This window comes from Glaciecola sp. MF2-115 (genome assembly GCF_047250385.1).
GTDB lineage: Bacteria > Pseudomonadota > Gammaproteobacteria > Enterobacterales > Alteromonadaceae > Glaciecola.
In genome coordinates this window covers 1-57,671 of sequence record NZ_JBLBVM010000035.1, presented here as the reverse complement: position 1 = coordinate 57,671, position 57,671 = coordinate 1, and the positions used below count along the sequence as shown (strand labels likewise).

General features: G+C 40.8%; 55 protein-coding genes and 3 pseudogenes (1 of these 58 running past the window's edge). 24 read left to right on the top strand and 34 right to left on the bottom strand.

All coding sequences use genetic code 11. From position 1 onward, the window contains the following. From atpA to rpmH, 20 genes and pseudogenes are all read right to left on the bottom strand, one after another. A protein-coding gene (atpA, locus tag ACKLNX_RS02380) for a F0F1 ATP synthase subunit alpha (protein WP_411695549.1) crosses the window boundary here: on the bottom strand, positions 1-1,538 show its 5' portion. The gene continues 4 nt to the left of window position 1, outside the view; 1,538 of the gene's 1,542 nt are visible here — the first part of the coding sequence; its start codon is at positions 1,536-1,538; the stop codon falls past the left edge of the window. Between the two features lie 14 nt (positions 1,539-1,552). After that, positions 1,553-2,086, bottom strand: a complete 534-nt coding sequence (gene atpH, locus ACKLNX_RS02375; RefSeq protein WP_411695550.1) for a F0F1 ATP synthase subunit delta — start codon at positions 2,084-2,086, stop codon at positions 1,553-1,555. Positions 2,087-2,098: 12 nt separating this feature from the next. Further along, positions 2,099-2,569 (bottom strand): F0F1 ATP synthase subunit B, encoded by a 471-nt coding sequence (gene atpF, locus ACKLNX_RS02370; protein ID WP_411695551.1) that lies wholly within the window; start codon positions 2,567-2,569, stop codon positions 2,099-2,101. 46 nt (positions 2,570-2,615) lie between these two features. After that, positions 2,616-2,840, bottom strand: coding sequence for a F0F1 ATP synthase subunit C (gene atpE / locus ACKLNX_RS02365; protein ID WP_014110667.1), 225 nt, complete (start codon positions 2,838-2,840; stop codon positions 2,616-2,618). Between the two features lie 64 nt (positions 2,841-2,904). Further along, on the bottom strand, positions 2,905-3,738 hold the full coding sequence (gene atpB, locus ACKLNX_RS02360) for a F0F1 ATP synthase subunit A (protein ID WP_411695552.1): 834 nt from the start codon (positions 3,736-3,738) through the stop codon (positions 2,905-2,907). A 56-nt stretch (positions 3,739-3,794) separates the two neighbouring features. Further along, positions 3,795-4,178, bottom strand: coding sequence for an ATP synthase subunit I (locus tag ACKLNX_RS02355; protein ID WP_411695553.1), 384 nt, complete (start codon positions 4,176-4,178; stop codon positions 3,795-3,797). 163 nt (positions 4,179-4,341) lie between these two features. Then, positions 4,342-5,253 carry a ParB/RepB/Spo0J family partition protein gene (locus tag ACKLNX_RS02350; RefSeq protein ID WP_411695554.1) on the bottom strand — a complete coding sequence of 304 codons (912 nt, stop codon included), beginning with the start codon at positions 5,251-5,253 and terminating at the stop codon, positions 4,342-4,344. A 121-nt stretch (positions 5,254-5,374) separates the two neighbouring features. Continuing rightward, positions 5,375-6,139 (bottom strand): ParA family protein, encoded by a 765-nt coding sequence (locus ACKLNX_RS02345; RefSeq protein ID WP_411695555.1) that lies wholly within the window; start codon positions 6,137-6,139, stop codon positions 5,375-5,377. A 167-nt stretch (positions 6,140-6,306) separates the two neighbouring features. Beyond that, the gene (rsmG, locus tag ACKLNX_RS02340; RefSeq protein WP_411695556.1) at positions 6,307-6,966 is read right to left on the bottom strand and encodes a 16S rRNA (guanine(527)-N(7))-methyltransferase RsmG; all 660 of its coding nucleotides are present in this window, start codon (positions 6,964-6,966) and stop codon (positions 6,307-6,309) included. Further along, positions 6,966-8,867, bottom strand: coding sequence for a tRNA uridine-5-carboxymethylaminomethyl(34) synthesis enzyme MnmG (mnmG, locus tag ACKLNX_RS02335; RefSeq protein WP_412971093.1), 1,902 nt, complete (start codon positions 8,865-8,867; stop codon positions 6,966-6,968). Before mnmG ends, rsmG begins: the two co-directional genes overlap by 1 nt. A gap of 718 nt (positions 8,868-9,585) precedes the next feature. Continuing rightward, positions 9,586-9,918, bottom strand: a pseudogene (locus tag ACKLNX_RS02330) (TSUP family transporter); the annotation flags it as partial. Positions 9,919-9,979: 61 nt separating this feature from the next. Beyond that, positions 9,980-10,795, bottom strand: coding sequence for a DnaA ATPase domain-containing protein (locus ACKLNX_RS02325; protein ID WP_411695558.1), 816 nt, complete (start codon positions 10,793-10,795; stop codon positions 9,980-9,982). Then, complete coding sequence (locus tag ACKLNX_RS02320) at positions 10,792-11,454, bottom strand: DnaT-like ssDNA-binding domain-containing protein (protein WP_412971092.1); 663 nt, start codon at positions 11,452-11,454, stop codon at positions 10,792-10,794. The genes ACKLNX_RS02325 and ACKLNX_RS02320 overlap by 4 nt, the downstream gene beginning before the upstream one ends. A gap of 2 nt (positions 11,455-11,456) precedes the next feature. After that, positions 11,457-11,903 carry a flavodoxin domain-containing protein gene (locus ACKLNX_RS02315; RefSeq protein WP_412971091.1) on the bottom strand — a complete coding sequence of 149 codons (447 nt, stop codon included), beginning with the start codon at positions 11,901-11,903 and terminating at the stop codon, positions 11,457-11,459. A 54-nt stretch (positions 11,904-11,957) separates the two neighbouring features. Then, positions 11,958-13,325 (bottom strand): tRNA uridine-5-carboxymethylaminomethyl(34) synthesis GTPase MnmE, encoded by a 1,368-nt coding sequence (gene mnmE / locus ACKLNX_RS02310; RefSeq protein WP_411695561.1) that lies wholly within the window; start codon positions 13,323-13,325, stop codon positions 11,958-11,960. A 40-nt stretch (positions 13,326-13,365) separates the two neighbouring features. Further along, on the bottom strand, positions 13,366-13,848 hold the full coding sequence (locus tag ACKLNX_RS02305; RefSeq protein WP_411695562.1) for a YajQ family cyclic di-GMP-binding protein: 483 nt from the start codon (positions 13,846-13,848) through the stop codon (positions 13,366-13,368). Positions 13,849-14,058: 210 nt separating this feature from the next. After that, positions 14,059-15,762 carry a membrane protein insertase YidC gene (gene yidC / locus ACKLNX_RS02300; RefSeq protein WP_412971090.1) on the bottom strand — a complete coding sequence of 568 codons (1,704 nt, stop codon included), beginning with the start codon at positions 15,760-15,762 and terminating at the stop codon, positions 14,059-14,061. 12 nt (positions 15,763-15,774) lie between these two features. Then, positions 15,775-16,128, bottom strand: coding sequence for a membrane protein insertion efficiency factor YidD (gene yidD, locus ACKLNX_RS02295; protein WP_412971095.1), 354 nt, complete (start codon positions 16,126-16,128; stop codon positions 15,775-15,777). Beyond that, a complete protein-coding gene (gene rnpA, locus ACKLNX_RS02290) occupies positions 16,104-16,478 on the bottom strand; it encodes a ribonuclease P protein component (protein WP_412971094.1) in 375 nt (124 codons plus the stop codon). Before rnpA ends, yidD begins: the two co-directional genes overlap by 25 nt. A gap of 16 nt (positions 16,479-16,494) precedes the next feature. Then, positions 16,495-16,629 carry a 50S ribosomal protein L34 gene (rpmH, locus tag ACKLNX_RS02285; RefSeq protein ID WP_008842504.1) on the bottom strand — a complete coding sequence of 45 codons (135 nt, stop codon included), beginning with the start codon at positions 16,627-16,629 and terminating at the stop codon, positions 16,495-16,497. A 666-nt stretch (positions 16,630-17,295) separates the two neighbouring features. Between rpmH and ACKLNX_RS02280 the strand changes: the two are divergent. The 7 genes and pseudogenes from ACKLNX_RS02280 to ACKLNX_RS02250 all read left to right on the top strand — a co-directional run. Further along, positions 17,296-17,472 (top strand): annotated as a pseudogene (locus ACKLNX_RS02280) (DnaA N-terminal domain-containing protein); the annotation flags it as partial. Positions 17,473-17,862: 390 nt separating this feature from the next. After that, a pseudogene (gene dnaA / locus ACKLNX_RS02275) lies at positions 17,863-19,119 on the top strand (chromosomal replication initiator protein DnaA); the annotation flags it as partial. Between the two features lie 22 nt (positions 19,120-19,141). After that, positions 19,142-20,245, top strand: coding sequence for a DNA polymerase III subunit beta (gene dnaN / locus ACKLNX_RS02270; protein WP_411695566.1), 1,104 nt, complete (start codon positions 19,142-19,144; stop codon positions 20,243-20,245). A gap of 25 nt (positions 20,246-20,270) precedes the next feature. Beyond that, entirely contained in the window at positions 20,271-21,371 is a 1,101-nt protein-coding gene (gene recF / locus ACKLNX_RS02265) for a DNA replication/repair protein RecF (protein ID WP_412971089.1), read from the top strand. Positions 21,372-21,374: 3 nt separating this feature from the next. Then, positions 21,375-23,789: a DNA topoisomerase (ATP-hydrolyzing) subunit B gene (gene gyrB, locus ACKLNX_RS02260; RefSeq protein ID WP_412971088.1), complete on the top strand. Its 2,415-nt coding sequence runs from the start codon at positions 21,375-21,377 to the stop codon at positions 23,787-23,789. Positions 23,790-24,045: 256 nt separating this feature from the next. Beyond that, on the top strand, positions 24,046-24,933 hold the full coding sequence (locus tag ACKLNX_RS02255) for a formate dehydrogenase accessory sulfurtransferase FdhD (RefSeq protein WP_412971087.1): 888 nt from the start codon (positions 24,046-24,048) through the stop codon (positions 24,931-24,933). A gap of 41 nt (positions 24,934-24,974) precedes the next feature. After that, entirely contained in the window at positions 24,975-27,254 is a 2,280-nt protein-coding gene (locus ACKLNX_RS02250; RefSeq protein WP_412971086.1) for an FdhF/YdeP family oxidoreductase, read from the top strand. 23 nt (positions 27,255-27,277) lie between these two features. Here ACKLNX_RS02250 and ACKLNX_RS02245 read toward each other — a convergent pair whose 3' ends face one another. Genes ACKLNX_RS02245 through glyQ form a run of 3 tightly spaced genes read right to left on the bottom strand, consistent with a single transcriptional unit; the run spans position 27,278 to position 30,770 of the window. Next, entirely contained in the window at positions 27,278-27,730 is a 453-nt protein-coding gene (locus tag ACKLNX_RS02245; protein WP_412971085.1) for a hypothetical protein, read from the bottom strand. Positions 27,731-27,740: 10 nt separating this feature from the next. Next, positions 27,741-29,822, bottom strand: coding sequence for a glycine--tRNA ligase subunit beta (gene glyS / locus ACKLNX_RS02240; protein ID WP_412971084.1), 2,082 nt, complete (start codon positions 29,820-29,822; stop codon positions 27,741-27,743). A 3-nt stretch (positions 29,823-29,825) separates the two neighbouring features. Continuing rightward, positions 29,826-30,770 (bottom strand): glycine--tRNA ligase subunit alpha, encoded by a 945-nt coding sequence (glyQ, locus tag ACKLNX_RS02235; RefSeq protein ID WP_412971083.1) that lies wholly within the window; start codon positions 30,768-30,770, stop codon positions 29,826-29,828. A 308-nt stretch (positions 30,771-31,078) separates the two neighbouring features. On the opposite strand from glyQ, the gene ACKLNX_RS02230 reads away from it, so the two are divergent. Beyond that, the gene (locus ACKLNX_RS02230) at positions 31,079-31,723 is read left to right on the top strand and encodes a DNA-3-methyladenine glycosylase I (protein WP_412971082.1); all 645 of its coding nucleotides are present in this window, start codon (positions 31,079-31,081) and stop codon (positions 31,721-31,723) included. A 2-nt stretch (positions 31,724-31,725) separates the two neighbouring features. Here the strand turns inward: ACKLNX_RS02230 and ACKLNX_RS02225 are convergent, their stop codons facing one another. The 3 genes from ACKLNX_RS02225 to ACKLNX_RS02215 form a co-directional block, all read right to left on the bottom strand. Continuing rightward, positions 31,726-32,169, bottom strand: coding sequence for a DUF2489 domain-containing protein (locus ACKLNX_RS02225; RefSeq protein ID WP_412971081.1), 444 nt, complete (start codon positions 32,167-32,169; stop codon positions 31,726-31,728). An 8-nt stretch (positions 32,170-32,177) separates the two neighbouring features. Then, positions 32,178-32,669, bottom strand: a complete 492-nt coding sequence (gene yihI / locus ACKLNX_RS02220; protein WP_412971080.1) for a Der GTPase-activating protein YihI — start codon at positions 32,667-32,669, stop codon at positions 32,178-32,180. Positions 32,670-33,367: 698 nt separating this feature from the next. Further along, the gene (locus ACKLNX_RS02215) at positions 33,368-33,991 is read right to left on the bottom strand and encodes a c-type cytochrome (protein WP_411695577.1); all 624 of its coding nucleotides are present in this window, start codon (positions 33,989-33,991) and stop codon (positions 33,368-33,370) included. Between the two features lie 226 nt (positions 33,992-34,217). Between ACKLNX_RS02215 and yihA the strand changes: the two genes are divergently transcribed. From yihA to ACKLNX_RS02180, 7 genes are all read left to right on the top strand, one after another. Next, positions 34,218-34,844 (top strand): ribosome biogenesis GTP-binding protein YihA/YsxC, encoded by a 627-nt coding sequence (gene yihA, locus ACKLNX_RS02210; RefSeq protein ID WP_412971079.1) that lies wholly within the window; start codon positions 34,218-34,220, stop codon positions 34,842-34,844. A gap of 270 nt (positions 34,845-35,114) precedes the next feature. Continuing rightward, complete coding sequence (locus tag ACKLNX_RS02205) at positions 35,115-35,525, top strand: hypothetical protein (RefSeq protein ID WP_412971078.1); 411 nt, start codon at positions 35,115-35,117, stop codon at positions 35,523-35,525. An 85-nt stretch (positions 35,526-35,610) separates the two neighbouring features. Further along, on the top strand, positions 35,611-35,874 hold the full coding sequence (locus ACKLNX_RS02200) for a hypothetical protein (RefSeq protein ID WP_412971077.1): 264 nt from the start codon (positions 35,611-35,613) through the stop codon (positions 35,872-35,874). A 110-nt stretch (positions 35,875-35,984) separates the two neighbouring features. Further along, entirely contained in the window at positions 35,985-36,701 is a 717-nt protein-coding gene (locus tag ACKLNX_RS02195) for a hypothetical protein (protein WP_412971076.1), read from the top strand. Positions 36,702-36,840: 139 nt separating this feature from the next. Further along, the gene (locus ACKLNX_RS02190; RefSeq protein WP_412971075.1) at positions 36,841-37,308 is read left to right on the top strand and encodes a hypothetical protein; all 468 of its coding nucleotides are present in this window, start codon (positions 36,841-36,843) and stop codon (positions 37,306-37,308) included. A 106-nt stretch (positions 37,309-37,414) separates the two neighbouring features. Continuing rightward, positions 37,415-37,768, top strand: coding sequence for a 2OG-Fe(II) oxygenase (locus ACKLNX_RS02185; protein ID WP_412971074.1), 354 nt, complete (start codon positions 37,415-37,417; stop codon positions 37,766-37,768). 111 nt (positions 37,769-37,879) lie between these two features. After that, on the top strand, positions 37,880-38,311 hold the full coding sequence (locus ACKLNX_RS02180) for a nuclear transport factor 2 family protein (RefSeq protein WP_412971073.1): 432 nt from the start codon (positions 37,880-37,882) through the stop codon (positions 38,309-38,311). Positions 38,312-38,441: 130 nt separating this feature from the next. On the opposite strand, the gene polA is transcribed toward ACKLNX_RS02180, so the two are convergent. Further along, positions 38,442-41,240: a DNA polymerase I gene (gene polA, locus ACKLNX_RS02175; protein ID WP_412971072.1), complete on the bottom strand. Its 2,799-nt coding sequence runs from the start codon at positions 41,238-41,240 to the stop codon at positions 38,442-38,444. 739 nt (positions 41,241-41,979) lie between these two features. Here polA and ACKLNX_RS02170 point away from each other — a divergent pair. Beyond that, positions 41,980-43,431, top strand: coding sequence for a TrkH family potassium uptake protein (locus ACKLNX_RS02170; protein WP_412971071.1), 1,452 nt, complete (start codon positions 41,980-41,982; stop codon positions 43,429-43,431). A gap of 150 nt (positions 43,432-43,581) precedes the next feature. On the opposite strand, the gene ACKLNX_RS02165 is transcribed toward ACKLNX_RS02170, so the two are convergent. The 5 genes from ACKLNX_RS02165 to def all read right to left on the bottom strand — a co-directional run bounded on the left by ACKLNX_RS02165 (position 43,582) and on the right by def (position 48,769). Next, a complete protein-coding gene (locus tag ACKLNX_RS02165) occupies positions 43,582-44,121 on the bottom strand; it encodes a hypothetical protein (RefSeq protein ID WP_412971070.1) in 540 nt (179 codons plus the stop codon). Between the two features lie 261 nt (positions 44,122-44,382). Then, positions 44,383-45,762, bottom strand: coding sequence for a Trk system potassium transporter TrkA (gene trkA / locus ACKLNX_RS02160; protein ID WP_412971069.1), 1,380 nt, complete (start codon positions 45,760-45,762; stop codon positions 44,383-44,385). Positions 45,763-45,817: 55 nt separating this feature from the next. Further along, positions 45,818-47,251 (bottom strand): 16S rRNA (cytosine(967)-C(5))-methyltransferase RsmB, encoded by a 1,434-nt coding sequence (gene rsmB / locus ACKLNX_RS02155; RefSeq protein ID WP_412971068.1) that lies wholly within the window; start codon positions 47,249-47,251, stop codon positions 45,818-45,820. Then, on the bottom strand, positions 47,248-48,189 hold the full coding sequence (gene fmt, locus ACKLNX_RS02150; protein ID WP_412971067.1) for a methionyl-tRNA formyltransferase: 942 nt from the start codon (positions 48,187-48,189) through the stop codon (positions 47,248-47,250). The genes rsmB and fmt overlap by 4 nt, the downstream gene beginning before the upstream one ends. 70 nt (positions 48,190-48,259) lie before the next feature. Next, positions 48,260-48,769 (bottom strand): peptide deformylase, encoded by a 510-nt coding sequence (def, locus tag ACKLNX_RS02145; protein WP_411695589.1) that lies wholly within the window; start codon positions 48,767-48,769, stop codon positions 48,260-48,262. Between the two features lie 244 nt (positions 48,770-49,013). On the opposite strand from def, the gene ACKLNX_RS02140 reads away from it, so the two are divergent. The 8 genes from ACKLNX_RS02140 to aroE all read left to right on the top strand — a co-directional run bounded on the left by ACKLNX_RS02140 (position 49,014) and on the right by aroE (position 55,905). Further along, positions 49,014-50,087, top strand: coding sequence for a LysM peptidoglycan-binding domain-containing protein (locus ACKLNX_RS02140; protein WP_411695590.1), 1,074 nt, complete (start codon positions 49,014-49,016; stop codon positions 50,085-50,087). Between the two features lie 91 nt (positions 50,088-50,178). After that, positions 50,179-51,381 (top strand): DNA-processing protein DprA, encoded by a 1,203-nt coding sequence (gene dprA, locus ACKLNX_RS02135; RefSeq protein WP_412971066.1) that lies wholly within the window; start codon positions 50,179-50,181, stop codon positions 51,379-51,381. Between the two features lie 2 nt (positions 51,382-51,383). Beyond that, positions 51,384-51,860: a DUF494 family protein gene (locus ACKLNX_RS02130; RefSeq protein ID WP_411695592.1), complete on the top strand. Its 477-nt coding sequence runs from the start codon at positions 51,384-51,386 to the stop codon at positions 51,858-51,860. Positions 51,861-51,862: 2 nt separating this feature from the next. After that, positions 51,863-52,486, top strand: coding sequence for a topoisomerase DNA-binding C4 zinc finger domain-containing protein (locus ACKLNX_RS02125; protein ID WP_412971065.1), 624 nt, complete (start codon positions 51,863-51,865; stop codon positions 52,484-52,486). 42 nt (positions 52,487-52,528) lie between these two features. After that, positions 52,529-53,071 carry a Sua5/YciO/YrdC/YwlC family protein gene (locus tag ACKLNX_RS02120; RefSeq protein ID WP_412971064.1) on the top strand — a complete coding sequence of 181 codons (543 nt, stop codon included), beginning with the start codon at positions 52,529-52,531 and terminating at the stop codon, positions 53,069-53,071. Between the two features lie 35 nt (positions 53,072-53,106). Further along, the gene (gene hemF / locus ACKLNX_RS02115) at positions 53,107-54,021 is read left to right on the top strand and encodes an oxygen-dependent coproporphyrinogen oxidase (RefSeq protein ID WP_411695595.1); all 915 of its coding nucleotides are present in this window, start codon (positions 53,107-53,109) and stop codon (positions 54,019-54,021) included. A 180-nt stretch (positions 54,022-54,201) separates the two neighbouring features. Further along, the gene (locus ACKLNX_RS02110) at positions 54,202-54,903 is read left to right on the top strand and encodes an OmpW/AlkL family protein (protein ID WP_412971063.1); all 702 of its coding nucleotides are present in this window, start codon (positions 54,202-54,204) and stop codon (positions 54,901-54,903) included. A 153-nt stretch (positions 54,904-55,056) separates the two neighbouring features. After that, positions 55,057-55,905 carry a shikimate dehydrogenase gene (gene aroE, locus ACKLNX_RS02105; RefSeq protein WP_411695597.1) on the top strand — a complete coding sequence of 283 codons (849 nt, stop codon included), beginning with the start codon at positions 55,057-55,059 and terminating at the stop codon, positions 55,903-55,905. Between the two features lie 33 nt (positions 55,906-55,938). On the opposite strand, the gene ACKLNX_RS02100 is transcribed toward aroE, so the two are convergent. Both ACKLNX_RS02100 and ACKLNX_RS02095 read right to left on the bottom strand, forming a co-directional pair. Further along, positions 55,939-56,469 carry a gamma carbonic anhydrase family protein gene (locus ACKLNX_RS02100; RefSeq protein ID WP_412971062.1) on the bottom strand — a complete coding sequence of 177 codons (531 nt, stop codon included), beginning with the start codon at positions 56,467-56,469 and terminating at the stop codon, positions 55,939-55,941. A gap of 84 nt (positions 56,470-56,553) precedes the next feature. After that, on the bottom strand, positions 56,554-57,171 hold the full coding sequence (locus tag ACKLNX_RS02095; protein WP_412971061.1) for a LysE family translocator: 618 nt from the start codon (positions 57,169-57,171) through the stop codon (positions 56,554-56,556). Positions 57,172-57,671: the final 500 nt, after the last annotated feature.

The window sequence follows — 57,671 nt, the reverse complement described above, 5'->3', positions numbered from 1 at the left end:
CACGTTTGTGTTGATTTAAACGTTTCAAACGCTTCTTTCAACTGTGATTCAATATCATCGTTGTAGTTACCAGTTTCATTGATTGTGTTCATGAGCTCGGTTTTTTCGTTGTTCATGTACGAGTGAAGAGCAGATTCGAAATCAAGAACTTTGTTAAGTTCGATATCTTTCAAATAGCCTTTTTCAGCCGAGAACAATGAAACAGCCGTTTCAGCAACCGATAAAGGTGCATACTGGTTCTGCTTCATAAGCTCCATTACACGCTCGCCATGTTCTAGCTGTTCACGAGTTGCATCATCAAGGTCAGATGCGAACTGAGAGAACGCCGCTAATTCACGGTATTGTGCAAGTGCCAAACGAATACCACCGCCTAGCTTTTTAACAATCTTGGTTTGTGCAGCACCACCAACACGAGATACTGAAATACCGGCGTTAACAGCTGGGCGAATACCCGCGTTAAACAAGTCACTTTCTAGGAAAATCTGACCATCGGTAATTGAGATTACGTTTGTTGGTACGAATGCTGATACGTCACCTGCTTGTGTTTCAATGATTGGCAATGCAGTTAATGAACCTGTTTTACCTTTCACTTCGCCATTTGTGTATTTTTCAACATAGTTAGCGTTTACACGAGCAGCACGTTCTAGCAATCTAGAGTGCAAATAGAATACGTCACCAGGGTATGCTTCACGACCTGGAGGACGTTTCAATAGTAGTGATACCTGACGGTATGCAACTGCTTGCTTAGACAAATCATCATATACGATAAGTGCATCTTCACCGCGGTCGCGGAAATATTCACCCATTGTACAACCAGAGTAAGGTGCTAAGTATTGTAGAGCTGCTGATTCAGAAGCAGAAGCTGCAACGATAATGGTGTGATCCATTGCGCCGTGCTCTTCTAACTTACGAACCACGTTAGCAATAGTCGATGCTTTTTGACCGATTGCTACGTATACGCATTTAATACCTGTGCCTTTCTGATTGATGATGGCATCAATAGCAAGTGCTGTTTTACCTGTTTGACGGTCACCGATTACCAACTCACGTTGGCCGCGACCGATTGGGATCATTGAGTCAACTGACTTATAACCCGTTTGTACTGGTTGGTCTACCGATTGACGCTCGATTACGCCCGGTGCAATTTTCTCAACTGGCTCAAAACCAGCTGCATCTACTGCGCCTTTACCATCGATTGGTGCACCTAGTGTGTTTACAACACGACCTAATAGACCTGGGCCTACTGGTACTTCTAAGATACGACCTGAAGATTGCACTTTCATGCCTTCTTGTAAATCGGCATATGGACCCATAACAACCGCACCAACTGAATCTCGTTCGAGGTTCAAAGCGATGGCATAACGGCCGCCTGGAAGTTCAATCATTTCACCTTGCATTACATCAGCAAGGCCGTGTACGCGAATGATACCATCAGAAACACTAACGATAGTACCTTCATTTCGAGCTTCACTTACTACACTAAACTGTTCAATACGACTCTTGATCAGTTCTGCAATTTCAGTGGAATTAAGTTGCATGCTCTTTATCCCCTTTATGCTTGCAACGCGTCTGAAAGACGGTTCAATTTAGAATTTACGGAACCATCTATCACTGTATCGCCGGCCTTAATTATGACACCAGCGACCAATGCAGGATCCACGTTACATATAAGCTTTACTTTACGTGCTAATCGTTTCTCTAGCGCCGCACTCATTTTTTCTAACTGTTCACTAGACAACTCAACGGCAGATGTAACATCTACGTCAATTTCTTTGTCATAGTCCGCTTTAAAAACGTCGAACTGTTTCGATATATCAGGTAGGGCAGATAAACGATTATTTTCAGCCAAAACTTTAATGAAGTTCTGACCATGAGTGTTGAGTTGTTCACCACAAACACCAACAAATACTTCTGCAAGTTTTTCAGCAGCTAATGCGCTACTTAACACTTCACGGATGGTGTCGTTTACTGCGACTTCACCTGCAAAGGCCAACATCTCTTGCCAATTTGCGATATCAGTGTTCTCAACCGCGAAATCAAAGGCGGCTTTGGCATAAGGGCGAGCTACGGTTGTCAATTCAGACATTGCTCATCTCCCTTATAGCTCAGCGACAAGTTTTTCAACAATGTCGTTCTGTGCCTGTGCATCGATTTCACGTCCTAGAATTTTTTCCGCACCAGAAACTGCTAAAGCAGCTACTTGTTTACGTAAATCTTCTTTTACGCGATTGCGTTCGGCTTCAATTTCAGCATAACCTTGAGCGATGATTTTCTCACGCTCGGCATGTCCACGCTGTGTTTCTTCATCAACAAGTTGATTTGCGCGTTTCTTTGCCTGGTCTACTATTTCAGCAGCCTGTGCTTTCGCCTCTTTCAACTGGTCAGTTGCTTTCGCTTGAGCCAGTTCTAAGTCTTTTGTAGCGCGTTCAGAAGCGGCTAAACCATCAGCGATGATTTTTTGGCGTTCCTCAATTGCTGCCATTAGTGGCGGCCATACATATTTCATGCAGAACCACACAAACACAGCAAATGCGACTAATTGACCTATAAGAGTGAAATTCATGTTCATTTCGGCCTCTCCTCTATTAAATTCGCTAACCTAAAATTAGTATGTATTAGCCTAAGCCAACAGCGAATAATAGATATAGAGCGATACCAACACCGATCATTGCGATTGCATCGATTAGACCTGCTACGATGAACATTTTGACCTGTAGTTGAGGTGCTAGTTCTGGCTGACGTGCAGCAGATTCTAGAAATTTACCACCAAGAATACCGAAACCAATAGCAGTACCTAGGGCACCCATACCGATTAATATAGCAACTGCGATAGCGATCATTACTTATCTCCGAGTTTTAGTTAAAGTTTAAAGTTAAAATATAAATTGTTGTTGAACTCTGTTCCTAGTGATCTTCACTAGCTAGGCTTAAATACACGATGGTCAACATCATAAAGATAAACGCTTGCAATGGAAGAACTAGAATATGGAAAACCGCCCACATAAAGTGTAATGGCAACTGCCATAAACCTATTGTAGCGATCAAAATAAATATCAATTCACTGGCGTACAAGTTTCCGAACAAACGAAGTGCAAGTGAAAGAGGACGTGCAAACAAGGTAACTAATTCAAGAATTAAGTTAACAGGAATAAACGCCCAGTGATTGAAAGGAGTGAAGCTAAGCTCTTTAGCAAAACCGCCAATACCTTTCATTCTAATTGAGTAGAAAATAATAAGAGCAAATACACCTAACGCGAGTGCGAAGGTTAAGTTCAAATCTGTAGTTGGTACCGCTTTGTTATAAACATCATGCGGGTCCATACCGAAAGCATATTGACCAATCCAACCTGAAATTGTTGGGATAACGTCAACTGGCACTAAATCCATTAAGTTCATTAACAATACCCATACGAATATGGTGAGAGCTAATGGTGCAATGAGTGCGCTTTTACCGTGGAAAGTACTAGTCACGTTGTCATTAACGAAATCGACAACTAATTCAACAAATGCTTGTGATTTAGTTGGAACGCCAGTACTCACTTTTTTCGCAATTCGACGGAAAAAGTAAAGGAAAAGTATACCAAGACCAATAGACCAAGCCATAGTGTCAACGTGAATAGCCCAAAAGCCCGCGTCAGCACATGCTTTGTTGAATGCAATACCAGATTCGGTATTACACACAGTCGCATTCGTCAAATGGTGTTGGATATATTCCGTAGTAGTATATTCAGAAGCCATTGTTTAACCCAAATTAAGTAATTTAAAAATTGTTACATGGTACCGCGCGCGTGTCACTACGACATATGGCGTAGGCGGTACATGGCAAACCATTGGCTTACCATTGCTAAAACATAGGCACCCATCAATGGAAAAGGGGGTGCATTCAGTTGAGTAAATGCTATAGCAAAAAATATTGCGGTTAAAGCCAGCTTAATCTTCAAGCCTTGGCTAAAACTCTGCACAACGAGTTTACTTTTCGTTGCACCAGCATATCGGAATGACCAATATGCGAAAAAACTGTGCGGTATGATGAAGGATAATGCGCCGAAAATTACTGCTACTGTATATTCTGGTTTTATGAACAAAACAATCACTATTAAAGCGAGTGATGATATACATTGCGCGAATATACCTTTTTTGGCTAAATTTTTTCCGCTTTTGGCCAAATTCGTGGGCATTTTTCTATCCTAAATAACACACCTAATCAAAGGCGCGATGAGTATACTGTTATGACAGAAAAATTCAACTATTTCGCGATCATTTCCCTTTGTTGGTGCACTAGCCGCAAGTAAACTTGAACATATTTAGAGCAGTCTTAAAACCTAAACGCTTCGGTAATGTTTATCTTTGTTCCAGGGCCATTTTTTGAAGAATACCTTCAAGCTGATCTAAATCATTAAAGTTGATAACCAATTTGCCCTTACCTTTTCGGTTATGTGCAATTTGAACTTGTGTACCGAAATTTTCTGATAATGAAGTTTCTAAGCGTTGAACATCAGGGTCGACTTTCCCATTTTTGTCTTCTTTTTCAGGGGCTGGATTATCAATATTTGATTGGGTTTTCTTAACAAGATTCTCAGTTTCACGAACCGTTAAACCCTTGTCAGCCACTAATTTAGCGGTATCTGACTGAACTTCGCCGTCGAGTGCTAATAAAGCTCGCGCGTGTCCCATATCAATATCACCATACTCAAGTAAGCGCTTTACGTCATCTTGCAAACTATTTAGGCGTAGTAGGTTAGTGACCGTGGTACGTGATTTACCCACTGCGTCGGCAGTTTGTTGGTGGGTGAGATTAAACTCTATCATCAAGCGGTCTAGTGCTTGTGCCTCTTCCATGGCATTAAGATCTTCGCGCTGGATATTCTCGATAAGAGCGATAGCCACTGCAGCATCATCTGGCACATCTTTAAGCAAACAAGGAATAGTATCTAATTTGGCTAATTGTGCTGCGCGCCATCTTCGTTCACCCGCAATAATCTCAAACTTGTCGTTGTCTATTTGACGTACAACGATCGGTTGAATTATGCCTTGTGAACGAATCGATGCGGCGAGTTCCTCTAATGCTTCAGGTGACATATCTTTACGAGGTTGATATTTACCCGGCTGCATAAACTCAATAGGGATATTTTTCAGTTCGCTTTGCTCATTGTTGTCATCTTGAGCGTCTTGCTTTTCTTTGTCAGCATGACTGCGGCTAGTTGCTAACAATGCATCTAAACCTCGACCTAAGCCTCTATTTTTTGGTGACATCCTAACCTCTGATATTTCCCAATGAGTATTAAGTTAAACTCATTCTTGATTATTTTCTTAGCTACTATCTTAATTTAGCTTATTCAAACAGATGTAAGTATTTACTTACATTTTTATTTTACTATGATTTTCTACGCAGTATTTCGCCAGCCAATGCTAAATAGGCTTTTGCGCCCGTTGACGATTTATCGTAATACATGGCTGGTGCGCCGAAACTTGGTGCTTCTGCTAAACGAACGTTACGTGGAATGACCGTGCGATATACCTGATCACCAAAATGACGTTTCAATTGTTCTGACACATCATTTGCTAATCTGTTTCGTGGGTCGTACATAGTTCGTAGTACGCCCTCGATTTTTAAATTCGGGTTTACCACCGACGCTAGTTTTTGAATGGTATCCATCAATGCTGTCACACCTTCAAGGGCATAGTATTCGCACTGCATGGGCACTAGCACGGAATCTGACGCTGCCATGGCGTTTACGGTCAGTTGGTTCAATGACGGTGGGCAATCGATAAAAATATAATCGTAATCGTCTTGCACGCTTTCTAAAGCTCTACGCAATCTTAGTTCACGCGCGAATACTTCCATTAGCTTTATTTCTGCAGCTGTCACATCAGAATTACCGGCAATCAGATCGTACTTGCCAGAGGTATTTTTAATGATGACATCTTTGGCTGGCACATCTTCGATAAGGAGTTCATAACAGGTGTTGGCAACATCGTATTTATCGACACCGCTGCCCATAGTGGCATTACCTTGCGGGTCAAGATCGATAAGCAATACACGACGCTTTGTAGCAGCCATAGAAGCAGCAACGTTAACCGCTGTGGTTGTTTTACCCACACCACCTTTTTGATTTGCGATTGAGATGACTTTCGCCACAATACATTCCGTTTGTTATGAGTTGAAAACTACTGTGATACTTCACATTTCATTTTTGATTATTCTTACACGAATACCTTTGACATAACATTTGAGAATGAAGTCGTAGGTATTCAATAAAAGTATTTACTTTGTGTTCTGTTCAAAAAATGCCTGCGTACCGCAAATTACTTGGTTTTTTTCACTTTTATCAAGTGTCTGTCGCCTTGTAAATTTGGCACTGCAAGGTTAACACAATCTACCACTGTAAAGCCTGTAGGAATTTCGTCAAGTTCAAGTTGATTAACTTGCCCTTTTAATGCCAAAAATAGACCGTTTTCATCCGTCAGATCTTGACACCAATGCAGCATATCCTTAAGCGAGGCAAAGGCTCTGCTTAAAACACCATCGAGAGGCTGCTCTAAGTCAACATCCTCAACGCGAGTTTGCAAAGCTTCGACATTGCTTATTTTTAACTCATATAGACTTTGTTTGATAAAACGAATACGTTTTCCCAAACTGTCGATCAACAAAAAGCGTTTATCTGGGTTCATGATGGCCAAAGGAATACCCGGTAAGCCAGGACCCGTGCCGACATCTGCAAAATGTTCACCTTCCAAATAGGGCGAAACAACAATGGAATCAAAAATATGCTTTATCAACATATCTTGAGGATCTCTCACTGAGGTCAAATTATAAGCTTTATTCCACTTATCGATGAGTAATACGTAGTTGATCAGTTGCTGTTTTTGCAGTTCTGAGATCGGAAAATCCAAATGCACAGCTATTTTGTCAAAGGAAACTGACAAAGCCTCAAACGCTGATGATTGATTACTGACTGAACTCATTAGGCGCTTTGTTTCTCGGCTTTAAACAACATATTGTGTTTTTTCAAATAAACCACTAACAGTGAAATTGCAGCTGGTGTAATACCTGAAATCCGCGAAGCTTTGCCTATGGTCTCTGGGCGTGCATCTTTCAGTTTCGCAACCACTTCATTGGATAGACCTGAAATTTGTGCAAAATCAAAATCAACTGGAAGTAAGCTGTTTTCATGTCTTAATGATTTAGCTATCTCTTCTTTCTGACGCGCTATGTAACCCGCATACTTAATCTGAATTTCAACCTGTTCTGCAGCTTTAGGATCGCTAATACTCGGACCAAAACTCTCAATGCTGGTTAACTTTTCATAGGTCATTTCAGGACGACGTATCAATTCTTCTAGCGAATGCTCACGACTAATAGGCGTCTTCAACATTGCATTCAATTCATCTAACGCTTCGTGTTTACTGTGCACCCATTGTGATCGTAAACGCTGCTTTTCAAGCTCTACGCTATTCATTTTTTCTTGGAAGTAAGCCCATTGCTCATCGCCAACTAGGCCAATTTCACGACCTTTCTCAGTTAAGCGAACATCGGCATTATCTTCTCGAAGCAACAAACGATATTCCGCTCTGCTGGTAAACATTCGATAAGGTTCTTTCGTGCCCATAGTTGCCAGATCATCAATCAAAACACCCATGTACGCTTCGTCACGTCTTAATTCAAAAGCATCTTTTCCTTGGCATTGTAATGCAGCATTAGCACCCGCGATCAAACCTTGCGCACCGGCTTCTTCATAGCCAGTTGTACCGTTAATTTGTCCAGCGAAGAAAAGACCGCTTATAAATTTTGTCTCTAAGGTTTGCTTCAGATCTCGTGGATCAAAGAAATCATATTCTATTGCGTAGCCTGGACGAATAATGTGAGCATTTTCAAAACCGTTGATTGAACGCACCAATGCCATTTGAATATCGAAAGGTAAGCTGGTCGAAATCCCGTTTGGATATACTTCAACGCTATTCAAACCCTCTGGCTCAACAAATATTTGATGCGAATTCTTATCCGCAAAACGCATAATCTTATCTTCAATTGAAGGACAATACCTTGGTCCGATACCTTCAATCACACCCGTATACATGGGCGAACGATCTAAACCAGAACGAATAATTTCATGGGTTTTTTCGTTGGTATGAGTGATATAGCACGAAATTTGACGTGGATGATCTTCAACTTTACCCATAAACGAAAATACAGGAAGCGGTGTATCACCTGGCTGTGCCTGCATTTTGGAGTAATCGAGTGAGCGCGTATCTAATCTTGCCGGTGTACCGGTTTTTAATCTGTCTACTCTGAACGGCAGTGCGCGAAGTCTGTCTGCCAAAGCGATAGAAGGCGGATCGCCAGCTCTACCACCTTTGTAATTTTCCATACCAATGTGAATGGTTCCACCTAGGAAAGTCCCTACGGTGATCACGACGGTTTTTGCTCTAAATTTCAAACCCATTTGAGTAACAACACCAACGACGCGATCATTTTCTACGATGAGATCGTCGCAAGATTGTTGGAATAAGGTCAGGTTTTCTTGATTTTCAAGAACGTTTCTAACAGCCATTCGATATAAACTTCTATCAGCTTGTGCTCGAGTAGCACGAACGGCGGGGCCTTTACTTGAATTTAGTGTTCTGAATTGGATACCAGCTTTGTCGGTCGCCTTTGCCATCACACCACCAAGGGCGTCAATTTCTTTTACCAAGTGACCTTTACCAATACCACCAATGGCTGGGTTACATGACATTTGGCCAAGCGTTTCAATACTGTGAGTTAGCAATAATGTATTTGCACCCATGCGCGCAGATGCAGTGGCTGCCTCTGTGCCTGCATGTCCACCACCGACAACGATGACATCAAAATCTTGCTGATAAAACATTTGCTACTGCCTCAATTAACTCTTGGTAAATCAAATAATCACATTTGTGGTATTCACCCCTAATTAAATTTTCATATCTCGTTGTAAAACGTAAATACTGAAAATCACCTATTCAAAACAAGCTTAAAAAAGGGGGCGCATATATTATACGAGTTTGTGTTCATTTGGAATGCTTATTATTTAGACATCGCTTGTAATACGTTTATGAACTTCATGTTTAATTTTAGTTTGTTTAGAGGTTTTTTTGTTTTTTTTTGATAAATGAAAAAAGCACTGATTTTTGGGTTTCTGCTTTGCTTAGTTAAAATAGAGATCTTAGATATATAGATTATTATTATTATTATTAAGCAAGCTGTTTTCTGTTGATAAGCTATTATTTAACATTTAAATCATATAGTTATATCACTTAAAACCCTGTTAATAAGCAGGTGTAATGTCGGTATATGATCGGTATAAGTAGCCCTTTTATCCACAGCCAAATTAATTCTAAAAACTGTCCAGTGAATGAACATAACTTTAGTACAGGTTTGGATCGATCTTATCCACAATACTTAGGAACAGGTGTGAATATTGTGAATAAGTTGTTGGCTGTTCCAAAAATATTTTTTATTTATTTGAGCTAACTTGCTTATATTGCTGATCATTATTGCAAGCCATTCGAGTTCGATCAAAATTAAGAGTACTTATGCACACAAAAATGAGTGTTGAAAAAACAAACTCATAAAAAATAGATAAATGAGATGAAACCAGTGAAGATTACAGTTATCACAATCCACTTATCCTCGATTTTATAGGCAAAACTAGCCCCTAAATAACCGCCTAAAGTGGATGAAATAGCCATAATAAACATCGCTGGCCACTCAATTTTGTCACTAATAATGTAAACAATGACGGCAATACACGTCAGAATTGCTGAAAGGAGGTTCTTCAAAGCGTTCATTTCTTTCAGATCCTGCATACCCAGCAAGCTCAAAGCGGCGAGCAACATGACACCTATTCCGCCATTGAAGTAAGCTCCGTATAAGCAAATACTAAGGATTATGAGAATGGATACAACTGTACTTCTGGCCGTAAATAGGGCGTTTTAAGTCGAATTAGTTGGTTAATCTGGCTTAGCGTACCTGATTTGGTTGGTATTGATTGCCGCTACTCGGCTCTGCATATTCAGGAACAACTTGCTTGCGTCTGCTAGGGCCTTGGAACCTCACTTTATAAGTGTCGTATTCCTTGATTGATTCAAAGCAATAACGACCTAAAGCAGTCTCTAAGTCTTTTAAGTTGTGATTAGTAATCAATATACAATTTTTATTTTCGATAAGGCGCTGTCTCAGTAGGCTACCTAACCAGCTTTGCGTGGTTTTCTTTAGCATAGTCTCGTTCACGCAAACTTCATCAAGGATGAGCAAATCGACTTCTTGTAGCTGTTTGTTTATTTCTCTAAATTTTTCTGGAGCGCTGTCACTAGATTGAAAATCGTATGAGGAAAAACGCATTTCTAATAAGCTTTGCAACTGACGGTACATTACGGTTGTCTCGTATTGCTCAATCAACTCGTGCGCAATGGCACCGGCAATGTGGGATTTTCCGCGTCCGTAGTCGCCGTAAAAAATCATCATGTGAGCACGGCTATTACGCCAGCTTGCATCGGCATGTGCTGCTATAAACGACTTAGCGATGTTGATTGCTTCTACGACATCTTGTGCATCTTCAACTAGATTATGGAAGGTCCACTTCGGATTCAGCTCCGATTTGCCATGTATTTTTTCTACACGTTGAAGACGCGTTTCTTGCTGTAGCTTTTGAACATCTTGGTTAGCCAAACGATCGAATTCTTCGCGACGTTGTTTGTAATCAAACTGTGCTTCTGGCTCAGGATCTTTTCCCAAAGATTTTGCCAAGTCATTTATTCTATCGTTTAGGCTTTTCATGATTTTCCGCTATATTTTTCAACTAGTTGTTTAACATTGTCATCTATTTCTAAACCTGCTTGTGGTGTTATCCACTGATGACCAATCTTAGTTTGTTCTTTATTCACAGGCTGTCTCTGACGGCGCTGCTTTATGTTTAACACAAATTTTTGTGTCCATTGGTAGTCCGTAAATTGTTTCTCAGGATAACCTAACCAATAAGCGATATATTCGCCAAGTTCATCTGCAGAATACCCTTTATCGATTACACCAACAAGCTGACATATTTGCTCGAATAGGTCGGCGTCGGGTCGCCAACTCACATTCATCTTAACAAATGCCTGATGTTTATCGGTGGCAATATCAGTAATTTCTTTACTCACGCTTAAAGGTAAGTGAATAACTTGTTTGTTTAAACTGCGTTTAAACGATTGATCTTCGCCAATACGAATTAAGCCAACGTTATCTAGTTCCTTCAACACTGAATTCACTTGTCTACCTAAAGTAAATGCTTCTTCTTTACTATTTAAGAATTGCATAATGTCTTTATATGACAAAAGTACGCTACCTTTGGCTTGGTTTGTCGCATTGTTTGCTTTAGGTGCTAAGTAAATAGCATAGAGCGCCCTAGCATCATTGCTCATAGATAATTGCAGGGCATCTAATTCCAGGCTATTCATGACTATGACGTTTTTTCCAATATTAAGGGCAGTTGTTCTTCAATCCATTCTACCGCAGTATCTTCAGGAATAGGGTGGTTTAATACATCAATATGCAAAGGTTCAGTAAGTAAAGTAGCGCCTTGCTGAACTATTAAAGTTTCCATTTTCATTGCCGCGCCGCAGTATGTATCGTAGCTGCTATCACCTAGCCCAATTACGATGGCATTTACACCACTTAAATCTAGTTTGGCTAGGTCTTTGGCATAATTTTCGATATTGTCAGGTAAGTCGCCAGCTCCATGAGTAGAGGTACAAATTAATAGAATATTTGCTTTGTTCAATGACGAAACGGAAGGTTCAAAATGACATTCGCCGTCGTGCCCAGCCGCTTTGATGCTCGCCAATAGGGCTTCTGCAACATATTCTGAAGCGCCTAAAACTGAACCTACCATGATGTCGAAATGCATTCTTTTACCTTAATTGCTTTACTTGTATTAGCTGCATTAGCTGAATTATTTATACTATTTACCGATACAAAAGGACGAAAATATTTTACCTAGCAAATCATCAGAGCTGAATTCACCGGTAATTTCATTCAAATATTGTTGAGCAATGCGTAATTCCTCAGCCAATAATTCGCCTGCCATGTTGTCTTCTAGCTGCGATTTGCCTAACTGAATATGTTCGTCCGCTTGCTGAAGTGCAATAATATGACGTTGACGGGCAATCACTTGGTCTTCGCCAGCTTGTTCAAAGCCCATGCATTCTTTCAAATGGTCTCTAAGCGCATCTATACCTAGTTCTTGCTTAGCGGAAATTCGTAGCACAGGGTACGTCGCTTCGCTTGATAAACCAATTTCCTCACCGCTTTCATCACACTTATTGCGAATAACCGTAATATTTGCATCAGCGGGTAAGCGTGCATAAAATTCTGGCCAGATCTCGCTCGGTTGCTCGGCTTTTTCATCATTACTGTCGACCATAAATAATATACGATCGGCTTTTTCTATTTCGTTCCAGGCGCGTTCAATACCAATTCGTTCAACCTCGTCAGCACTTTCACGCAAACCCGCGGTGTCAATAATATGCAGCGGCATGCCATCAATGTGGATATGTTCTTTAAGTACGTCACGGGTTGTTCCTGCAATATCTGTCACGATGGCGGAATCTTTACCTGATAATGCGTTGAGCAAGCTCGACTTACCCGCATTTGGTCTGCCAACAATTACAACTGACATTCCATCACGCAATAAACTACCTTGCTTTGCTTGATGTTTGATTTTGTCGAGTTGGCTACAAATTGTTAGTAAGTCACCTTGTACTTTACCGTCGCTCAAAAAGTCGATTTCTTCTTCAGGGAAATCAATAGCAGCCTCAACATACATGCGTAAGTGAATAACTTGTTCTACTAACAAATTAATTTGCTGTGAAAATTCACCTTGCAGTGATTTTAATGCACTTTTTGCGGCTTGCTTCGAACTGGCGTTAATAAGGTCGGCTATCGCTTCAGCTTGAGTTAAATCGAGTTTGTCGTTTAGAAAAGCTTGTTCACTGAATTCACCTGGGCGAGCTAACCTAACATCACCCGTGGCAACGCAGGCGTCTAACAATAGCTCCATGACAACTTGACCGCCATGCCCTTGTAGTTCTAGTACATCTTCTCCAGTGAAGGAATTAGGTGCTTTGAAGAATAGGGCAATACCTTGATCAATGACTTTGTTGTCTTGGTCATTGAAGGGCAAATAGCTGGCGACTCGGACTTTTGGGCATTCACCCAATAGACGTTCGGCAACAGCTTTTGCTTTAGGACCGGAAACACGCACAATACCAACACCACCGCGACCGGGTGCAGTAGCTTGTGCAACAATAGTTTCTTTATTCAATGACATCTTTATTAATAGCCTATCAAACTCATTGGGTTAAATTTGCTTAGTCGCGGAAGTTGTTAAACTGTAATGGCTGACCCAAATCTTCTTGTTTCAGCATAGCCATAACTGCTTGTAGGTCATCACGCTTTTTACCTGTAACTCGAAGTTGCTCGCCTTGAATGGCAGTTTGTACTTTGAGTTTCTTATCTTTAATAATTTTCACTATTTTTTTAGCGAGCGGCTGATCGATGCCTTGTTTAAAACCCACTGTTTGACGATGTGTTTTGCCGGTATGACTGCTTTCATTGCGATCCATAGCCGAAGTGTTTACGCCGCGTTTTACTAAAGCGTTACGAAGGATATCCATCATTTGTTTTAGTTGAAAATCATCTTCGGCGCTCATGATCACAGAAGCATCTTTGTATTCAAACGATGCTTCAACGTTTCTAAAATCAAATCGAGTAGCTAATTCACGGTTAGCATTTTCAGTCGCATTTCTTACTTCGTCTTCGTTTAATTCAGAAACAATATCAAATGTAGGCATGGTCGTTCTTCCTAAAGTTGTTATAAATTGTGGTGTAAAATAGGGATGCTAAATTCGTATTCTACATACCTTGTTTAACTATATAAGGTCATTGTATCTTGTAAGCAATGCTGTGTTTAGCAATTCTTAAAGTATGTATACAAAAAAGCCCGCTTAACGCAGGCTTCTCACTTATGGCATTTAAGCTCTAGTATTTATCTACTAGCAGCTTTATTTCTTTGCACTGAGGCCTCTTCTTTCCATCGATGCATAAATGATCTTCGCTTGTACTAGTGTAATGATGTTACTCACTAACCAATATAAAACCAATCCAGCAGGGAAGAAGAAGAAGAAAATACTCATCGCAACAGGCATATAAGTCATGATCTTCTGTTGTAAGGGATCAGTGATTGTCATTGGCTGTAAACGTTGCAATAAGAACATACTCGCACCAGTTAGAATAGGTAGCACGTAGTATGGATCAGCAACTGACAAATCGGTAATCCAGAAGATGAAGTCTGCATGACGCAGTTCAACACTTTCTAACAATACCCAGTAAAGCGCTAAGAATATTGGCATTTGTAGAAGAAGAGGGAAGCAACCGCCCATTGGGTTTACCTTTTCTTTCTTATACATTTCCATCATGGCTTGAGACATTTTTTGGCGATCATCACCAAAGCGCTCTTTCAGCTGTGCCATTTTAGGCTGCAGATTACGCATCTTCGCCATCGACTCATATTGTTTCTTGGTAAGCCAATACATGGCACCTTTCACAACAATCGTCACACAGATAATAGCTAAGCCCCAGTTGATCACAATTCCTTGAATCCACATTAGCAGTGAAAACAATGGTTGAGAAATCATCCACAAGAAACCGTAATCAACAGTAAGGTCTAATCCTGGCGCAATAGCTTTTAGTACACTTTGAGTTTTTGGACCCATGTACAGTTGGCTTGAAATAGTGGCTTCACCATCAACCGGAACAGTAGTGAGTTCGCCGGTATAACCAATGATTGCATATTTGTTGTTGAAAATACGGCTAGTAATCGTATTCGTTTGTTCTTGTGGTGGTACCCATGCAGTGACGAAATAATGTTCAATCATGCCTGTCCAACCACCAACAGTAACGACGTTTAGCTTGTCATCTTCAAAGTCGCCAAATGCAAATTTTTCATATTTGTCTTCTTGAGTAGAGTAAGCGCCGCCACGGTAAATTGGCATAAACATGCTGCCGCCTGGCTGGTCAGCAGTGGTCTGTTTTAACTGAGCGAATTGCTGAACAGTTGCTGGAGCAGAGGTGTTGTTTTTTACATCAAAGTTAACGTCAATGACGTGTTGCTTGCGACGGAAAACGAAAGTTTTTGTTACTTTTAAACCTTCAGCTGATTCCCAAGTAAGCGGGACACTAAGAATGTCACCTTCTAATTTATAGCTCTTTTTGTTTGCGCTATATAATGGACGACCTTTAGCATTGGCATCAGGACCTGATTTACCAACCAAGCCACTTTGCGCGATATGAAGACGAGCATCATCAGGTTTCAATAACTGGTATGAATCGTCTGCGCCTTGTGTAACAGGGTACTTAACTAAGTCCGCACGAACGACATCGCCACCAAGTAAATCAATGCTAATATCTAAGGTATCAGTTTTGACGGTAATGAAACGTTCACTTTGAGTATCAACAGCGTTCGCTTGTGGAACAGCTGATTGTCCTACAGGAACATCGGCAGCAGAATTATTGCTTGCATTAGTTACTGAAGTACTAGCTGGTACATCTCCATTTCCAGAGCCAACACTAGGGACACCTTGATTAGCGGTGGTCTGTTGAACAGGAGCGCTTACTGGCTTAGGGCCGTATGCATCCTGATACTCAACCCATAATAGATAACTGACTAACAATAAGCCGATTACTAAGAGACTTCTTTGGGATTCCATATTTTTCTCATTTTAAAGTTTATTTTTAGGTGGTGCTGCTGATGATGAGCTTACCGCGTTGACCTGATCCAAGTCGGTAGTCGCATTATCAGTTGTTCCAGGAACGTAATCAAACCCGCCCGGATGCATAGGGTTACATTTCATTATTCTTTTTACAGAAAGCCAAGTTCCCTTAAGCAATCCATGTGTTTCCAATGCTTGATGTGCATAACAAGAGCAAGTCGGGTGAAAACGACAATTTTGACCTAACATTGGAGATATAAGTACTTGGTAAGCTTTTATCAAGCATCGAAAAGGCAAGGTTAACAGTGAAAGTACCTTAAAGGGCTTACTTTCAGACCTTATTGTTTTGCCGGTTGATTGCATCGATTGCTTATCTTTCGCCATAATTTCTCAAGTTGAATAGTCAATGCTTGGTTATCCATCTGACCAATACCTTGTTTAGCTATCACGATAATATCAACATTTGGTAGCTGATGTCTTTGTAATCGGAAGCTTTCTCGAATAATTCTTTTAATTTTGTTTCGATCGGTCGCGTTTTTGACTTTTTTCTTAGGCACAGTAATACCTAAACGTGCTGTTTCTAGCTCGTTGTGCCTTGCCAATATGGTGATGTGGTTTGAAACTGCGGGAATAGCTTGATCAAAAACAAAGGAGAAGTTTTTGGGAGTCAACAGACGTGACTCCCTCGGAAATGAGTTATTTACCGGTTTAATATGCTTTACTCACACATTAAGCTGATAATCTAGCTCTTCCTTTTGCTCTGCGGTTTGCTAGTACTTTACGACCGTTTTTAGTGGCCATGCGAGCACGAAATCCGTGTGAGCGTTTACGCTTTAAATTACTTGGTTGAAAAGTTCTTTTCATGACCTAATCTCTACTTGTTTCAGTTTAACGTTGAAGCATGAGTTTCAACTAAAATGAAACCTTGCTTGGAAATGGACGCGGAATAATAGAGATCATTATCCGTGTTGTCAACGTTTATCGGTGCTAAAAGGGGTATTTATTTAAATTGTGTATAAAACTTATACTTTCAGTAATTTTATCCACATTTCTTTATATTAATTCTTGATTTTTACTGCAAATATGGCATGGAATATGCCGGTTTTCCTATCATATTCGCCTAAGTTGTTCAATTAATTGAACAACTAGATTATGTTATCCCCAGATAAATTTGTTATATAACAGTTGTTTAGCAAATTTGGGCTTGTTATAGGTAATTGAACTAAAAGAATTGGCAATTATCTGTGGATAAATAGGTGAAAATCCCCTATTCTTATCGCCCTTTTTTCAAAGGCTGATAGAGAAAGTGTCGTTTTCCGTGTATAGATATCTTTGTATAGATTTCTGTGTATCGATTACCCTTATAAATAAAGTTGTCTATCCTTAATGCATTGAAACGCATCAACAGGGTACTTTATTTATTTTAATTACTGTTAACAATGTAGTTTCATTTTGTGGAATGAACTTTGTTGTTTTAGTAGTTACGCATGGACGCACTTATATTAGTCGAGTTTTTATGGAGATAGACAGTTGAGTATAAGTTGGGATCATTGTCTCGAGTTACTAAAGGAAGAGATGCCTTCAGAGCAATTTAATATGTGGTTGAAACCACTAGGTTCTGAGTTTAATGGTGAATCACTTAATTTGTATGCGACAAATCACTTCATACTTGATTGGGTTAGAGATAAATATCATGGATTGATCACAGAAAGTCTTCGCACTTTATACGGTCAAGATGCACCAAATCTTATTATTACTGTGCGCAGTATTTCACAACAAAATTCCCAGTCAGGTTCATTTTCAGGATCGCGTAGTAGCCAACAAGAAAACAATCGTCATCAGCAAGATCCACAAAATAATAATGTTGGAAATAAGCATTCCGATAATCAACATTCAAGTTTAAGTTCTCACCAAGGAAAGAGGGACACTCGAGGTTCTTCAACGAGTGATAATCAAGGTCATTCTAGTCACGAGTATAATTATGCTAATGCCGCTGGTGCTCAACACAATGGTGATTATCGTGAAGGCGTAGATCAAGATCGTCGCAAATTGCATTCCGCTGATAGTCGTGATGGCGGGCAGCAAAACTTAGCTCAAAGTCATCGCAATCAAAATGATAGGAATCATTCTCAATCTGAAAGCGTTTCAAGAAACAGTCAAAACCCATTCCTAAGTAAGCAGAACGAAAATTCACACAATACTGCACCAACGGGTGGTATCGACATTAATTTGCATAAGCAAGGACAGGATTTTCCACCGCATCAGCAGGGGAATCAACATCCACAACACAATTCACAGTATGCGAATGCACCAATACCCTTAAGTGATGATCACAAGAGTAATGTGAACCCAGAGTACACGTTTGAAAACTTCGTAGAAGGTAAATCAAATCAGTACGCAAGGGCCGCTGCAATTCAAGTTGCTAATAATCCTGGTAAATCATACAACCCATTATTTTTGTATGGTGGTACAGGCTTAGGTAAAACGCATTTAACGCATGCTGTAGGCAATGGTATTCTTGCGAATAATCCAGACGCTAAAATTGTTTATATGCATTCCGAGCGTTTCGTTCAGGACATGGTTAAAGCATTGCAAAATAACGCTATTGAAGAATTTAAGCGATTCTATCGTTCTGTCGATGCACTTCTTATTGATGACATCCAATTTTTTGCGAATAAAGATCGTTCGCAAGAAGAATTTTTTCATACCTTTAATGCCTTACTTGAAGGTAATCAACAAATCATTCTGACTTCAGATCGCTATCCAAAAGAAATAGATGGAGTAGAGGACAGGTTGAAGTCTCGTTTTGGTTGGGGACTCACGGTTGTTATCGAACCACCAGAATTGGAAACGCGAGTTGCGATTTTGATGAGAAAGGCGCATGAGTGTAATGTAAACCTACCTAACGAAGTTGCCTTCTTTATGGCTAAGCGTTTAAGATCGAACGTACGAGAATTGGAAGGCGCCCTAAATAGGGTAATTGCTAATGCCAATTTCTCAGGTCGACCTATTACAATTGATTTTGTTAGAGATGCTTTGCGGGATTTACTTGCCTTACAGGACAAGTTAGTTACTATTGAGAATATACAGAAAACAGTGGCAGATTATTATAAAATCAAAGTCGCTGATATACTGTCGAAAAGACGAAGCAGAAGTGTGGCTCGTCCTCGACAAGTTGCGATGGCATTGGCCAAAGAATTAACAAATCACAGCTTACCAGAAATTGGTAACGCATTTGGTGGAAGAGATCATACAACGGTTATCCACGCTGTTCGAAAAGTTGTTCAACTTCGTAACGAAAGTCATGATATAAAAGAAGATTATAAAAACTTAATAAGAACGCTTTCTTCATAATAATTTTAACGAGAAGACACAAATGAAATTTACCATTAGCCGCGAAGGTTTATTACAACCACTTCAACTTGTTTCCGGCGCTGTTGAACGACGTCACACATTACCTATCTTATCGAATGTATTAATTAAAGTTAGTGAGGGAACACTCTGGCTAACGGGTACCGATTTAGAAGTAGAACTTATTTCGAGTGTGAAGTTGTCGGGCACATGTACCGATGGTGAAATAACTGTACCTGCTAAGAAATTAGTAGATATTATTCGCGGTCTAAATGGTGAAAGTAACATCATCTTCGAAGTAGAAGAAAACAAAGCAATCATTAAGTCGGGTAGAGGTAAGTATACCTTGTCGACATTGTCTGCAAGTGATTACCCAAATCTTGAAGATTGGGAAGGTGAAGTTGAGTTCGAAGTTAAGCAATCTGATCTTAAAGGCTTGATTGAAAAAACACATTTCTCAATGGCTCAGCAAGACGTTCGTTATTATTTAAATGGAATGAGTTTAGAGACGGAAGAAAACCTCGTTCGCACAGTTGCAACTGATGGTCACCGTTTAGCATTGTCCACACTTGATTATGAAGCAGCGACATTGCCTGCTCGCCAAGTCATTATTCCACGTAAAGGTGTGTTGGAAATTATCCGTTTAATAGAAGACAACGACACTTTAGTGAAAGTACAGATTGGTAGTAATCATATTCGTATCTTCTCAACTGATTTCATCTTTACCAGTAAGTTAGTCGATGGTCGTTTCCCAGATTACAGACGCGTATTGCCGAAGGGTTCAGACAAAGCAGTTTGGTCTTCTCGCGATTTATTAAAGGCAGCATTTTCACGTGCCATGATCCTTTCGAATGAAAAATTCAAAGGCGTGCGTTTGAATCTTGCAAACGGTGAATTAAAGATCACTGCAAATAACCCAGAGCAAGAACAAGCTGAGGAAGTGGTTGACGTAAACTACGAAGGCGATGAATTAGAAATTGGTTTTAACGTTGCTTACTTAATTGACGTAATGAACGTTTTGAATTCAGAAAATGTCATTATCAATTTATCAGATGCAAATGCGAGTGCGTTGATTCACGCGGAAGGGGATGAGTCAGCTCTATATGTCATCATGCCGATGCGCCTCTAATTAATAAGGGCAATCCCTAGCCTTTATGCATTTATCTTTAGTGCAACTTGCTCAATTTCGTAATTTTGAACAAGTTGCCTTTTCCCCCTGTAAATCTCTCAATATCATTCACGGTGCTAATGGCGCTGGAAAATCATCTATTTTAGAAGCGATTCATCTTCTTGGCTTTGGTCGTTCATTTCGAACCAACAGGCAAAATTCAGTTGTTCAGCATAGTACAGATACTGCGACTGTTTTTAGTAAGTTAATTGACGAAGAGGGAATAGAACAAAAGATTGGTTGTACTAGACATAAGTCAGACGGTTTTGAGTTTAGTATCAATGGGGAAAGGACAAAAAGATTGTCTGATGTAGTTCGAAAAATTCCGATGCAAATCTTCACACCGCAGAGTAGCGATTTGATAATCGGGCAGCCAATGTTACGAAGAAGGTTTGTTGATTGGGCATTGTTTCACGTGAAACATGGTTACTCAGATTTAATGTCAGCATACTCAAAAACGCTTAGTCAACGAAATGCTTTGTTGCGAAATCACCTCAATACTGGAAAAGCGATAGACAGCCAACAGTTCAATTATTGGAGTGAATCACTGTGTGGATATGGCAATCTGATTACAGACGCTAGAAAGACCTATTTGGATGCTATAAATGCACAAGTTGTTGCACTTTATAGTCAATTTATACCTGAGTTCAAGATAGAACTAAGGTATAATAACGGTTGGGATAAAGGGCAGGCTTTAGAAGAATCCCTTAAGTTAAAAGAAAGTCGCGATTTGCAATATGGATACACAACTCTTGGTCCTCATAAGGGTGATATAAAATTCACTGTGAACGGATTAAGCGCCGCTGAAAACTTGTCGAGAGGACAACTCAGAATTTTAGTGTCTATATTGCAAATTGCACAAATGAAGATGTTTTCTTCGTTAAGTAATAAATCTACTATTTACTTAGTAGATGATATTGCTGCGGAGTTGGACGAAAAAACAAGGGAACATTTTTTGGATTTGATACTCGAAACGGATACGCAAGTTTTCGTGACAGCTATTGAAACCTCGCAATTCGAATTCACAAATAAATATAATGATAAAAAAGTGTTTCACGTGGAACATAACCAAGTGAACGAGGAGTAAGAAATGTCAGAACAGAATTACGATTCTTCGAGTATTAAGGTTCTTAAAGGATTAGATGCAGTACGCAAGCGTCCAGGTATGTACATTGGTGATACCGATGATGGTACTGGTTTGCACCACATGGTTTTCGAAGTTGTCGATAACTCTATCGATGAGGCTTTAGCTGGCCATTGCAACGATATCGTAATAAAAATTCATTCTGACCATTCAGTTTCCGTTAGCGATGACGGCCGTGGTATTCCAACTGATATACATGAAGAAGAGGGCGTTTCTGCTGCCGAAGTTATCATGACAGTGCTTCATGCTGGCGGTAAATTTGATGACAACTCTTATAAAGTATCAGGTGGTTTGCATGGTGTTGGTGTTTCAGTTGTAAACGCGCTTTCTAAAAAACTCACCTTGAATATTCGTCGTAACGGTTCTGTTTACGAACAATCATACACGATGGGTGTTCCGGATTCTCCTTTAGAGGAAACGGGTAAAACTGAAAAAACAGGAACGACAATTCGTTTTTGGCCAAGTGAAGAAACATTTACCAACATTGAATATCACTATGATATTTTGGCAAAAAGAGTACGTGAACTTTCCTTCCTAAACTCCGGTGTTTCTATCATATTAGAAGATGAAAGAGATGGCCGTAAAGACCACTTCCATTACGAAGGCGGTATCAGAGCTTTCGTAGAATATCTAAATACAAATAAAACTGTTGTGCACCAGAAAGCATTCTACTTTGAGTTAGAGCGCGAAGATGGTATCGCTGTAGAAGTTGCAATGCAGTGGAACGATGGCTTCCAAGAAAACATCTTCTGCTTTACAAACAACATTCCTCAACGCGATGGTGGAACTCACTTAGCTGGTTTCCGTGGTGCTCTTACTCGTACATTAAATGTGTTTATGGAAAAAGAAGGCTTAAACAAAAAGCATAAAACGAACGCAAGTGGAGACGATGCTCGCGAAGGTTTGACTGCTGTAATTTCTGTTAAAGTCCCTGACCCTAAATTCTCTTCACAGACAAAAGATAAGCTTGTTTCTTCTGAAGTTAAATCAGCAGTAGAAAGTGCGATGGGCGAGCAACTTGCAGACTACTTAATTGAGAACCCAAGTGAAGCGCGTATCATTGTAGGTAAGATTATTGATGCAGCGCGTGCTCGTGAAGCAGCTCGTAAAGCGCGTGAAATGACACGACGCAAAGGCGCATTAGACCTTGCTGGATTGCCAGGTAAACTCGCAGATTGCCAGGAAAAAGATCCGGCTCTTTCTGAGCTATACATAGTGGAAGGGGACTCTGCTGGCGGTTCAGCCAAGCAGGGACGTAATCGTAAAAACCAAGCAATACTGCCGTTGAAAGGTAAAATTCTTAACGTTGAAAAAGCACGTTTCGATAAGATGCTTTCATCGCAAGAAGTTGCGACTCTTATTACAGCTTTAGGTTGTGGCATAGGACGTGATGAATATAACCCTGAGAAACTTCGCTACCATAGCATTATCATCATGACCGATGCTGACGTCGATGGCTCTCACATTCGTACGCTCCTTTTGACTTTCTTCTTCCGTCAAATGCCAGAGTTGATTGAACGTGGTTATATCTATATTGCACAACCACCTTTGTACAAAATTAAGAAAGGTAAACAAGAGCAATACTTAAAAGATGATGAGGCTTACAACAACCTAATCACCTCTATTGCTGTTGATGGCGCTAGCTTATACTTCAGCCCTGAGGCGCCACCTATTAAAGAAGTCAGCCTAGAGAATATGGTTAAGCTTTATCAATCTACGCAAACCATGATCAGTAGAATGCATCGCAGAATGCCTAGCTCTATTTTGAGACAACTTGTTTACTTAGATGTAATGACTATCGAAACACTAGGCGACAAAGAAAAGCTCGCTAAGATTGGTGAAGCTTTAGTTGATAAACTTGGCACTTCTGAAGATGACGGCCAGAGCTTCTCATTCAATGTTAATGCGACTGATAACGGTTTGAATGAACTCGAAATCGTCATGAAGATGCACGGTATTGATTACAGCTACTCATTCACACAAAGCTTCATCGAAAGCGCAGAATATAACAAGATTAGAACCTTGAACGAAACCATTAATGGTTTGATGGAAGAGGGTTCTTACATTCAGCGCGGCGAGAAAACGCTAAAAGTTGATACCTTTGAAGAAGCGTTAGTTTGGTTAATTAAGGAAGCTGAACGTGGTCAATACAAGCAGCGCTATAAAGGTCTAGGTGAGATGAACCCAGAGCAACTTTGGGAAACAACTATGGATCCGAACCAGCGTCGTATGCTTCAAGTTAAAATCGAAGATGCAATTACAGCGGATCAATTGTTCACTACTCTAATGGGTGATCACGTAGAGCCACGCCGCGACTTCATTCAAACGAATGCCTTGAACGTAGAAAACTTAGACGTATAAGTTCTTATTCAAGACAATAGAAGGCGCTCTTTTTAGAGCGTCTTTTTTTTGGATTAAAGAATATACAAACGATTTTAAAAAGTTATGGAGGCATAAGGTCTAAGTAACATAAACCTCACAAAAACCACTAATAATTAACTAACTAAGGGTGTAAACTCGTAAGGTATAGACTAATCGTAAAGCACTTATTAGTAACGAAGCTTCAATAAACTTCCTGTTCGAGATTACATATGATGCATTGCAAAGAAGATATCTGATGAAAACAAAAAGTGTAAAACTACACAAGGTGTCTAGCGCAAGCTCTAAACAATCGAGCTCTCGCAATATACTCAACAAGCTTACATCAGATGAAGTAGCACTAGAAGAACCCCTTAGTGTGGTACTAAGTTCATATTCAGACAAGCTTTGCATTCAGCACGATACTGTAATGACGACGATGCGCACGCCTGGAAACGACAAAGAACTTATAAAAGGTTGGTTAAATACCCAAAACTTTATTCACCATGAGGACATCGAAGAAATCGTTCAAAAGGGGAAGAGCAATCTAAGCGCCATTGTTGCTAAACCGAGTTACCGACTTGATCCTAGCAAGCTGACACGGTTAGCGGCTATATCCTCTTCATGCGGAATATGTAACGACACTGAAATAGAGAATATCCTTCATCATTCGAAGGTAAGCGCCATTAATGGTGTGTCAATTTACTTAAATGATATTCCTAAAATGATAAATAACTTGTTTCAAGAAGGCACTTTGTTTTCGCGAACGGGCGGAAGCCACTCTTGTGCGATATTTCCTATTGAGCAAAGCATAAATAAAGACGAAGCGTGTTCCTTACACATAAAGCCATCTCTAATTAGAATAAGAGAAGACGTTGGCAGACATAACGCGCTCGATAAACTTATCGGATCTTTCCCTATCGATGATCTCAACAACAAAGCCTTATTGCTAAGTGGCAGGGTGAGTGCAGATTTAATGCAAAAAGTAATTTGCTCGGGCATACCTGTTGTAATCGCTATCGGCGCGCCATCTAGTTTAGCCATAGAGCTTGCCGAATCTGCAGGCGTAGTATTGATTGGCTTTCTAAAACAGGATAGTTTCAATGTGTACTCAGGTAGTAAGCAAATTGAAATATTACAGACTTAGTCTGTTTAAAAGTCCATGTAGAAGAACTATGAGCATCAACCATGACTGATAAACCAGATAACAACGTTCAGATATCAAAGCAAAAGCAAGATGCTGCTGGTTTAAAAGCGGTGATCAACGCCTATAAACACGCTGCTACAAAAGTGGGCCCAATCGACGGAAGCAAGCTTTTAATTGAAGTAAACCAAATAGAAGGCTTTGATTGCCCAGGCTGTGCTTGGCCAGATCCTATGGGAAAGAAATCCACATTCTCATTTTGTGAAAACGGGGCGAAAGCGATAGCCGATGAAGCGACCACTAAAAAAGCTGATGAGGCCTTCTTTGCGAACAATAGCATCACATTTCTGAAAACTAAATCTGACCGCTGGTTGAACGAACAAGGTCGTTTAGTAAGCCCTCTATACAAGGCTGAGCGAGCAGATCATTACAAAGTCATAAGTTGGACTGATGCCATAGATTTAATGGCTCATAAGCTTTCTGAGCTCGATAACGCTGACGAAGCGGCTTTTTATACGTCAGGACGAACAAGTAATGAAGCTGCATATCTTTATCAACTCTTTATTCGAACCTTTGGTACAAACAACATGCCAGACTGTTCAAATATGTGCCATGAATCTAGCGGTATCGGATTAGTGGAAACCATTGGTATTGGCAAGGGAACCGTCAGTCTTGATGATTTAGAGTCCAGCGAATGTATATTCATCTTTGGTCAGAACCCCGGTTCAAATCATCCAAGAATGTTAGCTTCTCTGCAGGCTGCTAAGCGACGTAATTGCAAGATAGTGAGTATCAATCCATTAGATGAAGCTGGCTTACAAAAATTCAATAATCCTCAAGAGATATCTGGTTTAGCAGGGCAAGGGACGAAATTGAGGGATCTGCATCTTCCTATCAAAATAAACGGCGATGCAGCCTTTCTAACCGGTTTAGCAAAATTCCTTTTCGAAAAGCACGAGTTAACGAACGACGTGTTAGATGTGGATTTCATTCAAAAATACTGCGAAGGCTTTGAATCTTTCAAGGAACACATAAATACGTTTGTGTGGGAAGATATCACAGAGGCAAGCGGCCTTACAAAGAAACAAATACAAGAAGCGGGCGCTTATCTATTAGAATCAAAGAAGACAATTTTCTGTTGGGCGATGGGGATGACTCAACATAAGAATGCAGTCGCCAATATTCAGTTGATGGCGAACGTTCTTATGCTGCAAGGCAACTTAGGCAAAGCCGGTTCGGGTGTTTGTCCAGTGCGCGGCCATAGTAACGTTCAAGGTGACAGAACGATGGGTATTTGGGAGAACGCGCCTCTTAGTTTTATCAATAAACTTAATGAATATCATAAGCTTAGCCTAAAGTCAGATAAAGGTGTGAATACCATTGAGTGCATAGAGCAAATGCATCAGGAAAAGATTAAGGTTTTCATTGGCTTAGGAGGAAATTTCTACCGCGCAGCGCCAGATCATGACTTTACAGAGAAAGCATTAGCTAATTGTGACTTAACCGTTCAAATCTCTACCAAGCTAAACATGTCTCACCTGTATACCGGTAAAGAAGCCTTAATTTTACCAACATTAGGTAGAACAGAAATTGATCATATCAATCAAAAACTGCAGTTTGTGACGGTTGAAAACTCTATGGGCGTTATACAGACCTCTCACGGTAGAAAGCCGCCAGCGTCAACTGAGCTTAAAAGTGAAGTTGCCATCGTTGGTGAACTAGCATTGAAGCTTTCAGACACGCACACTGAACTAGCAAAAGTTAAGTGGCAAAACTATTTATCAGACTATGCAGAAATAAGGGAAGCGATTTCGAATACGATAGAGGGTTTTGATAATTTCAATGAGCGCATTAACTCAGCGGGCGAGTTCATGTTACCCAATCCAGTGCGTGACCAATTGAAATTTAACACACACAATGGCAAGGCAAACTTCATCCAGCATTCAATTGAATCGGCTAAGGTTAAAGCCAATGAGTTTATCTTGATGACTATCCGCAGCCATGATCAATTCAATACCACTGTTTACACCAATCACGATCGTTATCGAGGGATCAAAGGCACGCGACGAGTGATATTCATTAATAAAAGTGACGCCGAGAAACTAGGATACAGTGAGCTACAAAAAGTAAGTGTTCAAGCGCTTTCTAACAAGCAGAAAGTAGTACATGACTTTATCTTAGTGTTTTACGATATACCGAAGGGATGTATTGCAGGTTACTACCCAGAAACGAATAACCTGATCAGCATTAAAGACTTTGCGCACAAGAGTTTTACACCTGCTTATAAGTCGGTACCTGTGCGCATCGTTGCAGATGAAGAATAGACTTAACTATCAATTGCTTACGTTTAGTTATTAACGGGTGTGATGGTTAACTCAGGCTCATTGTTATCTGAAATATCAAATTCAAACTTAAATTTTCCGGTTTCAGCGGGAACAAACTGAATGTTCTGACTCGTTTGTTCGCAAACCAAATCGACAGAGTCATACAATTCTACTTTTCGCGGCGCGTACTCAAAGCCACAATTAAAATCAGGCCCCCAGTTTGCATCAGCCACTTTGAAATCGTAGGGTTGGCCATCAGCAATTAATTCGATCGTTATGCTGTAAAGCTCTGAATTGACTCGAGTTAACTTAAATTGCTCAGTCGCTTCCCACCAATTAAAAACACCACGTAAATACATATCTTGATAGTTTTTATCCGGTTCGAAACTAATCAAATCTCTTGCAGAACGAGTTGAACAAGCACTTAAACCAATCAGGCAAAGTGCTACCACTGTTAACTTCGTAAACTTATGCATGACTTCGCCCTTATACCGCTAACACTGAAACGTCTGCAACAGACAAGAAAAGCTGTCTGGCTTTACCTACTAATGCAACGCGGTTTGATTTTACTTTTTCGTCCTCAGCCATAATCATGACGTCATCGAAGAAGTTATTCAATGGTGTTTTTAGCACGGTAAGTGACGCTAAGACCTCATCATAAGCCAATCGTTCTATCATGCTATTAACTTGGCCTTGTGCGCTTTCAAGAGCACTAAATAGTACTTTCTCAGCATCTTCACTAAACAATGCAGGGTCGATACTAGGAAGAGCATTAATATCGATATCATTCTTGTTCAAAATATTAGCGACACGTTTATTCGCGGCAACTAGATCGCCAGCACTTTCCATACCCTTGAACGCGGTTACTGCTTTAATTCGAGCATCAAAATCAATAGCCGTACTTGGCTTTTGTGTCATCACGGCGCTAACAACATCACCTGCAATGTCCTGGTCCTGATAGAAGGGCTTGAATCGATCTAATAAGAAAGTGTGCACCTGTGTTGCAGTTTCTGCATTTGACAGTTTGCTGCCATAAATATCTACAACGCTGTCGATCATTTGTTGCAAATCTATCGCTAATTTATTTTCTACTAAGATACGCAAGATACCAATCGCAGAGCGGCGCAGTGCAAACGGGTCTTTATCACCTTTAGGCAGTTTTCCAATACCGAAAATACCCACAAGAGTATCTAGCTTCTCCGCTAAAGAAAGTATGTAACCAGCGCTTGAACTCGGTAGTTTATCTCCAGCAAAACGGGGTAAATACTGCTCTTCAATTGCCAGCGCAACTTCAGCAGCTTCGCCGTCGTGAAGCGCATAGTGATGACCCATAATCCCTTGCACACTTGGGAATTCCATTACCATGTCACTGAGTAAGTCAGCTTTCGATAAAACGGCAGCTCTTGCAGCATGAGTTGAATCAATATCCAAGGTACTCGCGATACTTTGACTTATCGATACTAAGCGCGCAGTTTTTTCCGCAACCGTTCCCAATTCTTTTTGGAATAACACCGTCGATAGTTTTTCAGCTTTTGAAGCCAGCGTGGTTTTCTTATCGGTTTCAAAGAAGAACTTCGCGTCTGATAAACGAGGGCGAATAACTTTCTGATTTCCTTCAATTACCTGAATCGGATCTTTACTTTCAATATTCGATACGAATAAGAAGTTTGAAGAAAGCTGACCATCACTGTCTAACAGTGGCACATACTTTTGGTCATCTTTCATCGTATAAATCAGTGCTTCTTTTGGAACGTCCAAAAACTCAGCTTCAAACTTAGCAGACAAAACAACGGGCCATTCTACAAGTGATGAAATCTCTTCTAGTAAAGCACGATCGTAATCAGGGCTTAAGTCCAGTTCTTTTGCTTTGGCAATCAGTCCGGCTTCAATAGTGTCAGTTCGCTGCGTGTAATCGGCAACAACATACTGTTTGTTTAAAGCACTAGCGTAGTTATCAGCGTGGTCCAAAGTGAAGCGGCGTTCACCATGAAAACGGTGACCAGATAACTGGTTAGCAGACTCTAAATCAAATAGGGACAGCGGCAATACTTCATCACCAAACATAACGCATAGCGTATGCACAGGGCGAATAAATTCTGCGTTTGACGAGCCCCAACGCATTGGTTTAGGGATTGGCAATTTTTTAATCGTAGTTTGCATGACGTCTTGTAGTACGTCTTTTAAGGCTTTGCCTTTTACATCGGCAACATGCAATAGCCATTCACCTTTGTCCGTTTTTAATCGCGATGCCTGCGCGATCTCAATACCGTTACCTCTCGCCCAGCCTTGAGCAGCGCGAGTTGGATTGCCGTCTGCGTCAAATGCAGCAGATACTGCAGGGCCACGTTTTTCAACTTTAGCATCTGGCTGAGTTCCAGCACAGTTGTGTACTACAACCGCTAAACGGCGCGGTGCGGCATACGGCGTAATTGAATCGAATTCGAACCCAGCTTTGCTAAGTTCGTCATGAATGTTTTGTGTGAAACTATCGGATAGCTTTTTTAGTGACTTCGGTGGAAGTTCTTCGGTGCCCAGCTCTATCAATAGGTTTTGTTTAATGACAGTCATTGCCTAGGCCTCCTTCTGCTTGTTACTTGAACTTTGTTTATCACTATCTAAATTCTTACATAGAGGGAAACCAAGCGCTTCACGTGAATCGTAATACATTTCTGCACAAGCCTTGGATAAGGTACGCACGCGCAAAATATAACGCTGTCTCTCAGTAACTGAAATAGCATGTCGAGCATCTAACAAGTTAAATGCATGAGACGCTTTCATCACTTGCTCGTAGGCGGGCAGTGGAAGTTTTGCTTCAATCAGTTTATTGCTCGCTTTTTCACATTCATCAAAGGTTTGGAAAAGGAAATCAACATCTGCATGTTCGAAGTTATAGGCTGATTGTTCTTTTTCGTTTTGTAAGAAAACATCGCCATAAGTGACTGTTCCCATTGGGCCATCAGTCCAAACAAGATCATAAATGCTATCGACGCCTTGAATATACATAGCCAAACGTTCTAAGCCGTATGTGATTTCACCGGTAACAGGTTTGCACTCTAAGCCACCTACTTGTTGGAAGTAAGTAAACTGAGTAACTTCCATACCGTCTAACCAAACTTCCCAACCAAGACCCCAGGCGCCCAAAGTAGGGGATTCCCAGTTGTCTTCTACAAAACGAATGTCATGAACTAAGGTGTCGAAACCAAGCATTTCAAGCGAGCCTAGATACAGCTCCTGAATATTTGCAGGAGAAGGTTTCAACATCACCTGAAACTGGTAGTAGTGCTGTAAACGGTTTGGGTTTTCACCGTAGCGACCGTCGGTAGGACGGCGACAAGGCTGAACATAAGCGCTGCTAATTGGCTCTGGACCCAATGAACGAAGGAAAGTCATTGGATGGAATGTGCCTGCGCCCACTTCCATATCAAGAGGTTGAATAATAACGCATCCTTTAGATGCCCAATAGTCTTGCAATGCTAGGATAAGACCTTGGAAGGTCTTGCTGTCATATTTCTGCATAAGTGCTATGTTCTTCTATGCTCGGTGAATGATATTCAAATAAAAGCTTATTCAAATACGCTAAAAATTAGCCCCACAGTATACCGCCTAGTTAAGTTAATTGGTAACCCTGTAGCCCAGATAATCATTGAGTAATGGCAAAAAGTACGGTTTTTTATTTAATACGCTCTACCTCATTCAATTTTAAGAGGTATCGCGTCGCTAAAGAGTGTGTGTTTCAAGCATACTTTTGGTCAGTAGCATTGCTCAAAAATTAGGGGTAGGCTATAGCAAATGAAGACGCTTTTCTTCTTATTAAGGGAAATGATATGAGCGAGTATGTTGGAAATGACGCAGATTCAAATGAGCTTAGTTGCGCTTGGAAAACCTCTGACCCAGATTATATCGCATATCATAATGAGCATTGGGGGAGGCCGGTTTTAGATAGTCAGGAATTATTCGCAAAACTTTGTTTAGACGGACAGCAGGCTGGTTTAAGCTGGATCACAATATTGCGCAAACAAGCGAATTACGAGAAAGCGTTTTACCAGTTTGACCCACATAAAATTATTCAGATGAATGATGATGATGTTCAGCGACTGATGCAGGACAAGGGAATTGTGCGCAATAAACTGAAGATTAATTCGATTATTAAAAATGCGAAAGCCTACATTGAAATAGAAAAGAACATGCCATTCAGCGCTTACTTATGGCAATTCACCCATTATCAAGTGATTCAAAATACCTGTGCGACGAGCGCGGAGGTGGCTGTTACATCTTCAGAGTCAGATGCAATGGCAAAAGCGCTTAAAAAAGCGGGGTTTAGTTTTGTTGGAAGTACTATCTGTTATGCATTCATGCAAGCGGTGGGCATGGTGAATGATCATCTCACCACTTGCCCTCGCTACGCCGAGTTGCTGGCCCAGCGCGAGCTGGTTGATGAACAATTGCAACTGCTAAGGCCGAAAGTATAAGCCTAGCAAGTGAAAGTCTTTAAGCGTTCAATTTCTTCTTGAATATCGCTCTCAGCTTCGCTTTCGAAGTGTTCACGTAACTTATCCTGTTGTCGTCTTTCTTGCTTACTTAATGCATTACGCTCTTCGTGAGTTGGAAAGTCTTTAACCTTGTCAAACAAGCTGTGCAAATGAGGGTAGATAAGCGAATAATCTGGTATATCCTCAATCGGTAAAGCCTTTAGAAGGCTGCATATTCTAATCGCTCCCTCTGAATAGTTGCATTGCTGTTGCTGCATAGCGAAAGCAATGGTCTGTATGCTTTGCACCATCGATACAATACGTTTGTTTCTCGCGCTTTCTCGGCGATGCTTCTGCTGCTTTAATAGAAACAGCATTTTACCGGCATAAATGCCAAGGGCGATAATAATTATCGCCCCTATCAGTAACAGTATAATTTCAGTCATTGTTCTGCTTAGTCTTTATAGTCATCTATACTAATTGCGTCTAAACCTGAAAGTGGATCATCTTCTTCTTCAATTTCTTCCGAAGCATTAATTTCTAGCATGTCACATAACACCAAATGACGGGCTAATTTGATATCCACATACTCTTGTTCGACTTTTGTAAGTTTCTTCGACTCTTGCTTATCAAGCAGTTGCTGTAATTTTTCATCCGCTTCGATGGCGTCTAGCTCGTGCTTAGGCGTTTTATAAGTTACTTTTTTCTCAGTACTTTGTGTTGTTGCTTTCTTATGACGCATTAAGTCGACAGGCACCTTGCTGCCAATACGCGGATCTTTCTTCGCATTTTGTCTAGCATTCTCTGCGGCTTCTACAACGCTATTGCGAGTACCAGGCTTGTTACCGCTGGTTTTTCTTACACGATCAGACGGTGTGCGTACTACCGGAATAGTGGATTTTGGCACGCCAATCTGGCCGCCCTTTCTTGATTTCTTCTTAGCCATATTTGCCTCTTACTTGTCATGCAGTTTGTCTTTCTTCATAGCGTTTCAAACGCCTATGGCAAAACTACATGTCGATTATGTTGCTTCATTGCTGCGCATTATACCTGAGCCATGGGGCGAATGGATAAATGTTATTGATAATTCTTTTTAGAAGTTGGGAATTTTTTCAGAAAGCCTCGGTCTATATAAGCAGATTGTTGATTAGTTGAGACAATTTATTTGCAAACAGATATGAGTGTAAACAAATAGATGCGCAGTACTGCCAGCTATTGCTCCGTTCCAAGCAATAGCTGGTTAGGTAAAAACATGTTTTTATATAGTACGATTGATTTTTTTAAGAAGTACTTAAGAGAAAGGTAAGTCTATTCGAGAGTAGTGCTCTAGAAAGAAAAAAGGTGATAGCCAAAGCTATCACCTTAATTTAATCAGTGTCTAATGACACCTCTCCCGTATCAGCACATCATGTGCTTTGTTGTTCTTAATGTTACTTTTCTCTTTTTATTATTTTTGACGAAATAGTAACGAACATTGTTCTGGGTCTTCCTGACGCTTTATTATTATTTTGTTTCCGGTCCAACTTGTCTTTGTTGATAGTAGATACTATCGCTAAAACCAAGCCATCCCTGAAAGATGACTAGATAATACGCTAAAAAAATAAATTTACAACTTATTTACAAGTAAAATTTAAATTATTTAATTTAGTGTAATCCGCCCAAGTACTTAGCTAAAATTTCGATTTCTTCATCGCTCAATTTTGCAGCAATATCGCGCATCATTCCGTTAAGATCATTCGCTCTTGTGCCATCTCTAAACATTTTTAATTGGGAAATAGTGTATTCAGCGTGTTGACCACTGATTGCTGGGAAACCAGCTAATCCCATTCCCTTGCCGTCAGGACCATGGCAAGAAATACAAGATGTAAGCCCTGTTTCAGGATTACCACCTCTGTAAAGCGCTTGCCCTGCTTCAATGACATCTTCTGGCGTTTCGCCTGCTTTTTGATCTTGGCTCGCAAAATATGCAGCTAAATCAGCGATGTCTTGGTCAGACAGAGCGGCCGCCATACCATTCATCACAGCATTGTTACGACCTTCTTTACCGCCAGTCATTGACGCTAATCTAAATTCTTTTAATTGCTTTGCCAAATAGCCTTCATGCTGCCCCGCAATTTTCGGGTTCATGGCAATGGCACTATTACCATCAGTGCCGTGACATGCTGAACATGTCAATGATTTTGCTTTCCCAGCCTCTGCATCACCTTCGGCAAACGCAGCAGTGGTCATTCCTAAAGTCAAACAAACAAGCAAACCTAGTTTTTTCATACTTAATCTCTTTATACGGGTGATTAGCAAAGCAACTTTCTCAAAACTGATTCGAGAACGTGGTATTGTACACAAATACTGGCCGAAAAAAACTCTTCCACACGTTTTGTATGGATATAAATCGATGATTGATAACCTATTTACGCAAATAATTGGTTACAATAGGCGAAATATCGGCTTTATTTGAAAAAAATCCAGTTCAACATTCTTCTTTAAAAGTGAAAACATGTCCTATTTTACCAAAGCAACTTTCTTAACTAGTGCTCCAAGCATTGACCATCTAACCAACTCCGATGGAATGGAGGTCGCGTTTGCTGGGCGTTCAAATGCCGGAAAATCAAGTGCGCTGAATAGATTAACCAGACAAAAGGGCCTTGCTAGAACCAGTAAAACCCCTGGAAGAACACAATTAATCAATATGTTCGAATTGGATGAAGAACGCAGGTTAGTTGACTTACCAGGTTATGGTTACGCGAAAGTGCCCTTGGAAATGAAACTTAAATGGCAAAAGTCGCTCGGCGAATACTTGCAAAAGCGTAAATGCCTTAAAGGCTTGGTTGTGTTAATGGACATTCGTCACCCGCTTAAGGATCTCGATCAAAACTTAATTCATTGGGCGGTTGAAGTTAACTTGCCAGTACTTATTTTATTAACTAAGGCAGACAAGCTAAAAGCAGGTAAACGAAAAGCACAATTATTGATGGTGCGCGAAGCTTCAATGGCTTTCTGCGGTGATGTCACAGTAAATGTGTTTTCATCTTTAAATGGTTTGGGTGTTCCAGAGTTAGAGAAAGTGTTATTCAATTGGTTTGATTTAGAGAAGCCAATTAAAGAAGATATTGAACCTGAATAGCATAACCTGAATAGTATAATAAATATCACGACTACACAGTTTAAAAGCCAAGAGGAATAGTGGCTTATTAAAATATTAGTTCGAAAAAAATTAGCTTGAATAATTAAGTACGACGAAAAAGAAAAGCCCCTTCAAAGTGAAGGGGCTAATTTTTTGGGGAGAACACACATATTGTATGACGTGTTGTTTCCCAATTAGTTCAGCAAAGTAGGCAAAAATAAAATAAATTTTTTTGCTCAATAACAAAGGGCCGGATTTGCCTCATTTCCATTGGAAGTATCTGATGAGGCACTAATTGAAAAAACAGATCATGTCTTAATCGGTCGTATTATCGGCGTTGACATGATTGATGGAAACGGCAAACAGATATATGACTTAACAGCTAAAACGGGCCCCAAATCCCCAAATAGTATCAGACTAGTTTTTGTTGTTGATGAGGTATTAGAGACTAATTCAAAAAGTGTTCCTAAAAGACTATTTGTCCCATTGGATAGTTTTATGCATTTTAGTTTCGGTCAAATCAAAGAAGAGTACCCAGAAATAACAGAGCAAAGGCTTTTATTATTATCGGGCAAAAAATTTCAGCCGCCAGTTGCTGGGCATTTTCAGCGCAATTTACAAGACAAAGAATACTACTTGGAGTTGTTTAAAACTAACAAGTCATTCAAGCAGGACAAATAACGGTTGGTTTTTGCTCCTTCATCGCTTATTTTTACCAACTATTATTTGCCTCTTAGTGAGGTGTTATATGCCACAAGGAGTTTAAATGGAATTTGAAATTTGGTACGTATTCATAGGGATTGCAATTCTGCTGAATATTTCAGTTTCTGTATTCTTAATCCGTAGAGATGATTTGGAAACCTTTCAAAAAAGTGCGCAAATTTTGATTGTGTGGTTAATTCCTTTTTTTGCTGCACTCGGCCTATGGATGTTAAGCCGTAGCCAAGATGCCACAGCTAAAGCTCATAAAAGTTTCGGTGGTGGCCCACAAGATAGCAGTGGTGCAGGTTCGGCTGGAGGCGGTGATTAGTGGCATATAACAAGTTTATTAAACATCATTTCGGCCAAAAAAACGGCCTCCACTAGACGCGCAAAAACCGCGCGCCGTCTATAAAAGCGTTAAATATCTAAGAGGATGTTATGAAAAGTATATTTCTTACAATCGGCCTGCTGCTTCTTGCTGGGTGTGCCTCAGTTCCAGCAAATTTTGGAAAACCTTCTGTAGCTTCAAATATAGGTATTGTTCTACTAATAGATGAAACACCAACTTTTATGCACGTTGGCACGACAATATTTAATAACGAAAATTTAGACTCTGCTTCTGAAACAAAATTTAGCAAGATGTTTGGAGATCAGATTTCAGAAATTTTGTCGAGCGGTGGCCATACACCAAAAATCATAGAACCCACAAGTCTATTAGTTAAAGAGCGTGAGTCCCTATTTTCTTACATGTCTAGTAACATTAATTTTAAGGACCTGATTAAAAGTGAATTAAATCAGCTAGCCCACAAGCATGATTTGGAGTACTTGGTTATTGTATACCCAAACTCAGGACCAGCATGGCCAAATTCGTCCGCCTATTTAGCTGGTTATGGCTTATACACTAGATGTGTTTTTGGTTCCTGTAACGCCTATGCTCTGGATTATGTAGGGGCGCGAATTTTTGACGTCAACAATAACTCGTCGTTAAAACCAATGGAATTTAGATTTTTCCAGCAAGAAGAAGTACCAAGTATTGTTGTACCTGACGATGTAAATCAGACTTCCTCTGAAGACATTGATAAAGCTGCTTTGGTTGCAAAAGACAAAATTATTAATCTCATTGAGAAGATGTTAAGAACTTCTGAGTTTATTTAGAACGAAATTTAACAAGGTGCTTAAGTCTTTCGTTGCGCTCACTGGAAGCAAAACACAGTACTGCTTCACATTATCGCATTGCGTTTTGAGTCCTTAGCTTAAAGTTAAGAATCAAAACTTAATTACAGTAAGGAAACTAATGAAAATAATTAAACCAATAGTCTGTTTGCTTTTTCCTCTAGCCTTCTCAGCAAACTCTGTAGCAGAAGATTTTTCTTTTGGTGTAGGTGTTGGAAGTCTATACAGTGGAGTAGGAGTTAATGCCGCATCCCGTTCAGCCACAGATTTAAAGTATCTTTCTGCTGGGTGTGTAAGCTATTCAGACTATGATGGTTCGACCTGCGGAGTGGGAATTGGTTGGATAAAAACAGACTTATTTAATTCTCAAAATACAAAGCATGGCGTTGGAGCATATCTAGGTGTGGTTGGGAGTGAGCGAGTAAGATTTTATGAAGATGAAGCTCTTTATGGTTTAGGACTTGGTTATCACTATTTCTTTAACGGCATTGAACAATCTGGGACTAATCTTGGCGTTTCGTTTGTTGCTGCTGATGCAGAGACAGGCTTCGACAGCGCGATAATGGTCCAAGTCGGCTATCAGTTTTGATACATAATAAACCAATCAACGAACACTCACTTCGTTCGCCAGGACAATTACATGGTGCACCTTGCACTTGCCCGATATTAGGGTGTTAGGTGTTTAGAGAGTTTATATGTCTTTTCTGAGTAAATTATTTCGTTGGGAACGAGGACGGCAAAAGTCAGGCTACGATAAAATGCTATTGTGTGGAGCATTGTGGCCTATTAAATTTGATACATATCTACTCAAATTTGCCGAAGGTAGTGAGATAAAACCGCACACTGATAAGGTAGCATCAGGTAAACATTATCGATTAAATATCGTCATAAAAAACGCTGATGTAGGCGGCGAATTTATTTGTGCTAACCCCATATTTGAAACAAAAAGGATTAAACTATTCCGCCCAGATACTAGCGAACATCAAGTATCTAAAATAGTAAAAGGTAATAGGTATTTGCTTAGCATTGGGTGGGTAAAAAACACCTAACTAGGGTTTTCGAGTCGGACAAATTACAGTTGGCTTTTTGTTCGTGCCTCACTTATTTTAGCCAACTACAATTTGTCCCTTAACAGTGAGTTATTTGCCACAGGATCACTTATGTATACCCTTAAAGCTCTAGGATTTGTGTTTTTACTGATATTGACGCCCTATGTTCAATCCACAGAGCAAACACCAACTCACGTAAATACAGTCGAAAGGTTCGTTGCTGCCTTTAATGCACAAGATAGTGGCGCTATGGCAAGCCTTGTCGCTGATGATATTGAGTGGTTGAGTATCGTAAATAACGAAATCTCTGTTGAGGCTAAAGGTAAAACTAATTTAGTTGAGAGCATGGATGCTTACTTTAAGTCATGTCCAACATGTCGGTCAGAACTTTCTGAGATGATTTCTACTGCTAGCAGAGTAAGTGCAATAGAGCTTGCTAGTTGGCAAGGAAAAAATGCTGCCAGCTCGCAAAGAGCTATTTCTGTATATGAATTTTCAGGCGGCCTGATAACACGCGTTTACTATTTTGCGGCAGAAAAATAAAAGGCACATAATTGAAACATTTGAAAACCCGCTAATAGCGCAAACACGACCAATAGCGGGTTTCACAAAGATGTTCGAGCTTCAAACCTTAATACTAGTTTAAAACTTTGATACGCACTTTCAAATCACGCTAGTGCGCTTCGTCCCAGTTGTTACCAATACCAACATCGACAACTAATGGCACATCAAGCTTCACTGTTTTTTCCATCAAAGATTTAATCTTGGCGACATATTCATCAAGGCGTTCTTCTTTAATTTCAAACACTAATTCATCGTGCACCTGCATGATCATAAGAATATCTTCATCTTGAATATCGTTGATCCAAGCATCGACATCGATCATGGCTTTCTTAATGATATCGGCTGCCGTACCTTGCATCGGCGCATTGATAGCAGCACGCTCAGCCCCATTGCGGCGCATCGCATTGCTGGCTTTGATATCTGGCAAATACAAGCGACGGTCGAATACCGTACTAACGTAACCTTTTTGTTTGGCACTTTCTCTTGTCGATTCCATATAGCTCAATACGCCAGGGTAACGCTCAAAGTATAAATCCATGTATTGCTGAGCATCATAGCGCGAAATATTAAGTTGCTTCGAGAGACCGAATGCCGACATGCCATATATCAACCCGAAGTTGATAGCTTTGGCACTACGACGTTCGTTCACCGACACCTCATTCAAGGGAACATCAAATACTTCCGCGGCAGTTGCGCTGTGAATATCTTTTCCTGAAGAGAATGCGCTAACTAAGCCATTATCTTTACTTAAGTGCGCCATAATCCGTAATTCAATTTGGCTGTAATCGGCAGCCACGACTTTATACCCAGGGCGTGCAATAAAAGCTTGGCGAACTTGCCTGCCTTCAGGGGTACGAATTGGAATATTTTGTAAGTTAGGATCTGTGGATGATAATCGACCTGTCGCAGTAATTGCTTGGTGATATGAAGTATGCACGCGGCCAGTGCGATGATGGATCATCTTAGGTAATTTTTCAGTGTAGGTATTTTTGAGTTTCGTTAAGCCTCTATATTCCATGATCATCTTCGGAAGTTCGTATTCCAAGGCAAGCTCTTGTAAAACTTCTTCAGAAGTCGACGGTGCACCTTTCGGCGTTTTCTTCACTACCGGCAAACTCATTTTTTCAAAAAGTATGTGCTGCAGTTGCTTCGTTGAACCTAAGTTAAACGACTCTCCAGCTAACTCGTGAACTTCGTTTTCTAGCTCCATGATACGAGCGGCTAGTGTTTGGCTTTGCTGACCTAAAAGTTGACTATCAATCAATACGCCGTTTTGTTCCATTTTTGCCAACACTGATGAAAGGGGGACTTCAATGTCGTTTAGAACCGAGGGTAAAGCGCCTTTATCTTTTAGTAACATTTGCAATGCTTCGTGCAAGCGCAATGTTACGTCTGCATCTTCTGCCGCATAAGGAGCGGCTTCTTCTAATGCAATTTGATTGAAGGTGATCTGCTTGGCACCTTTACCTGCGATATCTTCAAAATGAATGGTGTTGTGGCCCAAATATTTTAGAGACAAGCTGTCCATGTCGTGTCTAGTTGCAACGCTGTTTAATACGTACGATGCCAGCATAGTGTCTGACAATATGCCTTGCAATTTAATGTTGTAGTTAGCTAAAACGTTCTTATCGTACTTAATATGCTGACCAATTTTCTTCGCTGCTTTATCTTCAAGGATGGGTTTTAGCTGTGTTAGTACTTCATCGCGATCAAGTTGCTCTGGAGCGCCCGCGTAATCATGACCGACGGGAATGTAACAGGCTTCGTTTTCTGCTGTTGAGAACGAAAGTCCAACCAACTCAGCTTGCATGTAGTCGATACTCGTTGTCTCTGTATCAACCGCGTAATAATCTGCTGCGTTGATTTTTGCTATCCACTCATCGAGTTGAGATTGTGTTAAAACAACGTCATATTTGGATCTATCAAAAGCTTGTGTTGCAGCACTCTCGATCTGCTCGCCGTTGTTCGCTGATTCTTCACCATCCGTTGTCATTGGTTTACTTGCAGCATTCGCATTCGTAACACTGCCGTCACTCACTTCAGCCAACCAACGTTTAAATTCGTACTCAGCGAACAGAGTTTGCAGAGCGGGTTTATCCATTTCACCCATGTTTAATGTCGTCGGCTCGTACTCAAGTTTTAACTCACACTCGATTGTTGCGAGTTCATACGACAACATCGCTTGTTCTTCATACTGAGCCATTTTTGCGCCCATCGTTTTCGCGCCACGGAACTCAAGACTGGCGATCTTATCAAGGTTTGCATAAATCTCTTTTAAGCCACCGATGCCATTTAACATCGCAACAGCGCTTTTATCACCCACACCCGGAATACCAGGAATGTTATCTACTTTGTCGCCTTTCATTGCGAGGTAGTCGATGATGAGCTCTGCAGGGACACCAAACTTTTCGACTACACGGGCTTTATCCATAGCAGTGTTGGTCATTGTGTTAATAAGTGTAACGTGATCATCAACCAGTTGCGCCATGTCTTTGTCGCCGGTGCTAATCACACATTCGATGCCTTGCGCAGAGGCTTGGTGAGCGAGAGTACCGATAACATCATCGGCTTCAACGCCGTCTTCCACAATAATGGGAAAACCCATCGCTTTCACAATTTCATGTAAGGGTGCTATTTGTGAACGAAGCTCGTCAGGCATAGGCGGACGATTAGCTTTATATTCTTTATAAATATCATCACGAAATGTTTTACCTTTCGCATCAAATACTACCGCGATATGGCTTGGCTTATAGGTGCTCATTAGGCTGCGGAGCATATTTACTACGCCATAAATAGCTCCAGTATCTTGCCCTTTTGAGTTCGTAAGAGGCGGGAGGCCGTGGAACGCTCTAAATAGGTAAGAGGAACCGTCAACTAGGACTAGTGGGCTTGTTGATTGTTTTTCCATCATCTGCTCGTATTAATACTTTATAGAATGGAGAATGCCATATTTATTGGCTTGTAGCCACAAATTGCTTTTTATAAAACCTGTGGATAAGTCTGTGGTTAAATTGATGGAGGCGCACTTCATCGTACCTTTCCTAGTTAAAGGAAACGCATTCCGTATGAGGGCTAACTACAATAATTGATGAGGAAAATCTGAATCCTGTTATTATTTTTATTCCCTTGTGCACTTTGCTTGCACTATTTCTTTTTAAAACCTCTTTGAAGAAGTTTGCGACTAGCATTTTCTACCAGTCAAAGGTTACTTGCTGCTTAAGGAAAGCTCGATAGCTCGAGAAAAGAGCGACTAAAGTAACCGCTAAAATCTAACACAAAATGAGCTATTTCCAAGCATTATTTTCAACTAATTTAATTGTTCAATGAGAACAAGAAGTTACTAAAAAATGAAAATATTGGCACTATTTTGGCAACGTATTTGGCAGCGTATTGACTCTGCCACTATCTCATTTTCAAAATTTCAGAGAGTAATTCTTTAGAATTTGGAGAAATAAATTGGATCTCAGTCCGATTCAATTTACCATCGCTTATAAGGTGCTCTAGCTTACTCATTATTAAGTGAATTTCATTCACCAAGAGCACATTATTATAAGATCTTGAAAGACCCTGCGAAAGCATTCCTTAAGTTGGCGTTTTTTAAGTTTTGCCTTGTAATAAGCAAGTAATAACAAAAAGGCATAGTGTAAATGCAATACCGCGCCATCATTCGTATTTTAGGACTACTCGTCGCTCTATTCAGTGTAACGATGATCCCTCCTGCATTGATTTCTCTTATTTATGGCGATGGCAGTGGCTTGGCTTTCGTCCTTGCTTTTGTTCTCTCAATTCTTACAGGCATTGCCTTTTGGTATCCAAACCGTCGCTCGCGTGCAGACCTTAGAGCAAAAGAAGGCTTCCTAATAGTCGTGCTATTTTGGACGGTACTGGCGTCGTTTGGTGCGCTTCCTTTCTTACTCCTTGAACAACCGCAGATGAGTCTTACTGACGCTATGTTTGAGGCCTTTTCAGGCTTAACCACTACCGGTGCGACGGTCATTGAAGGGATCGAATATTTACCTAAAGCGGTGCAATTTTATCGACAACAACTGCAATGGCTAGGCGGCATGGGTATTATCGTGTTGGCTGTGGCAATCCTACCTATATTAGGTGTAGGTGGTATGCAGCTATATCGTGCGGAAACTCCAGGACCAGTTAAAGACTCAAAAATGACGCCGCGTATCGCCGATACGGCTAAGCACTTATGGTACATCTATTTGTCGCTTACTACCGCTTGTACTGTTGCATATTGGATTGCCGGTATGAACTTATTTGACGCGGTCTGTCATGCATTCTCAACTATCGCTATTGGCGGTTTTTCTACTTATGATGCGAGCTTAGGCTATTTTAATAGCGTCGCCGTAAATGTGGTGTGTGTTGTTTTCTTGTGGATCGCTGCACTTAACTTCTCATTACACTATGCAGCTGTATCTGGGCGGAACATTCGAAACTACTTTAAAGATCCAGAATGCAAAGCCTTCTTTACGATCCAGCTAAGCTTGGTCACGCTATGCTTCTTGGTACTCGTTTATCATACCGTCTATGAATCTGCTGAAATGGCACTCGATCAGGCATTGATTCAAGCCGTATCTATTAGCACGACGGCAGGTTTTGCTACCACTGATTTTTCCTCATGGCCCGCATTCTTGCCGATCATTTTGATATTCTCTAGTTTCATTGGTGGCTGCGCAGGTTCAACAGGTGGTGGCCTCAAAGTTATTCGTGTTTTCCTCCTGTTCTTACAAGGAAAGCGTGAAGTCGATAGGCTTATTCATCCAAAAGCCGTTTATGCAGTTAAGCTGGGCGATCGTGCAATGCCAGAACGTGTGGTTGAAGCGGTATGGGGGTTCTTTTCTGCCTATGCGATTGTGTTTGTTGTTATTATGATTGCGCTCATCGCTACAGGAATGGATGATATAACGGCCTTCTCAGCTACGGCAGCAACCCTAAATAACTTAGGTCCAGGTCTCGGCGCTGTTGCTGGTACATATGCAGATGTAGCTGATGCAGGAAAGTGGTTGTTAGTAACTGCGATGCTATTTGGTCGACTCGAAATATTCTCTTTATTAGTTTTGTTTTCGCCGACTTTTTGGAGAAGTTAAGGCCTATTGGCTCTTTAGTATTTCGCTAAGACAGAGTGAATCTAATCTCTCTCGCTATGTTTATCCCCCATTAACTAAGTGTTTTAGACTGGGGGACTGCTCTTAAACTGTCATGACTTGATTGCGTCGTTAAACATTTCACTACTAGATTTAATTGCCATCGGCCTTGATACCTAGCTCTTCTTCCAATATTTGTGCGGCAAAATTTACGCCAGCGAGGCTATTAATTCTCCAAACACCTTGTTCTTTGATAAACTTCCACTTTCTATAGATATCATCGTCAGCATGATTGCTTTTATTTTTTATTGCGGCTGTTAGTTTAACGCGAACCGACGACTCAACACCTTCTTTAATGTTGTGGAATTTGCCAAAGTCTTTCACGCTTAAAGTCAATTCCCTGCAGGAGGCTTGTGTGACAGAGGTATATAATTTCTTGAGTTCAGCCGATTGCATTATTGCTTCTTGGCCTTTTGAGGAAAACATTTGTTGACTGGCTTCAACGTCACAGCTATTTACTGCAGTCAAATATGCGTCAATGATTGGACTAAAATTATCCTTAATAAAAGTATCTTCTTTTTGTCTCTCTTCGGCCAGCTCCTTTTCGTACTCATAATCCATATAAACGATAAATGAACCAGCAACTAAAACCAAAAACAAAGCAACCAGACCTACAATTTTTAAAACCTTCAAAGTCTCTCCTTAGATAAATATATAATTTTCAATATGATAGCTACAATCTACCGTTTCATGTTTGTAGAGGCAAGTAAATAAAATTATGAGAGATAAAGAGTAGATTGTAAGTGAAGTTGTTATCTATCTGGTTGGTTCATACCTTGATTGAGGAGATTCCTTCCTGAGAAGGAAAGACGATGTGGTGGTTCTAAAACGAAGGAAATACGAGTGGGTAGTTCTCAAACAAAGTAAAACTAGCGCCAACTAAATTAATAGCAACTACCCAAAAAACAATGCGCTAGGTTGGAACAATTTCTCGACGTCCCAAATAAACTTCTTATCGACTAAGAACAAGATAACGTGGTCATTGGCTTTTATCACAGTATCGCTGTGAGCAATAATAACTTCATCTTCACGCACAATCGCGCCAATGGTTGTGCCTGGTGGTAATCGTATTTCTTGTATTTGTTTGCCAACTACTTTGGACGTGCTTTCATCGCCGTGCGCGATTGCTTCGATGGCTTCCGCGGCACCTCTTCGCAATGAGTAAACGTTGACGATATCGCCACGACGAACATGAGTTAGAAGGGCGGATATTGTTGCTTGTTGCGGTGAAAAGGCAATATCAATCTCGCCACCTTGCACTAAGTCTACGTATGCACTTCGCTGAATGAGCACCATCGCTTTCGCGGCTCCCATTCGCTTAGCTAACATCGCAGACATAATATTCGCTTCATCGTCATTGGTAACAGCGATAAAAGCGTCGACTTGTTCTACGTTCTCTTCACTTAACAAGCTTGAATCTGACGCATCGCCATGGAATACAATCGTTTTGCCAAGCATGGTCGAAAGCTCTTTCGCCCGTTCTGCGTTATATTCAATTAGTTTAACGTTGTGCTTATTCTCAAGTCGTTTCGCAAGCCCAGCGCCAATTAAACCACCACCGGCAATCATAATACGTTTGTAACTCGACTCGAGCTTTTGCAGTTCACTCATTACCGCACGAATATGTTTGGTATCGGCTATGAAGAAGACTTCGTCATCAGCTTCAATCACGGTGGAACCAAGCGGGCGAATCGGCTTGCCACGACGATATATCGCCGCGACTCGGGTATCCACATTCGGCATATGTTCTTTTAACGCCGACAATGCATGCCCAACAAGTAAACCACCATAATAAGCTCTTACTGCTACTAAGCTGGCTTTGCCGTCAGCGAATTCAACTACTTGTAAGGCACCAGGGTAATCGATTAAGCGCTTTATTGCTTTGGTAACGAGTTGTTCCGGCGCAATGAGGTGATCAACTGGAATATCGTTATGTTTGAATAGGTGTTCTTGATAAATAATGTATTGTTCCGAGCGTACGCGGGCTATTTTTGTAGGCGTCTTGAATAGGCTAAATGCCACTTGGCAGGCCATCATGTTGCTTTCATCGCTATTGGTCACCGCGATAAGCATGTCGGCATCAGCAGCGCCTGCTTTTTTTAACACGTCAGGATGTGAGCCCACGCCACATACAACCTGTAAGTCGAGTCTGTCTTGGAGGTTTCGCAATGTATCCATATCTTGATCGATAATGGTAATTTCGTTCTTTTCGCCAACTAAGTTTTCGGCTAATGTGCCGCCAACTTGTCCTGCGCCTATGATGATGATTTTCATTGCTTTATTTCCTGATGCCAGAATGACTCGAACACGTAAATTTTAAGCTCAAGTATCAAGACTTTAGCAGTCTTGCATAATAGAAACCATCCATTTGTGCTTGCCCTGGCAATATTTGTAAGCCTGGGCATTCTGGTGTGTCATTTTCATGTAAGGGCACTAAACTGGCATCTGCTTGTGTCGCTAAAAAAGCGGCGATTTGTTGTTCATTTTCTTGTTTTAATATTGAACAAGTTGCGTATAACAATGTGCCACCGGGCTTAAGACGTTGCCAAATTTGCGCCAGAATCACTTTTTGTAGTGCCACTGTGTTTTCGATGTCAGTGGCTTTTCTCAACCAACGTATATCGGGGTGGCGACGGATAACGCCAGTGGCGGAGCAGGGCGCATCCAATAAAATACGATCGTACTGTTTATCTTTTAATACGCGATTCAAGACCTCTTCACTTGAGGCATCAACCACATACAAGTTTAATTTGTCACCAAAACTCTGGTCGTGACCTAAGCGCTGCATGTTCTCATCAACGCGCTCAAGACGCTGACCATCGCTATCTATCGCATCTAAGCTTGCTAGCTTTGCTTGGCTCTCTAGAATGTGAGCGGTTTTCCCACCTGGTGCTGCGCAACAATCTAATACATCGTCGCCAGGCTGCACATCCAATAATTCGGCAGCAAGCTGTGCCGCCAAATCTTGCACCGCAAACAAACCCTCATCGAAACCGGGCAAAGCGGTAATATCAGTGCGCTTAATCAGTTTCAATGCGTGAGTTGCATTCACGTCCAATAAATTTAGTGGTTCTACGCCATTATCAACTGCTTCATATTCAATACCTTGGGCATCGAGTTTCGCTGTGTAATTTAGCGTGCTGCCTTTAGCGGCGTTAACGCGCAACCATAAAGGAGGGCGTGCGTTAATTTGCTCAGCAATCTCGGCGACCTGATCTGGATAATGTTGCAATAGTTGCTTGTGTAACCATTTAGGCAAACCAACTTGAATGTGCGGGACATCAATTTCTTGTTCGGCTAAATTTTCTCGTTGAAAATTTCGTAAATTAGCATTAACCAAGCCTTTCAAACGGTGTTGGCCTAATGCGGCACAAGCTTCAACCGTTTCTGAAACGGCTGCGTGTTCTGAGGTGCGGGTAAAAACGAGCTGATAAAAACCGAGCATGATCAGATGTTCAACAATTTTCTGCTCGCCTTTTAATGGTTTACTTAAAAGTTGGCGCAACCAATATTGCAACTTTGGCAGTTCGCGTAAGCAACCAAATACCATTTCTTGTAGCCATGCGTTGTCTTTTCCTTCATGGCGATCAAAAACTTTGGGCATAACTTCGCGTGAAGATTTACCATGTTCTAATATCTGAAATAACACCCAAGCAGCATCGGCTCGCATGTGTGGTCGATGGCTTAATTGGTAGGCGCTTTTTGTTTTATTTTTATAGCCTAATTTTGAAGGTGCTTTTTTATTTTTGTTAGAAGGCTTCATGCTATACGATGACCAACAACGAACATATCTGGTTTCCCATTAATAATATCGCTAACTGCTTGCGCTTTTTTGCCAGGGATTTGGATGAGAGTTAGTAGTAAATTATGCTCGCCTGTTGCCACTTCAATGCCGTTTTTATCTACATTCACAATTGTGCCGGCAGGAAGTTCTTCGAACGATTCTAATACTTCAACTTGCCACACTTTGATTGATTCATCTCCATACGCAAACCATACAACAGGCCATGGATTAAAGGCTCTAACATTTCGAGCGAGTTGATGAGCACTTAATGTCCAATCAATACGCGCTTCTTCTTTGGATAGTTTGTGCGCGTATGTTGCCTCTTCGTCGTTTTGCACCGACGGTGTTAAGTTTTCAAGATTGTCTAGTGTTTCAATTAGTGCTTCAGGACCTAATTCGGCGAGATCGTCATACAAACTTGCACTGGTTGCTGCTCCAGTGATGGCCATGCTTTTTTCTAATAATACTGCGCCGGTATCAAGCCCTTCATCCATTTGCATAATACTAATGCCGGTAAATTTATCACCTGCCCATATTGCACGCTGAATCGGAGCGGCCCCTCGCCATTTCGGCAAAAGTGATCCATGCACATTCAAGCAACCGAGTTTAGGTGTTTCTAGTACCGCTTTTGGTAGGATAAGACCGTAAGCTACAACAATCATTATGTCAGCGTTTAGCGCTTTGAGTTCTTCTTGCGCTTCTGCATTTTTCAATGACGCTGGCTGAAAAACGGGACTATTGTTTTCAAGTGCTAAGGTCTTCACTGCGCTTGGCATTAACTTTTTACCACGACCCGCTGGACGATCAGGCTGAGTATAAACAGCAACGACATTATGTTCACTAGCGTATAGCGCGGCTAAGTGTTTTGCAGCGAAGTCGGGTGTACCAGCAAAGATAATATTCAATGAATTAGCCAATGTATTCTCGTCCTTAAAACTAAAGTCAATGGAGCGTTAATAAGCTATGCAACAGAGTTTAGGTCTAAACCTAGAGCTTTGCCGCCAATTTAGCTTCTTTCTCAAGCTTCTTTTTGATTCGATCACGTTTCAGGGTAGACAGATAATCAACAAAGAGTTTGCCCTTTAAATGATCGAGTTCGTGCTGAATGCAAACAGCAAGTAAACCATCGGCCTCTAGCTCAAAAGGTTTACCGTCGCGATCCAGTGCTTTTACCGTGACTTTTTCAGCTCTATCTACTTTGGCGTAATTATTTGGAACAGACAAACAACCTTCTTCGCTAATGGTAGAACCTTCCATTTTCGTTATCTCTGGATTAATAAAAACCCTCGGTTCGTTTTGTTCTTCAGAAACATCCATCACCACAACACGCTTGTGAACGTCAATTTGTGTTGCTGCTAAACCAATACCTTTTTCGTCTTTCATGGTATCGAACATGTCGTCCACCAGCGTCTGAATTTCGCTGTTCACTTCCTCTACAGGCGTTGCTACAGTGCGTAGTCTCTCGTCTGGAAAGGTTAATACAGTTCTTACTGTCATTGTTAAAACCACTCATCTAGTCAGTATTAAAAAATATACTATTAATGCAGAATAGTTATTTAAACCTTGCATAATTTGTCTATTCTACCGCATAAGCCAAAGTCTGTGGACTAGATATGGGGTTAATTTTCTGAAAAATAAACCGATAACTATATAAATAGACCTAAAATTAATGTGTCTGTGGCAAAACTAGCCCGAAGTACAGGCGACTCACGAGCACACCAAGAGTAGTATAAGAATGACTATGATTAAAAAACTTTCGATGCTGGGCCTCATTGTTTTCGGGACGTTTATGATAAACGTTAAGTCAGCATTGGCGGATATTATCAATATTAAAACTGATGCTCCGCAAACCTATGTCGTCAAAAAGGGCGATACTTTGTGGGATATCTCGAATTTGTTTCTGGACCAACCTTGGCTATGGCCAGAGCTTTGGCGCAACAATACGCAAATCGAAAACCCGCACTTGATTTATCCGGGCGATGTTTTGCGTTTACGTTATGTCGATGGCCAGCCTGTTATGGAAATTGTGCGTGACAAGCCTAAGCTTTCTTTATCACCTGAGTCAGTTACAAAAACAAAGCCATCTCCTATTGGTGTATTACCTTGGAAGGCGCTTGGCCCATACTTTAGAAATGACAGTATTGTTGCTGTTGATACATATAACGACTTACCTCAGTTATTAGGTAATAACGACGGAGCAACAACCTTTGTCGCGAAAGATTTTGTATTGAGCCATAAGCCAATGAGCACGGATACGAATTACACCATTATTCGCAAGAGTAAGTTGTTAAAAGATACAGAAGGCAATGAATTGGGTTATCAAATTCGCAACATTGGCGAAGTTGAACTAATGAAGTCGGGTTCAGGAAATCAACAAATTGTTAGAGTTATTAAGAGTAATCGTGAAGCGCGTCAAGGCGATAAATTACATCCAGTTGAAGTGTTTGATAATTCCGATTTGATTTTGAAGGCTTCTACGGATCAAATAGGACGTATTATTGCTAATATCGAAGATCGTTCACTCATTGGAAAACGCGATGTAGTAGTCATTTCATTAGGTTCATCAGAAGTTGAACCGGGCACAATCATGGGCATATATGCTCAAGGGCCGACTATTTTAGACGGTGAGAAACCTAAATATCAATTGGGTATGAGCCCGATTAAAGAAGCATTCAGCGGTTCCGATCGTGTTGAACAACCCGCATTCAAAATTGGCGAGTTGGTAATATTCAAAACGTTCGAAAATGCCAGTTACGCTTGGGTTACAGAAGCTGAAAGGCATATGAAAGGCGGTGAGTATTTAGGGAAACCTTAATCACTTTTCTTTCATGCAGAAATAAGAAAACAAGTAGCCTAGGCTACTTGTTTTGTTTTAAGCCCTAAATAAAAAACCAAGGAAGGTTTGCATGATCACATCAGAAGAAGAAATCCGCTATTGGCTTGCGTTAACAGCCATCCCAAATGTAGGTATTAAGGGCTTATTAAAAACAGCCCAAACTTACAATACAACCTTATCAAACTTATTAAATGTTAAGTCGGAGGAGCTCGAAGCATTGGGCTGGCAAAGTGAACAAATTGCCTGCCTGCGCGAAGCTCACCCCTTCACACAAAAATGTATGACTTGGCTTAATGGCGACAGTCAACGCGGTATCATCACCTATGATTGCAATGAATATCCTGAGCAGCTTAAACAAATAGCTCAAGCACCATTGTTAATGTTTACCGATGGCGACCATCGCTTATTACAACAAGCACAATTAGCCGTGGTTGGTAGTCGGGGACCAACACACAGCGGTTTAACGAATACAAACATGCTTTTAAGTGAAGTACTGATGCAGTCACCTCTTGTCATTACCAGCGGTCTGGCATTAGGGATTGATGCACAAAGCCATCAAACAGCACTCGCATTTAGTCAAGAGGAAGGGCTGGGCAGAACTATCGCAGTGCTTGGGAATGGTATTGATGTTGTTTATCCGAAAAGGCATGCGCACTTGTATGAGAAAATTCGTCAGAACGGTCTATTACTTAGCGAATTCCCACCTAGTGTTTTGCCTTCACCAAAGTTGTTCCCGCGCAGAAATAGGATCATAAGCGGTTTGAGCTTAGGTACGCTTGTAAGCGAAGCTCGCATTAAGAGTGGCTCGTTAGTAACAGCCAAATATGCCCTTGAACAGGGAAGAGAAGTCTTCGCCATGCCAAGCAATATTAATAACAAACAAGCAGAAGGTTGCCATTGGTTAATCAAGCAGGGGGCAAAACTGACTGAATGTGCTCAAGATATCTTCGATGAGTTGCCGGAATTATCGATAAAAACAGTACAAAAACAGGAGGCTGAAAAAAAACCAAAACAAAACTTGGCAAGCCCAAGATTGTTAGATAGTGTAGGAGATACATCTAATCAAGACGTCGTTTGCAAGCCAGAGCATTATGATGAAAAAGACGATTCATCATTGCTTTTACAAGCGGTCGATTTTGATATCACTCCAATAGATGTTATTGCTAAGCGCACCGGACAATCAGTTTCCACATTATTTGTCCAGTTACTAGAATATGAGCTGCGCGGGTTTGTAACTTCTACGTCTGAAGGTTACCTTAAATTGAGGGGCTAAATATGTTTGATATCCTCATGTACTTGTTCGAAAACCTTGTACACAGTGGGAGCGAGTTTAGAGTCGACCATGACGAATTGGCCGATGAATTGGTTCGCGCAGGTTTTCATCACGACGAAATCTACAAAGCACTTGCTTGGGTTGAAAAACTTGCAGCCTTAAAAGAAACCGATTCCACACCTTACTTGTCTCGAGTGACGGTGCCTAACAGTACCAGAGTATATACGCCAGAAGAACAAATGCGTCTTGATGTGCAGTGCCGAGGCTTTCTCATTTTCTTGGAACAAGTAAAAGTCCTAGATATCAGCACGCGAGAAATGGTGATTGATCGCACAATGGAAATCGAATCCAAAGAATTCTGCTTAGAAGATCTAAAGTGGGTCATTCTAATGGTCTTATTTAATGTGCCTGGTAAAGAATGGGCTTATGAACAAATGGAAGATCTTTTGTTTGAAGTTCAGGAAGGTCCTCTGCATTAATAATGGCTAAAATTGATCACTCCTTATTTTCTGCCGATCAACATGCTTTAGATGAAGCCTACGGAAAGTGCCCTGAATGCGAGGGCCAACTAGTTTTAAAGCATGCGAACAAATCGTCGTTCCTAGCTTGTCAAAATTACCCCACATGCAAACACACCCAGCATTTACACAAAAACGATGTCACCATACTCAAAGTTATGGAAGGCACTGCTTGTCCTGAATGTGGGCAAGACTTAGCGGTGAAGAAAGGTCGTTACGGCATGTTTATTGGCTGCACCGGCTTTCCAGATTGTCACTTTATCGCCACTAGAGATATGGTTACGAAAGATGGCGTTGTTAAAAGTAGTTCAGACACGTCAGCAGATCATGACAGCATGAAAAATTCGGTTAAATTAAGCTGCCCAAAATGCAAGCATGGCAACTTAGTTAAACGTCAGAATAAATACGGCAAATATTTTTATGCGTGTGACGATTATCCAAAGTGCAAATATATGTTAAATTCCGCGCCTGTAAATACTGCTTGTGAAAGCTGTGCATGGAGAGTGATGGTGTTAGTGGATAAAAATCATCCTGAGAAGGGCTTGATTTGTCCACAAGTGAACTGTCAGCACAAACAAGCACTATAATCCTTATTAACAATTCAAGTTTCTATTTATTGAGGTTACTTCATGCAGGCCTTTGAGCATGCTTTTCGTCATCAACAATGTTTCGCATATCCTACCGAGGCGGTCTTCGGTTTAGGTTGTGACCCACTTTCAGAAGTTGCTATGCTAGAAATACTGCGTTTAAAATCCCGTCCTGTCGAAAAGGGCGTTATTCTTATTGCCGGTGACTTTGAGCAACTCAGACCTTTCGTGCATATTGAGAAAACACCGCCTGCGCATCAACAAAAAATATTCAATTCTTGGCCTGGTCCCACAACGTGGTTACTACCAAAAAGTAATTTAACGCCAAGCTGGATTAGTGGCGATTCTGAGCTAGTTGCAGTGCGAGTAACAGACCACTCTTTAGTGAAAAAAATGTGTCAGCGAGTGAATAGCCCGATGGTATCCACTAGTGCAAACCCTGCAGGCGCCGAACCAGCGCGCACAAGTCAGGAAGTGCGTTCCTATTTTGGCGATGAGCTTTTGATAGTCGATGGCAGTTTAGGAAAGCAACACACACCGAGTGTCATTATTAATGGACTCAATCTTCAAACCTTGAGAGCATAACGCCTCATGAAGTATACAAGAATGGTTTCACCCCTATGATAAAGCAGCAACAAATTGATGAAGTTAAAGCCTTTTTACTCAAGTTACAGGACGATATTTGTCAAACCTTAGAGTTGGCTGATGGCAAAGGTAGTTTTCATCAAGATGAATGGGTGCGCGAACAAGGTGGCGGTGGCCGTTCAAGAGTGTTGACTAACGGTGCAGCGATAGAACAGGGAGGTGTTAACTTTTCTCATGTTTATGGCGATCAGATGCCAGCATCCGCAACTGCTTCAAGACCTGAATTAGCTGGGCGTCACTTTCAAGCCATGGGTGTGTCATTGGTTATTCATCCTCACAACCCTTATGCACCTACCTCTCATGCAAATGTGCGCTTCTTTATTGCTGAAAGAGAAGGGGCTGATCCTATTTGGTGGTTTGGTGGCGGATTTGATTTAACGCCGTCGTTTGCCTTTAAGGACGACTGCGTACATTGGCATAAGGTAAGTAAAAACATCTGCGACCCTTATGGTGAAGATGTTTATGCTCGGTATAAAAAGTGGTGTGATGATTATTTTTATTTAAAGCACCGTAATGAAACTCGCGGTGTCGGCGGCTTATTCTTTGACGATCTAAATGCAGAAGGCTTTGATAAAAGCTTTAGTTTCATGCAAGACGTTGGTAATGGTTTCTTAGATGCTTACGTGCCTATTCTTGAAGCGCGAAAAAACATGCCCTTCACCCAGCGAGAGCGCGATTTCCAACTTTATCGTCGAGGCAGATACGTTGAGTTTAATCTAGTTTATGACCGAGGCACTTTGTTTGGTTTGCAAACCGGAGGAAGAACGGAGTCGATTCTAATGTCGATGCCACCTTTAGCGCGTTGGGAATATAACTACCAACCTTCGCCCGATTCACCTGAAGGTAAAATTCAAGCATTTCTTAAACCAAGAGATTGGTTGAACGAATAAGGCAAGCACCTCAGACACCCCACTTTTTTGATTCAGATCAAGCGAAAGATAAGCAATTGAGTCCTATTTCTAATCTTTAATCCAGATCAATATTTTTAATTTTTCTCGCCCTAAGATAAGCCCTATTCAAGGCGTTTGTCTTAACAGTTTATCCATTTATCAACTTAAGCGAGAACACATATGCAAAACACTTTCACAAAAAAATTAATATCAGGCGCCGTTATATCACTACTAGGAACGACTGCACTAGCACTCTCAAGTACGGCAATGGCTTATGAAAAAGGCGATTTCCTTGTTCGAGCTGGGTTTACTAACGTTTCGCCAAATGACGATGCTTCAAATATATTTGCTGGTGGTTCAGACTTAGGCGTAAGTTTGACGGTAGATAGTAATACACAATTGGGTTTGAACATTGCTTACTTTATTACTGATCAACTCAATATTGAATTGTTGGCTGCAACCCCATTTAGCCATGACGTTAATTTTAGTGTTGCGGATCCGCTAGGTACAGGTAACAAACTCGGTGAAGTGACGCACCTGCCGCCGTCTTTGACTGCCAACTACTATTTTCTAGATGCAGCTTCTGCTTTCCAACCTTACATTGGTGCCGGCCTTAACTATACAATTATCTTTGATGAAGAGTTTACTGGCGCAAATAAGTCAGCAGGTTTAAGTAATCTGGATCTCGATAACTCGTTTGGCCTAACCGCACAGGTAGGTGCTGATTACAAAATTGATGACAAATGGCACCTCAACGCATCAGTGCGCTGGATAGATATCGATACCGAAGCGAGCTTTAAAGTAGGTGAAGCAAATGGCAGTGTTTCAGATATTCAAATTGATCCCACAGTCTTTACGATTTCATTAGGTTATACTTTCTAAAGGCGCACTCTTAAAAACTTACTGCAGTCTAGCCGGCCCCAATTTTTGAATTGGGGCTTTTTTTATGAGAAATAATGTTAATGCTGGGGTTAATTATCAACTGCTTTAATGTATCCTCTTCATATAAATACTATTTTCAAAGTTAGCGTTAACGTGCCAGAAAATTTTACTTCAACGAAGAAGCTTGCTGTTTTTGGGGCCCCCATAGCACAAAGCAAATCACCTATTATTCATCAAATGTTTGCACAGCAATTTGACTTGAACATCACATATGAGCGGATCTTAGGTGAGCCAGCTATTTTTACTCAACAACTAAACGACTTCTTTGCCGACCCAAATGCGGTCGGGGCAAATATTACGATGCCTTTCAAAGAAGATGCCGCTAATTGGGCGAGTGAAAAATCGAGTGGTGTAAGTAAAGCGAATGCGGCAAATACCTTGATTAGGTTGAAGCAGGGCTTTCGAGCTGAAACGACCGACGGAAAAGGACTCGTCTCAGACTTATTGCGAAATCAAATCCATTTGCAGAATAAGGTGATTCTAGTTATTGGGGCGGGTGGTGCTGCAAGAGGTGCGATGGAAGCCTTACTAGCTGAGCAACCTCAGCAAATTTACATTACAAACAGAAGTAAGGAAAATGCGCATCGTTTGGTTGAAGTCGCTAATGACCAACGCGTTCAGGCTTTAAGCGAAAGCGAATGCGAAGATATGGTCTTTGATGTGATCATCAACGCAACGTCCTTGAGTTTAAATGGTCAACTCCCCGCATTATCGGACAAGATTTTTCATCCTCACCCATCGGTTTACGATATGGTTTATCAGGATGTAGATACATGTTTCGTGGCTAAAGCAAAATCGCTTGGCTGCACTCAAGCGATTGATGGCTTAGGAATGTTGGTGGGGCAAGCCGCCGAAAGTTTCTATTTATGGTTTGGTTTGCGACCCGATGTTACGCCAGTATTAGAGTATCTTCGCCAAGAGTTGAAAGATTCTGTGAATTAACAGTGAAGAATGAATCAGTAATCTTTCTTTAGTTTATTGATTAAGGTACTCACGACTTAACTCCACATAGTTTACTGCACTTTGTTTTAAAAATGCCATCTCACTATCTTTTAGGGCTCTTTTCTTAACTGCCGGATTACCTACGTATAAATAACCACTTTCCAATACCTTGTTTGGAGCGACCAAAGATCCAGCACCGATGAAGACGTCATCTTCAACAGTCGCACCGTCCATAATAATGGCACCCATGCCCACTAAGATTCTATTGCCCAACTTACAACCATGGAGCATACATTTATGACCAACTGTTACATCATCACCTATAAGTAAGGGGTAGCCTTCAGGGTTTTGCGCTGACTTTCGGGTGACATGTAAAACGCTACCATCTTGAATATTGGTGCGTTCACCAATGCGCACAATATTTACGTCGCCTCGAGCTGCAACCAATGGCCAAACGCTACTTTGCTCGCCTATATGAATGTCGCCTACTAATACTGAGCTTTCATCTATATATACGGAATCATCTATAGTAGGGGTAATATTGCGGTAACTACGAATAGTCATAATGTTGCCTTATCAGTTTTAGGGTTATTATTTTAAGCGAGTAGAACTCTAAGCTTAGGATATTCAATATCGCACTTCAAATGCTTATGACAATGCTAACCAGATACCAACAAAGGCTAATAAGCTGCCAGCGATCCGATTCAACCAAATGACATTGTTTCCGCGGCTAAGTAAACGTTTTAAACCTTTACCACCACTCGCATATATAAGCATGCACAAAAACTCACTTAGCATAATAATAACTAGCAATACGCTAAATTGCAGCGCGATAGGTTTTTCGACGTCAATGAACGGGGGGAGTATTGAGACCATAAACGCCCAACCTTTTGGATTTGCCACTGCTGTTATATAGCCCTGTGAAATTAGGTTAATCCCTGTTAGCTGGCTATGTTTCAGACTATCCTGGCTTAAATCTCCTTTCGCCAACCACATTTTTATACCCAGATAAACAAGGTAAGCACCGCCGATCCACTTGAACCAAACAAATAACAATGGATAATTGAGCATGAGTGCAGCTACACCTAGCACCGCTAATATAGCAACAGTTGCAACGCCAAATACTTCACCAAGCATCATCCATAAGGTTCGGCGCAGGCCAACACTCATTCCCAAGGTCATTGCGAGTGTCATACACATGCCCGGCGTAATTGATATAAAAAACCACGTAGGAATAAAGACGGCAAGAATAGTAATGTCTGGCATAAGTAAATAGTAAAGTAATAGTTAGTCTACCTTCTATTATTCACTAAGAAGAGGAGCCTTACATTATTTAAAATGAGAAAAGATAAGTTTATTTAACAAATTTGCTAAGAAATTGTTAATGAAAGTCCCTTTTTTGAGCCTTTCGTACTAAATATCGCCAAACAGTCATAAAAACCAAACTTTTTTCATATTGGGGCTTGAACAACATGTTTTAATCTGTAGAATGCGCGCTCTGTTCAAGGGAGGCAGGCAAACATTAGTTTGTAGCGTCACTAGAACGGTTAGCTTTAGTATAATTTGAATTGGTTTTATATAGCTTTAACGCTAAGAAATAAATTCAAATAAAAATATAAAAAAGCTTGACAATAAAACTGATGCAGGTAGTATACGCATCCCGCTTGAGACGGTACTTTAAGTCCTCTTCAAGCCGCCAGTGAAATAGAAAGAAGCTGGCATGTTCTTTAACAATTTATAACAAGACAATCTGTGTGGGCACTCAT

Excerpts from the sequence above, each read along its gene's own strand:
- atpH (WP_411695550.1), bottom strand. The coding sequence starts at position 2,086 with ATGTCTGAATTGACAACCGTAGCTCGCCCTTATGCCAAAGCCGCCTTT.
- atpF (WP_411695551.1), bottom strand. The coding sequence starts at position 2,569 with ATGAACATGAATTTCACTCTTATAGGTCAATTAGTCGCATTTGCTGTG.
- atpE (WP_014110667.1), bottom strand. The coding sequence starts at position 2,840 with ATGATCGCTATCGCAGTTGCTATATTAATCGGTATGGGTGCCCTAGGT.
- atpB (WP_411695552.1), bottom strand. The coding sequence starts at position 3,738 with ATGGCTTCTGAATATACTACTACGGAATATATCCAACACCATTTGACG.
- ACKLNX_RS02355 (WP_411695553.1), bottom strand. The coding sequence starts at position 4,178 with ATGCCCACGAATTTGGCCAAAAGCGGAAAAAATTTAGCCAAAAAAGGT.
- ACKLNX_RS02350 (WP_411695554.1), bottom strand. The coding sequence starts at position 5,253 with ATGTCACCAAAAAATAGAGGCTTAGGTCGAGGTTTAGATGCATTGTTA.
- rsmG (WP_411695556.1), bottom strand. The coding sequence starts at position 6,966 with ATGAGTTCAGTCAGTAATCAATCATCAGCGTTTGAGGCTTTGTCAGTT.
- mnmG (WP_412971093.1), bottom strand. The coding sequence starts at position 8,867 with ATGTTTTATCAGCAAGATTTTGATGTCATCGTTGTCGGTGGTGGACAT.
- ACKLNX_RS02325 (WP_411695558.1), bottom strand. The coding sequence starts at position 10,795 with ATGAAAAGCCTAAACGATAGAATAAATGACTTGGCAAAATCTTTGGGA.
- ACKLNX_RS02320 (WP_412971092.1), bottom strand. The coding sequence starts at position 11,454 with ATGAATAGCCTGGAATTAGATGCCCTGCAATTATCTATGAGCAATGAT.
- ACKLNX_RS02315 (WP_412971091.1), bottom strand. The coding sequence starts at position 11,903 with ATGCATTTCGACATCATGGTAGGTTCAGTTTTAGGCGCTTCAGAATAT.
- mnmE (WP_411695561.1), bottom strand. The coding sequence starts at position 13,325 with ATGTCATTGAATAAAGAAACTATTGTTGCACAAGCTACTGCACCCGGT.
- ACKLNX_RS02305 (WP_411695562.1), bottom strand. The coding sequence starts at position 13,848 with ATGCCTACATTTGATATTGTTTCTGAATTAAACGAAGACGAAGTAAGA.
- yidC (WP_412971090.1), bottom strand. The coding sequence starts at position 15,762 with ATGGAATCCCAAAGAAGTCTCTTAGTAATCGGCTTATTGTTAGTCAGT.
- yidD (WP_412971095.1), bottom strand. The coding sequence starts at position 16,128 with ATGCAATCAACCGGCAAAACAATAAGGTCTGAAAGTAAGCCCTTTAAG.
- rpmH (WP_008842504.1), bottom strand. The coding sequence starts at position 16,629 with ATGAAAAGAACTTTTCAACCAAGTAATTTAAAGCGTAAACGCTCACAC.
- dnaN (WP_411695566.1), top strand. The coding sequence starts at position 19,142 with ATGAAATTTACCATTAGCCGCGAAGGTTTATTACAACCACTTCAACTT.
- recF (WP_412971089.1), top strand. The coding sequence starts at position 20,271 with ATGCATTTATCTTTAGTGCAACTTGCTCAATTTCGTAATTTTGAACAA.
- gyrB (WP_412971088.1), top strand. The coding sequence starts at position 21,375 with ATGTCAGAACAGAATTACGATTCTTCGAGTATTAAGGTTCTTAAAGGA.
- ACKLNX_RS02255 (WP_412971087.1), top strand. The coding sequence starts at position 24,046 with ATGAAAACAAAAAGTGTAAAACTACACAAGGTGTCTAGCGCAAGCTCT.
- ACKLNX_RS02250 (WP_412971086.1), top strand. The coding sequence starts at position 24,975 with ATGACTGATAAACCAGATAACAACGTTCAGATATCAAAGCAAAAGCAA.
- ACKLNX_RS02245 (WP_412971085.1), bottom strand. The coding sequence starts at position 27,730 with ATGCATAAGTTTACGAAGTTAACAGTGGTAGCACTTTGCCTGATTGGT.
- glyS (WP_412971084.1), bottom strand. The coding sequence starts at position 29,822 with ATGACTGTCATTAAACAAAACCTATTGATAGAGCTGGGCACCGAAGAA.
- glyQ (WP_412971083.1), bottom strand. The coding sequence starts at position 30,770 with ATGCAGAAATATGACAGCAAGACCTTCCAAGGTCTTATCCTAGCATTG.
- ACKLNX_RS02230 (WP_412971082.1), top strand. The coding sequence starts at position 31,079 with ATGAGCGAGTATGTTGGAAATGACGCAGATTCAAATGAGCTTAGTTGC.
- ACKLNX_RS02225 (WP_412971081.1), bottom strand. The coding sequence starts at position 32,169 with ATGACTGAAATTATACTGTTACTGATAGGGGCGATAATTATTATCGCC.
- yihI (WP_412971080.1), bottom strand. The coding sequence starts at position 32,669 with ATGGCTAAGAAGAAATCAAGAAAGGGCGGCCAGATTGGCGTGCCAAAA.
- ACKLNX_RS02215 (WP_411695577.1), bottom strand. The coding sequence starts at position 33,991 with ATGAAAAAACTAGGTTTGCTTGTTTGTTTGACTTTAGGAATGACCACT.
- yihA (WP_412971079.1), top strand. The coding sequence starts at position 34,218 with ATGTCCTATTTTACCAAAGCAACTTTCTTAACTAGTGCTCCAAGCATT.
- ACKLNX_RS02200 (WP_412971077.1), top strand. The coding sequence starts at position 35,611 with ATGGAATTTGAAATTTGGTACGTATTCATAGGGATTGCAATTCTGCTG.
- ACKLNX_RS02195 (WP_412971076.1), top strand. The coding sequence starts at position 35,985 with ATGAAAAGTATATTTCTTACAATCGGCCTGCTGCTTCTTGCTGGGTGT.
- ACKLNX_RS02190 (WP_412971075.1), top strand. The coding sequence starts at position 36,841 with ATGAAAATAATTAAACCAATAGTCTGTTTGCTTTTTCCTCTAGCCTTC.
- ACKLNX_RS02185 (WP_412971074.1), top strand. The coding sequence starts at position 37,415 with ATGTCTTTTCTGAGTAAATTATTTCGTTGGGAACGAGGACGGCAAAAG.
- ACKLNX_RS02180 (WP_412971073.1), top strand. The coding sequence starts at position 37,880 with ATGTATACCCTTAAAGCTCTAGGATTTGTGTTTTTACTGATATTGACG.
- polA (WP_412971072.1), bottom strand. The coding sequence starts at position 41,240 with ATGGAAAAACAATCAACAAGCCCACTAGTCCTAGTTGACGGTTCCTCT.
- ACKLNX_RS02170 (WP_412971071.1), top strand. The coding sequence starts at position 41,980 with ATGCAATACCGCGCCATCATTCGTATTTTAGGACTACTCGTCGCTCTA.
- trkA (WP_412971069.1), bottom strand. The coding sequence starts at position 45,762 with ATGAAAATCATCATCATAGGCGCAGGACAAGTTGGCGGCACATTAGCC.
- rsmB (WP_412971068.1), bottom strand. The coding sequence starts at position 47,251 with ATGAAGCCTTCTAACAAAAATAAAAAAGCACCTTCAAAATTAGGCTAT.
- def (WP_411695589.1), bottom strand. The coding sequence starts at position 48,769 with ATGACAGTAAGAACTGTATTAACCTTTCCAGACGAGAGACTACGCACT.
- ACKLNX_RS02140 (WP_411695590.1), top strand. The coding sequence starts at position 49,014 with ATGATTAAAAAACTTTCGATGCTGGGCCTCATTGTTTTCGGGACGTTT.
- dprA (WP_412971066.1), top strand. The coding sequence starts at position 50,179 with ATGATCACATCAGAAGAAGAAATCCGCTATTGGCTTGCGTTAACAGCC.
- ACKLNX_RS02130 (WP_411695592.1), top strand. The coding sequence starts at position 51,384 with ATGTTTGATATCCTCATGTACTTGTTCGAAAACCTTGTACACAGTGGG.
- ACKLNX_RS02125 (WP_412971065.1), top strand. The coding sequence starts at position 51,863 with ATGGCTAAAATTGATCACTCCTTATTTTCTGCCGATCAACATGCTTTA.
- ACKLNX_RS02120 (WP_412971064.1), top strand. The coding sequence starts at position 52,529 with ATGCAGGCCTTTGAGCATGCTTTTCGTCATCAACAATGTTTCGCATAT.
- hemF (WP_411695595.1), top strand. The coding sequence starts at position 53,107 with ATGATAAAGCAGCAACAAATTGATGAAGTTAAAGCCTTTTTACTCAAG.
- ACKLNX_RS02110 (WP_412971063.1), top strand. The coding sequence starts at position 54,202 with ATGCAAAACACTTTCACAAAAAAATTAATATCAGGCGCCGTTATATCA.
- ACKLNX_RS02100 (WP_412971062.1), bottom strand. The coding sequence starts at position 56,469 with ATGACTATTCGTAGTTACCGCAATATTACCCCTACTATAGATGATTCC.
- ACKLNX_RS02095 (WP_412971061.1), bottom strand. The coding sequence starts at position 57,171 with ATGCCAGACATTACTATTCTTGCCGTCTTTATTCCTACGTGGTTTTTT.